Annotated in this window: 51 protein-coding genes, 1 tRNA gene and 1 pseudogene (2 of these 53 only partly in view); 36 read left to right on the top strand and 17 right to left on the bottom strand. The window is 34.1% G+C overall.

Going from position 1 to position 57,671, the window contains the following annotated elements:
* Window positions 1-376, top strand: the 3' portion of a protein-coding gene (locus tag K412_RS0119120) for a single-stranded DNA-binding protein (RefSeq protein WP_024834574.1). The gene continues 314 nt to the left of window position 1, outside the view; only the last 376 of its 690 coding nucleotides appear in the window; its start codon lies beyond the left edge, outside the window; its stop codon occupies window positions 374-376.
* 70 nt (window positions 377-446) lie between these two features.
* Here the strand turns inward: K412_RS0119120 and K412_RS0119115 are convergent, their stop codons facing one another.
* Entirely contained in the window at window positions 447-2,201 is a 1,755-nt protein-coding gene (locus tag K412_RS0119115) for an NAD(P)/FAD-dependent oxidoreductase (protein WP_024834573.1), read from the bottom strand.
* Between the two features lie 133 nt (window positions 2,202-2,334).
* Here K412_RS0119115 and K412_RS0119110 point away from each other — a divergent pair, with 133 nt between their 5' ends.
* From K412_RS0119110 to K412_RS0119030, 17 genes are all read left to right on the top strand, one after another.
* Window positions 2,335-3,387, top strand: a complete 1,053-nt coding sequence (locus K412_RS0119110; protein ID WP_024834572.1) for an FAD:protein FMN transferase — start codon at window positions 2,335-2,337, stop codon at window positions 3,385-3,387.
* Window positions 3,371-3,778: a NusG domain II-containing protein gene (locus K412_RS0119105; RefSeq protein ID WP_024834571.1), complete on the top strand. Its 408-nt coding sequence runs from the start codon at window positions 3,371-3,373 to the stop codon at window positions 3,776-3,778. Before K412_RS0119110 ends, K412_RS0119105 begins: the two co-directional genes overlap by 17 nt.
* Window positions 3,775-4,311 carry a Gx transporter family protein gene (locus K412_RS0119100; RefSeq protein WP_024834570.1) on the top strand — a complete coding sequence of 179 codons (537 nt, stop codon included), beginning with the start codon at window positions 3,775-3,777 and terminating at the stop codon, window positions 4,309-4,311. The genes K412_RS0119105 and K412_RS0119100 overlap by 4 nt, the downstream gene beginning before the upstream one ends.
* A gap of 9 nt (window positions 4,312-4,320) precedes the next feature.
* Entirely contained in the window at window positions 4,321-5,277 is a 957-nt protein-coding gene (locus tag K412_RS0119095) for a polyprenyl synthetase family protein (RefSeq protein WP_024834569.1), read from the top strand.
* A gap of 45 nt (window positions 5,278-5,322) precedes the next feature.
* Window positions 5,323-7,779, top strand: coding sequence for a primosomal protein N' (priA, locus tag K412_RS0119090; RefSeq protein WP_024834568.1), 2,457 nt, complete (start codon window positions 5,323-5,325; stop codon window positions 7,777-7,779).
* A 31-nt stretch (window positions 7,780-7,810) separates the two neighbouring features.
* A complete protein-coding gene (gene def, locus K412_RS0119085) occupies window positions 7,811-8,299 on the top strand; it encodes a peptide deformylase (RefSeq protein WP_024834567.1) in 489 nt (162 codons plus the stop codon).
* A 40-nt stretch (window positions 8,300-8,339) separates the two neighbouring features.
* Window positions 8,340-9,278 (top strand): methionyl-tRNA formyltransferase, encoded by a 939-nt coding sequence (gene fmt / locus K412_RS0119080; protein ID WP_024834566.1) that lies wholly within the window; start codon window positions 8,340-8,342, stop codon window positions 9,276-9,278.
* Window positions 9,268-10,023: a DUF116 domain-containing protein gene (locus tag K412_RS0119075; RefSeq protein WP_024834565.1), complete on the top strand. Its 756-nt coding sequence runs from the start codon at window positions 9,268-9,270 to the stop codon at window positions 10,021-10,023. The genes fmt and K412_RS0119075 overlap by 11 nt, the downstream gene beginning before the upstream one ends.
* Before the next feature lie 29 nt (window positions 10,024-10,052).
* On the top strand, window positions 10,053-10,751 hold the full coding sequence (locus K412_RS0119070) for a zinc metallopeptidase (protein WP_024834564.1): 699 nt from the start codon (window positions 10,053-10,055) through the stop codon (window positions 10,749-10,751).
* A gap of 51 nt (window positions 10,752-10,802) precedes the next feature.
* A complete protein-coding gene (gene rsmB / locus K412_RS0119065; RefSeq protein ID WP_024834563.1) occupies window positions 10,803-12,152 on the top strand; it encodes a 16S rRNA (cytosine(967)-C(5))-methyltransferase RsmB in 1,350 nt (449 codons plus the stop codon).
* Between the two features lie 10 nt (window positions 12,153-12,162).
* Window positions 12,163-13,212 carry a dual-specificity RNA methyltransferase RlmN gene (gene rlmN / locus K412_RS0119060; RefSeq protein WP_024834562.1) on the top strand — a complete coding sequence of 350 codons (1,050 nt, stop codon included), beginning with the start codon at window positions 12,163-12,165 and terminating at the stop codon, window positions 13,210-13,212.
* A 26-nt stretch (window positions 13,213-13,238) separates the two neighbouring features.
* Window positions 13,239-13,964, top strand: a complete 726-nt coding sequence (locus tag K412_RS0119055) for a Stp1/IreP family PP2C-type Ser/Thr phosphatase (RefSeq protein ID WP_024834561.1) — start codon at window positions 13,239-13,241, stop codon at window positions 13,962-13,964.
* A 13-nt stretch (window positions 13,965-13,977) separates the two neighbouring features.
* Complete coding sequence (pknB, locus tag K412_RS0119050; protein ID WP_024834560.1) at window positions 13,978-15,846, top strand: Stk1 family PASTA domain-containing Ser/Thr kinase; 1,869 nt, start codon at window positions 13,978-13,980, stop codon at window positions 15,844-15,846.
* Window positions 15,847-15,861: 15 nt separating this feature from the next.
* Entirely contained in the window at window positions 15,862-16,779 is a 918-nt protein-coding gene (gene rsgA / locus K412_RS0119045; protein ID WP_024834559.1) for a ribosome small subunit-dependent GTPase A, read from the top strand.
* On the top strand, window positions 16,776-17,444 hold the full coding sequence (gene rpe, locus K412_RS0119040; RefSeq protein ID WP_024834558.1) for a ribulose-phosphate 3-epimerase: 669 nt from the start codon (window positions 16,776-16,778) through the stop codon (window positions 17,442-17,444). The genes rsgA and rpe overlap by 4 nt, the downstream gene beginning before the upstream one ends.
* A 23-nt stretch (window positions 17,445-17,467) precedes the next feature.
* Window positions 17,468-18,103 carry a thiamine diphosphokinase gene (locus K412_RS0119035; RefSeq protein ID WP_024834557.1) on the top strand — a complete coding sequence of 212 codons (636 nt, stop codon included), beginning with the start codon at window positions 17,468-17,470 and terminating at the stop codon, window positions 18,101-18,103.
* 198 nt (window positions 18,104-18,301) lie between these two features.
* Window positions 18,302-18,376: transfer RNA gene (locus tag K412_RS0119030), tRNA-Ala, on the top strand.
* Window positions 18,377-18,693: 317 nt separating this feature from the next.
* Here K412_RS0119030 and K412_RS0119020 read toward each other — a convergent pair.
* Window positions 18,694-19,188, bottom strand: coding sequence for an SH3 domain-containing protein (locus tag K412_RS0119020; RefSeq protein ID WP_024834556.1), 495 nt, complete (start codon window positions 19,186-19,188; stop codon window positions 18,694-18,696).
* A 261-nt stretch (window positions 19,189-19,449) separates the two neighbouring features.
* Between K412_RS0119020 and K412_RS22970 the strand changes: the two genes are divergently transcribed.
* From K412_RS22970 to K412_RS0118975, 6 genes are all read left to right on the top strand, one after another.
* A complete protein-coding gene (locus K412_RS22970) occupies window positions 19,450-19,578 on the top strand; it encodes a hypothetical protein (RefSeq protein ID WP_278244558.1) in 129 nt (42 codons plus the stop codon).
* Between the two features lie 236 nt (window positions 19,579-19,814).
* Entirely contained in the window at window positions 19,815-21,413 is a 1,599-nt protein-coding gene (locus tag K412_RS0119005; RefSeq protein ID WP_024834555.1) for a radical SAM protein, read from the top strand.
* A gap of 39 nt (window positions 21,414-21,452) precedes the next feature.
* Window positions 21,453-22,784: a M16 family metallopeptidase gene (locus K412_RS0119000; protein WP_024834554.1), complete on the top strand. Its 1,332-nt coding sequence runs from the start codon at window positions 21,453-21,455 to the stop codon at window positions 22,782-22,784.
* Window positions 22,785-23,457: 673 nt separating this feature from the next.
* A complete protein-coding gene (locus K412_RS0118985) occupies window positions 23,458-25,023 on the top strand; it encodes an arabinan endo-1,5-alpha-L-arabinosidase AbnB (RefSeq protein WP_024834553.1) in 1,566 nt (521 codons plus the stop codon).
* Between the two features lie 91 nt (window positions 25,024-25,114).
* On the top strand, window positions 25,115-25,534 hold the full coding sequence (locus K412_RS0118980; RefSeq protein WP_024834552.1) for a hypothetical protein: 420 nt from the start codon (window positions 25,115-25,117) through the stop codon (window positions 25,532-25,534).
* Window positions 25,535-25,615: 81 nt separating this feature from the next.
* Entirely contained in the window at window positions 25,616-27,061 is a 1,446-nt protein-coding gene (locus tag K412_RS0118975; protein ID WP_024834551.1) for a discoidin domain-containing protein, read from the top strand.
* Between the two features lie 251 nt (window positions 27,062-27,312).
* On the opposite strand, the pseudogene K412_RS21205 reads toward K412_RS0118975, so the two are convergent.
* The 3 genes and pseudogenes from K412_RS21205 to K412_RS0118960 form a co-directional block, all read right to left on the bottom strand.
* Window positions 27,313-28,538: pseudogene (locus K412_RS21205) on the bottom strand (IS256 family transposase).
* Window positions 28,539-28,674: 136 nt separating this feature from the next.
* Complete coding sequence (locus K412_RS0118965) at window positions 28,675-28,896, bottom strand: Ig-like domain-containing protein (protein ID WP_081741833.1); 222 nt, start codon at window positions 28,894-28,896, stop codon at window positions 28,675-28,677.
* Entirely contained in the window at window positions 28,856-29,209 is a 354-nt protein-coding gene (locus K412_RS0118960; protein WP_024834549.1) for an SPRY domain-containing protein, read from the bottom strand. The genes K412_RS0118965 and K412_RS0118960 overlap by 41 nt, the downstream gene beginning before the upstream one ends.
* A gap of 224 nt (window positions 29,210-29,433) precedes the next feature.
* Here K412_RS0118960 and K412_RS0118955 point away from each other — a divergent pair, with 224 nt between their 5' ends.
* Window positions 29,434-30,378: a DNA/RNA non-specific endonuclease gene (locus K412_RS0118955; RefSeq protein WP_024834548.1), complete on the top strand. Its 945-nt coding sequence runs from the start codon at window positions 29,434-29,436 to the stop codon at window positions 30,376-30,378.
* Between the two features lie 15 nt (window positions 30,379-30,393).
* Here K412_RS0118955 and K412_RS0118950 read toward each other — a convergent pair whose 3' ends face one another.
* Both K412_RS0118950 and K412_RS0118945 read right to left on the bottom strand, forming a co-directional pair.
* Entirely contained in the window at window positions 30,394-31,305 is a 912-nt protein-coding gene (locus K412_RS0118950; protein ID WP_024834547.1) for a GNAT family N-acetyltransferase, read from the bottom strand.
* Between the two features lie 262 nt (window positions 31,306-31,567).
* Complete coding sequence (locus K412_RS0118945) at window positions 31,568-32,398, bottom strand: AraC family transcriptional regulator (RefSeq protein WP_024834546.1); 831 nt, start codon at window positions 32,396-32,398, stop codon at window positions 31,568-31,570.
* A 151-nt stretch (window positions 32,399-32,549) separates the two neighbouring features.
* Between K412_RS0118945 and K412_RS0118940 the strand changes: the two genes are divergently transcribed.
* Window positions 32,550-34,484, top strand: a complete 1,935-nt coding sequence (locus K412_RS0118940) for a right-handed parallel beta-helix repeat-containing protein (protein WP_024834545.1) — start codon at window positions 32,550-32,552, stop codon at window positions 34,482-34,484.
* A gap of 147 nt (window positions 34,485-34,631) precedes the next feature.
* Window positions 34,632-36,062 (top strand): glycosyl hydrolase family 18 protein, encoded by a 1,431-nt coding sequence (locus tag K412_RS0118935; protein WP_024834544.1) that lies wholly within the window; start codon window positions 34,632-34,634, stop codon window positions 36,060-36,062.
* An 88-nt stretch (window positions 36,063-36,150) separates the two neighbouring features.
* On the opposite strand, the gene K412_RS0118930 is transcribed toward K412_RS0118935, so the two are convergent.
* Window positions 36,151-37,908 carry a glycosyl hydrolase gene (locus K412_RS0118930; protein WP_024834543.1) on the bottom strand — a complete coding sequence of 586 codons (1,758 nt, stop codon included), beginning with the start codon at window positions 37,906-37,908 and terminating at the stop codon, window positions 36,151-36,153.
* Window positions 37,909-38,163: 255 nt separating this feature from the next.
* Here K412_RS0118930 and K412_RS0118925 point away from each other — a divergent pair, with 255 nt between their 5' ends.
* From K412_RS0118925 to K412_RS0118900, 6 genes are all read left to right on the top strand, one after another.
* Entirely contained in the window at window positions 38,164-38,649 is a 486-nt protein-coding gene (locus tag K412_RS0118925) for a DinB family protein (RefSeq protein ID WP_024834542.1), read from the top strand.
* A gap of 21 nt (window positions 38,650-38,670) precedes the next feature.
* On the top strand, window positions 38,671-39,264 hold the full coding sequence (locus K412_RS21200) for an HAD-IA family hydrolase (RefSeq protein ID WP_024834541.1): 594 nt from the start codon (window positions 38,671-38,673) through the stop codon (window positions 39,262-39,264).
* A 214-nt stretch (window positions 39,265-39,478) separates the two neighbouring features.
* Window positions 39,479-40,144, top strand: coding sequence for an amino acid ABC transporter permease (locus K412_RS0118915; RefSeq protein ID WP_024834540.1), 666 nt, complete (start codon window positions 39,479-39,481; stop codon window positions 40,142-40,144).
* Window positions 40,125-40,802: an amino acid ABC transporter permease gene (locus K412_RS0118910; protein WP_024834539.1), complete on the top strand. Its 678-nt coding sequence runs from the start codon at window positions 40,125-40,127 to the stop codon at window positions 40,800-40,802. The genes K412_RS0118915 and K412_RS0118910 overlap by 20 nt, the downstream gene beginning before the upstream one ends.
* Window positions 40,803-40,812: 10 nt before the next feature.
* Entirely contained in the window at window positions 40,813-41,562 is a 750-nt protein-coding gene (locus K412_RS0118905) for an amino acid ABC transporter ATP-binding protein (protein WP_024834538.1), read from the top strand.
* Window positions 41,563-41,582: 20 nt separating this feature from the next.
* Window positions 41,583-42,431 (top strand): cysteine ABC transporter substrate-binding protein, encoded by an 849-nt coding sequence (locus tag K412_RS0118900; protein WP_024834537.1) that lies wholly within the window; start codon window positions 41,583-41,585, stop codon window positions 42,429-42,431.
* A 459-nt stretch (window positions 42,432-42,890) separates the two neighbouring features.
* Here the strand turns inward: K412_RS0118900 and K412_RS0118895 are convergent, their stop codons facing one another.
* On the bottom strand, window positions 42,891-43,469 hold the full coding sequence (locus tag K412_RS0118895) for a recombinase family protein (protein WP_034848353.1): 579 nt from the start codon (window positions 43,467-43,469) through the stop codon (window positions 42,891-42,893).
* 151 nt (window positions 43,470-43,620) lie between these two features.
* Window positions 43,621-46,059, bottom strand: coding sequence for an ATP-dependent DNA helicase (locus K412_RS0118890; protein WP_081741831.1), 2,439 nt, complete (start codon window positions 46,057-46,059; stop codon window positions 43,621-43,623).
* Window positions 46,060-46,692: 633 nt separating this feature from the next.
* On the opposite strand from K412_RS0118890, the gene K412_RS0118885 reads away from it, so the two are divergent.
* Genes K412_RS0118885 through K412_RS0118875 form a run of 3 tightly spaced genes read left to right on the top strand, consistent with a single transcriptional unit; the run spans window position 46,693 to window position 48,588 of the window.
* Window positions 46,693-47,286, top strand: coding sequence for a hypothetical protein (locus K412_RS0118885; protein WP_024834534.1), 594 nt, complete (start codon window positions 46,693-46,695; stop codon window positions 47,284-47,286).
* Window positions 47,287-47,300: 14 nt separating this feature from the next.
* Window positions 47,301-47,990: a hypothetical protein gene (locus tag K412_RS0118880; protein WP_024834533.1), complete on the top strand. Its 690-nt coding sequence runs from the start codon at window positions 47,301-47,303 to the stop codon at window positions 47,988-47,990.
* Window positions 47,991-48,015: 25 nt separating this feature from the next.
* Complete coding sequence (locus K412_RS0118875) at window positions 48,016-48,588, top strand: hypothetical protein (RefSeq protein WP_157833861.1); 573 nt, start codon at window positions 48,016-48,018, stop codon at window positions 48,586-48,588.
* Between the two features lie 316 nt (window positions 48,589-48,904).
* On the opposite strand, the gene K412_RS22435 is transcribed toward K412_RS0118875, so the two are convergent.
* From K412_RS22435 to K412_RS0118840, 7 genes are all read right to left on the bottom strand, one after another.
* Entirely contained in the window at window positions 48,905-49,075 is a 171-nt protein-coding gene (locus tag K412_RS22435) for a hypothetical protein (protein WP_157833860.1), read from the bottom strand.
* A gap of 70 nt (window positions 49,076-49,145) precedes the next feature.
* On the bottom strand, window positions 49,146-50,762 hold the full coding sequence (tnpC, locus tag K412_RS0118865) for an IS66 family transposase (RefSeq protein WP_024834531.1): 1,617 nt from the start codon (window positions 50,760-50,762) through the stop codon (window positions 49,146-49,148).
* A gap of 116 nt (window positions 50,763-50,878) precedes the next feature.
* Window positions 50,879-51,235 carry an IS66 family insertion sequence element accessory protein TnpB gene (tnpB, locus tag K412_RS0118860; protein ID WP_024832085.1) on the bottom strand — a complete coding sequence of 119 codons (357 nt, stop codon included), beginning with the start codon at window positions 51,233-51,235 and terminating at the stop codon, window positions 50,879-50,881.
* Window positions 51,228-51,593 (bottom strand): IS66 family insertion sequence element accessory protein TnpA, encoded by a 366-nt coding sequence (gene tnpA / locus K412_RS0118855; protein WP_024834530.1) that lies wholly within the window; start codon window positions 51,591-51,593, stop codon window positions 51,228-51,230. Before tnpA ends, tnpB begins: the two co-directional genes overlap by 8 nt.
* A 136-nt stretch (window positions 51,594-51,729) precedes the next feature.
* Window positions 51,730-52,281, bottom strand: a complete 552-nt coding sequence (locus K412_RS0118850; protein ID WP_024834529.1) for a hypothetical protein — start codon at window positions 52,279-52,281, stop codon at window positions 51,730-51,732.
* Window positions 52,274-53,989, bottom strand: coding sequence for a hypothetical protein (locus tag K412_RS0118845; protein WP_024834528.1), 1,716 nt, complete (start codon window positions 53,987-53,989; stop codon window positions 52,274-52,276). The genes K412_RS0118850 and K412_RS0118845 overlap by 8 nt, the downstream gene beginning before the upstream one ends.
* Window positions 53,982-57,671 carry the 3' portion of a hypothetical protein gene (locus K412_RS0118840; protein WP_024834527.1) on the bottom strand. The gene runs 465 nt beyond the window's last position, so only the last 3,690 of its 4,155 coding nucleotides appear in the window; its start codon lies off the right edge, out of view; it ends in the stop codon at window positions 53,982-53,984. Before K412_RS0118840 ends, K412_RS0118845 begins: the two co-directional genes overlap by 8 nt.

The raw sequence follows: 57,671 nt of genomic DNA, 5'->3' as shown, positions 1-57,671 counted from the left end.
AATAAAAAATCCTAATCAGATTTATTTGAACGGTTATATATGTAAGTCACCCATATATAGAATGACCCCTTTTGGAAGGGAAATAACAGATATACTTGTGGCGGTTAACAGACCATATAATAAATCAGACTATATTCCATGCATAGCCTGGGGCAGGAATGCCAGGTATTCTCAAAATCTGTCTGTAGGAGACAATATAAAGATATGGGGAAGAATCCAAAGTAGGGAGTACCAAAAAAAGCTTGAGTCAGGAGAAGTTTTGACAAAAACAGCTTATGAGGTTTCAGTCTCTAAAATGGAAGTATCTGAACCTCCAGTTGCTAAAGAAAATAATGAAAATGAAAGTGATTCTAACGAAAGTTCAACAGAAGATTAAAATTATATATAAAGCCAAAAACCATCACACATTGTTTCAGTTTTTGAAACAGAGTGTGATGGTTTTTGATTTATGAGCTACGCCTTACAAGGTATCTCCAGAGCTTCATCAATGCTGGTATAAGGTAACTGTCAATACCGAATACTCTTCCAGCACCTCCCAACATAGCTATTTCAGCAGGGATAAGCCACCAGCTTGTATCGTATAAGCCTGTTGAAAGAAGAAAATTTATGTTTAAAGCAATTGCGGCCAGACCTGCTATAAATGTAAATGTTCCTGATATAAATGCAAGTCCAAGCCCCACTTCGGTTAGTACTATCATAATTTGAAAGAAAAGAGCATTTGGAATAACTAATCGGTTTGCTACCCATGCGTACCACTCCGGAGTATGGGAGGAAACAATTCGGAATATTTTTTCTCCTGATTCCGTAATTGAGGCACTGGAAGCACCATCAACTGGCAAACCTGCAAGCATTGGTGAAGTCAGCCAGCCTTCCTTTATTTTATTATATCCCTCTATAAACCATGTATAACCCAGGAATAATCTTAAAGGTACAAGCCATATTGTAGCGGATCTACGGGTATAATGGTACTCCAAAAAGGATTTTTTATGTCTTTTTTTCATTAATTCATGATTAAGATATTTAAAAACAAGTTCAAATCCTCCGATACCAAACAGGTAATGAACATTTACCATGTATTTCAATAGTATCGAAATCCATACAGGCAGTTGTTTTCCCATTATTTCACTAACGGCAAAATTGCTTCCGATGGAAACCATGACACCATGCAGTTTTGGCTTTAGTTTAACTTTTTCAGTGCCTCTGATATCAGCGAGTATATTAATAGCTGCATTTTCACCTGTTTGCAGTGCAGACTCTACAAGAGGAGGAAGAACTTTATCTTCATAGGTAAAAGCAGATACATCTCCTATTGCATATACATTTTTAAAAGGTGTTTTAGTGTATTCATCAACAACAATTCTTGAAGTTCTATTTTTTTCTGTATCTATTTCATCAGTCAAAGAGGATGCTTTTATTCCAGCAGTCCAAATAAGGGTACGTGTGTTTATTGAGCGCCCGTCTTTGAGTTCCACCTTCTCAGAATCAAGTTTTGTAATTGCACTTTCAAGAAGCACATTAACTCCCAAAGTAGAAGTAAGATAATCCATAGACTTTTTAACATTATTCTCATTTAGTATTGTAAGTATTTTAGGCAATGCTTCTATTAGATAAAGGCTTACTTGATTACGGGGAATACCGTAGTCAATACAAAGCTTTTTAACCCATCTTCCCAATTCTCCCATCATCTCGACGCCTGTAAAACCTCCACCACCGACTACAAAGGTCAAAAGGGATTTTTTCTTAGTTTCATCATTTTCCTGAGAAGCAAGTTCAAAGCAATCCAGAATATGCTCTTTAATTCTGATTGAATCCTTAAATGACCAGAGAGGGTAACTGTATTCTTTCATTCCGGGTATACCGTAATAATTCGGCTCACTTCCAAAGGCTAATACGAGATAGTCATACTCATATTTATTTTTCGCTGATAAAATGGTATTATTTTCCATATCAAACTTAATAATTTCATCTTTCACTATTTTAACATCTGTGTACTGAAATATATCTCTAAGGGGTACAATAACTCCATCTGAATCTATCCTGTTTCCGGCAGTTTCATGGAGCTCTGTCAACAGTGTATGATACGAATTTTTATCTATAATCGTAATCGACAAATCATCTTTCTTTTTCTTTTTTCGTTGAAGGTATAAAGCAGCTTCTATTCCTGCATAACCTGCACCTACGATTATTATTTTTCTTGACATAATTATATCTCCTGTTTTTGTTATAAAAATAGAAATTTAAGGGAAACATTTATAAATAAATCTGTACGTTTATATAATGTATAATTTGCCCGATTTGTATTCATTATCAATAACTATTATGGGGGTGAGTTGTTTGAAAAATAATCGTATTTTAATATTTTTATTCTTTTTGATAGCTTCTTTTTATCTAAACGGATGTTCAAAAAGTAATGAAAGTAATAATTACGTTGAAAAAGAGAGTTTTCAAATGGGCACCATAATTTCCCAAAAAATTTATGGCAGTAATGCTGAAAGTTCTGCCAATAAAATTATCAAAAGACTAAACAGCATTGAAGAAAATATGTCTCTCAATATTAATACAAGTACTTTAAGCTGGATTAATACTAATTCAGGGGAATCACAGGTATTTCATGTTAATGATGATATATATAATGTTTTAAGTGCTGCTAAACATTTTTCTGAATTAAGCCAGGGTGCCTTTGACATAACAGTAGGACCTTTAGTAAAAGAATGGGGGGTTTTTACTGATGATCCGCATGTTCCTACACAGAGCAGAATTAATGAACTTTTAAAACTTGTGAATTATAAATCTATTGAATTTGACCCAGAAAAAAAGACTTTTAGGCTTCCTATAAAAGGACAGATGATAGATTTTGGTGCTATTGCTAAAGGTTATGCTGCAGATGAGGCAGTTAAAATTTGTCGCAAAGACGGAATAAAATCAGCTTACATAAACCTTGGAGGAAATGTTTATGTAGTGGGGAATAAACCGGATAATACACCATGGAAAATAGGAATTCAAAATCCTAGAGCTGCAGACGGTAAATATATTGGTATTTTAAGGATTTCTGATAAAACAGTAGTGACTTCCGGCGACTATGAAAGATTTTTTGTGAAAAACGGCGTTAGATATCACCACATTATTGACCCCAGAACAGGGTGGCCTAGTAATTCGGATTTGATTAGTTCAACCATTGTTACGGATAGTTCCATTAGTGCTGATGCTTTGTCAACAGCTACTTTTGTCATGGGGTTAAACAAGTCAAAAGAATTATTGAAAAAACTCCATGGTGTTGACGCTATATTCATTACGAAAGATAAAAAAGTTTATATAACTGAAAACCTAAGAAGGTACTTTGATTTTCAGGATGAAAGCGGGGAGTTTACGTATGTTGAAAAAGGGTGACATAATTCTTTTGCTGGTAATAGTTCTTGGCATTTTGTCAGCTGTATTTTTTGGCAGGGAAGATGCAGTCAGTTTAAGCAATACCAGTGGAATCCCAGTTGATAACATAGGTATTACAGCAATAATAAAAAAGAATGACAAAGTAATTAGAAGAATTAATCTAACCAGTCTGAATAAACGAGAAGTGATTAATATATCAGGAGTGCATAAGGCAACTATTGTAGCAGAAAAAAACAGAATTTGCTTTCTTGAATCAGATTGTCCAGATAAGATTTGTGTGAAAACCGGCTGGCTCAGCCAACCGGGAGAAATAGCGGTTTGTCTTCCTAATAAAATAATTATTAAGCTTGAGCAAGATAAGAATCAAAATGTGGATGGAGTGGTAAAGTGAGATTATATATAAAAAATAATGTTGACATAAAGAAAATGGTACTACTGGCTGTTCTTACTTCTCAAGCGTTGGTATTGTCAATTATTGAGTCATGGTTTCCAGTTCCTGTTGGTATTCCAGGGATAAAGCTTGGATTGTCAAATATAATAACTATTGTTTCCTTAATTTTTTTTAGTCTATCAAATAGTATTTCAATAGTTTTGGTGAAATGTGTTTTATCATCCCTGTTTATGGGAGGGCCGGTAATTTTTGCTTTTAGCATATGTGGAGGATTTTTGAGTACACTGATTATGTGGATAATGTTAAAATATTTGGAGAGGTGGTTAAGCTTGATTGGAATCAGCATAGCCGGTTCAATAGCACATAATATCGGGCAGATATTGGTAGCATGCTTTATAATGAGTGATTTGTCTGTTATAGGCTATTTACCTGTATTGCTTTTGTCCGGAATTATTATGGGGACTTTTGTAGGGATATGCAGCACCTTTTTTGTTAGAGCTTTGAAAAAGTTAAATATTATATCAAATTTATAAGGGGTAATTATGTTTTTTGAAAACCAAAGGTTAAACAATGATATCAAAAAAGTCGAAGAAAATCTACGCACTAACGTTACTTCAAAAAACCAGCTTTTGGTTCAGGCCATTACCGATACGGTGGGGGCAGGAGGTAAGAGACTTAGACCAGCAATGGTTATAGTTTCATCATATTTCGGTAAGATACAACAGGACAAGCTTATTAAGCTTGCAAGTGCTATAGAGCTTCTTCATACTGCTACACTGATACACGATGATGTTTTGGATTACTCACCATATAGGAGAAACAGAGAAACAGTATACAAAAAATACGGAAGAGATATGGCTATTTACTGCGGTGATTTTTTGTATACTAAGGCACTTTTGATGCTTGCGGGAATTGCTCCTGCAAACAAGTTGACAATAGCAGCTAAAGCTGTTAAGACAATATGTGAGGGCGAAGTAGACCAATACAGAGATAAGTATGTAATGAACTTGTCAGTTCCTTCATACCTGAAAAGAATTTCAAGAAAAACCGCAGTACTTTTTGCGGCTTCTTGCGCATTAGGTGCATCATGTGCAAAATGTAATCCACGTATTACAAACAGTCTTTCGAAACTGGGCTTTTACTACGGAGTTATGTTTCAGATGATTGACGATTACCGGGATTATAAAAATGATGATCAAGAATGGGGAAAGCCTGTCTTTAATGACCTTTCCAAGGGGATACTAACTCTTCCAGGAATATATGCTTGCAAAAATAATAAAGAAATATATGAAAAGGTAGAGAACTACTGGAGAAGTGATAATAAGACAAATGAAGAACTTCATAATATAATTTCTCTGATATGTTCTTCAGGGGGGATGGAATATACCGAAAACTACATACAAAGGTATAGGCAGAAGGCTTTCCGAGAAATAGAAAACCTTCCAAAAGGAGAGGCTAGAGACATTCTTGCTGATTTGATTAATAAATTGCATATCTGATATAATAGAGTGGTTCTTTAGAAAATGTAATATGGAGTCGACATAATGAAAGTAACAACTGTATCAGTGGTACTAAACAATACAACCAGAACTTTTGATAAAAAATATACGTATAGTGTACCTGAAAACATGTCTCGACAGATTTTTAAAGGTTTACGAGTTCTTGTTCCATTCGGTAGCGGAGAGCAGGTAAGAGAAGGGTTTGTCCTGGAAACAAACCCTTTGATTTACGAAGATAAGCCTATTGTGTATAAGGAAATAAAGGAAATATTAGAGCCTTATCCCCTTTTGACAAATGACAGTATACAGCTTCTGGAATGGATGAAAAGAAGATATATATGTACATACTCAGACATTATTAAATGTATGTTGCCTCCGGGGATAAGTGTAAAAACAGTTAAGAATATAAAAATTAATAATGATTTTCATAAAGATTTTAAAAAGTCAGGTCTAAAAAAGGTTTTAGAGCTTCTTTCAGATTGCGGAGGAGAATGTGAGTATGAAGAACTTAGAGGTCTTTGTAACATAAAAGGATTTAAGGCGGCTATAGAGGAGCTTTGCCAATCCGGAGCAGTTTTGATTGAAGAAAGTTATGAGCAGAAGGTTAATAAAAAGACTGTTAAAGCTGTAAGTCTTGCAAGACCAACCTCTGAGATAATAGATGAACTTGAAAACAACCAGATTAAGAGAATACAACATGTAAGAGTTCTTGAGATACTTCTTGATAATGAAATAGTATCGGTTAGTGATATGCAAAGGTTTGCCGGTGTCACAACTTCAGTGCTTGATACTCTTAGCAAACACGGATACATAAGCTACAAGACTCTTGAAATTAAAAGAAATCCTCTTAAGGATAAGCATTATGAAAAGACGGAACCGCTATCACCTACAGAGGATCAGGCACGTGCTTTGACGTTTTTAAAGAAACAGCTTGACTGCGGAAATTTTCAGGAAACATTGCTTCATGGTATTACAGGAAGTGGAAAGACAGAGGTATACCTTCAGCTTATTTCCCACTGCTTTTCATTAGGGAAAAAGGCTATTATACTTGTGCCGGAAATTTCACTGACACCTCAGATGGTAGAAAGATTTGTCTCAAGATTTGGAAAGAGAGTTGCTGTAATTCACTCAAAACTGTCTCTGGGTGAAAGATTTGATCAGTGGAAGCTCATAAGAGACGGTAAAGTAGATGTGGTAGTAGGAGCACGGTCGGCGGTATTTGCTCCTTTGGAAAATCTGGGATTGATTGTTATAGATGAAGAACATGAGGGTTCCTACAAGTCTGAATCTATTCCTAGATATAATGCAAAGGACGTTGCCCGAAAGAGATGTGAAATTAACAACTGCCTGCTTGTATACGGTTCGGCAACACCTTCTGTTGAAACATATTACAGTGCTGAAACAGGGAAAATTAACCTTCTGGAAATGCAAAATAGACCGAAAACTGCAGTACTGCCAAAAGTTGAGCTTGTTGATATGAGAATCGAACTTGAAAACGGAAATAAGACGCCTTTTAGTTACAGATTGTTAGAAGAGCTTATAAAGAACAAGGAAAACAATCAGCAGAGTATTTTGTTTCTTAACAGAAGAGGATTTTCAACTTTTGTAATTTGTAGAAATTGTGGTTATACTATGAAATGTCCAGAGTGCAGTATTGCGCTGACTTATCATTCAAAAACTAAAAGATTGATTTGTCACTATTGCGGCTTTACTGTACAGAATCCTTCACTATGCCCATCCTGTAATAGTGAAAATATCAGGTATTTTGGTATAGGAACGCAGAAGATTGAAGAAGAAGTTATAAAGCGCATTCCAGAGGCTTCGGTAATACGAATGGATATGGACACCATAGGTTACAAAAATGCACATGAGGAAATATTGAACCGATTTAAAAATGAAAATATAAATATCATGGTAGGCACACAGATGATAGCCAAAGGACATGATTTTCCAAATGTTACCCTTGTAGGAGTACTTGCGGCGGACGGTATGCTTAATGCCGGGGACTACAGAGCCTCTGAAAGGACTTTCCAGCTTCTTACCCAGGTTTCCGGCAGGGCTGGAAGAGGAGATATCGGAGGCCGTGTAATCATACAAACATATAATACTGATGAGTACAGTATTCTTGCAGCATGTAACCATGATTTTAAGGCATTTTATAAACAGGAAATCATGATTCGTAAAAGACTTGATTATCCTCCGTTTACAAATATTGCAGTGGTTACCTTTTCAGGCAGAAGAGACAGAGGTGTTTTTGAGGCTGCCAAAAGTGTTAAACCTCTTCTATGTGAAGAGTGTTCGAAAAGCACTCTTGTACTTGGACCTTCCCGATGTCCGATACCTAAGATTGCTAACAAGTACCGCTGGAGGCTTGTTGTAAAGGAAAGAGACATAGAGCTGCTTATTGAACGACTATCAGACATGGGTGATAGGTTTTGGAAAAATAACAAGGATAAAGATGTTACCATGGGAATAGATATAAATCCTTATAATATGCTATAATAGTAAAGATATATATAATTGGAGGTTTTTTATGGCTTACAGGCAAATAAGGGAAGATGGGGACGAAGTATTAAGAAAGATAAGCAGACCAGTTGAAACTATTGATAAAAAAATATTATCTCTTTTAGAAGATATGGCAGATACTATGTACAGAGCTGACGGAGTAGGTTTGGCAGCTCCTCAGGTTGGTGTTCTCAAGAGAATAGTTGTTATAGATGTGGGTGATGGATTATATGAGATGATTAATCCGGTTATTCTAGAGCAAAGCGGAGAACAGGATGGTATTGAAGGCTGCCTGAGTATCCCAGGGTTATCAGGAAAGGTTAAGCGCCCCATGAACGTTACTTTGAGATATACTGACAGAAACGGCGAAAGTATAACCATCAAAGCCAATGAATTTTTTGCAAGAGCCATATGTCATGAATTAGACCATTTGGACGGAATTTTATATAAAGATAAGGCATATAAGATGTACACTGAAAAAGAATTTGAAGAAATGAGAAAAAATAAAAAAGATTAGGTTAAGATATACCAAGGTTATTTAGGAGAGTGAAGTATTAGTGAAGATAATTTTTATGGGTACACCTGAATTTGCAGTGCCCAGTCTTGAAATGCTAATAAATGAAGGTTATAAAGTTATTGCAGTTGTTACTCAACCTGACAAACCAAAGGGCAGAGGTAAGAAACTGGCGGCTCCGCCTGTTAAGGAATTTGCACTGGAGCATAGTATACCAGTTCTACAACCTGAAAAAATAAAGACACCTGAATTTGTTGAAGAAATCAGGAAATTAGCTCCAGATTTGTTAATTACTGCTGCATATGGGAAGATTATATCAAAGGAAATGCTTGATATACCACCATTAGGATGTATAAACGTACATGGTTCTCTTTTGCCTGCTTACAGGGGAGCTGCCCCTATTCAGTGGTCAATTATAAACGGTGAAAAAGTAACTGGTATTACTACTATGTTTACTGATGTGGGACTAGACACCGGAGATATGCTTTTAAAAAGGGAAATTGAAATAGGCTGCGATATGACAGCCGGTGAATTGCATGATGCAATGGCTGTTTTAGGAGCCCAAGTTTTAAAAGAAACTCTTATAGAGCTTAAAAATGGTACACTTGTAAGAAAGCCACAGGATGATTCCTTGTCATCATATGCTCCTATAATTACAAAGGAAGTAGGGCACATCGATTGGAATAAAACAGCTCAACAGATACATGACCTTGTAAGAGGAACAAATCCATGGCCGGGGGCGTACACATATTTAAATGAAAGCAAAATGAGGGTTTGGAAAACCTCTATTTCAAACTTGGAAAATAACAAAAGTCATTGTCCTGGAGAAATTGTCAAGGTTGATGATAACGGACTACAGGTAAAATGCTCTGATGGCTACATATTGATAAATGAGCTGCAATTTGATTCGTCTAAAAGGATGAAAGTCAGCGATTATTTGAGAGGACACAAAATTAGCATAGGTGAGAAGCTTGGACACTAATGTTAACGCATTTTTACGTATTTTGATTATAATATTGACGGTTTTCATATCACTGTTGATATTATTTGGAGTTGCTTACGTAAATGCATCTATAGATGTTTATAGTGCCATATTGGTTATATTGATTATGGCTGTAGTTTTTTGTATTAGTGCCTTGGCTGTTATGAGTGGGGCCATTATTCATACAGTCAAAAGGAAAAAAGCATCAGGATTAACTTTGGCACTGACTAAACTAGGGTTACGGGTTTTAATGCCTGTAGCAGTTTTGTTTGCAAAATCAAACAGCATAGAAAAAAAGAGTATAAGATATTTTTATATAGAATTGAATAATATTGTAGTGGAATCATATAATAAAAAGTATAATCCTAAAGATATTATGATACTTCTTCCACACTGCCTTCAAAATAGCCAATGTGGACTTAAGGTGACTTCAGACCCTGAGCTTTGCAGGCAATGTGGTAAATGTAAAATTGGAGAACTTCTGAAATTTGCAAAAGAAAATGGAATAAGCTTGTTTGTGGCAACAGGTGGTACAGTAGCCAGGAATATTGTAAAAAAAGCAAAACCGGGAATTATAATATCTGTAGCATGTGAAAGAGATTTGATGAGTGGTATCTCAGATATTAAGGGTATACCAGTAATTGGAATTATTAATAAACAGCCAAATGGGCCCTGTATAAATACAGATGTTGATGTAGAAGGACTTATTGAAAAAATAAGACAGATTACTGTTAATGTGACATAGATGTGATTATAAACAGGAGGACAAGTATAATGGGCTTTTATTATATGGACAGATATTATTTGATACTGGTTGTTCCGGCACTGATTATATCAATAATTGCACAGATACAGGTAAAAAGTACCTTTAATAAATATAGTAAAATCGGTAATTCAAAGCATATAACGGGAGCGGAAGTTGCTCGTTATTTGCTTCAGGTAAACGGTATTCAGGATGTTGAAGTTACTCGGGTAGGTGGTAAACTGACAGACCATTATGACCCCAGAAAGAAAGTGCTTAGGCTGTCTGAATCTACCTACGGAAGTACTTCAGTAGCCGCAATAGGTGTTGCAGCACATGAAACCGGGCATGCAATACAACACAAGGTAAAATATGGACCTCTTGTACTACGAAGTACCTTGGTTCCCGTAGCAGGATTTGGTTCTTCAGTTGGTCCGTACATGGCAATATTAGGATTGTTTCTAGGCTGGCCGATTATAATTAATTTCGGACTGCTTTTGTTTTTTGCAGCGATATTGTTTTATCTAATAACTCTTCCGGTAGAGTTTAATGCAAGTAGACGGGCGATTTCTGTGTTGAGCAGCACAGGAATCCTTTTGAATGAAGAACTGATTTCTGCGAAAAAAGTGTTAAATGCAGCAGCGATGACTTATGTAGCATCGGTATTGGTTGCAATTGCCAGTTTTTTGCGTTTACTTCTGCTTGCAAACCAACGAAGAAACAGAGATTAGTATGTAAGGAACAAAACAATAAAGACGCTATTTTGGCTCATGGAGGTTAATGTGGCATTAGATTTAGCAAGAGAAACAGCATTAAAGATTTTATATGATATTACTGAAAACCAAGCATATTCAAATATTTCAGTTAATAAGCATCTTGAAAATGAAAAGCTTAGAGAGATTGACCGGTCATTTGCAACAGAATTGGTTTATGGTACGGTAAAATGGCTTTTGCAGATTGATTACATTATAGGGAAATATTCCAGCATTAAGCTTAAAAAGCTGTCACCATGGATTAAAAATATTTTAAGACTTGGCGTATACCAGCTTCTTCATACAGACAGAATACCTGTTTCGGCAGCCTGCAACACAGCAGTTGATCTTGCAAAAAGATATGGGCATCAGGCTTCCAGTAGATTTGTTAATGCAGTACTTAGAAATATTTCAAAAAACAAAGATAATATTCCTTATCCGGATAAAAGTGATTTTGCAAATTATCTAAGCATTTTATACTCACATCCCGTTTGGATGGTGCAAAAATGGATAGACTTATATGGGAAAGAGTTTACAGAGGATTTATTAAAAAGTAATAATCAGGTGCCTGATTTTATTATCAGGACCAATACATTGAAAACAGACAGGGAAACTCTGTTGGATATGCTACATAAAGAAGGAATAAATGCTGAACCGGGCAGGTACGTTGAGGAAGCAGTTGTATTGAAAAATCCATCATCAATCTCCAACCTTGAAACCTTTAAAAAAGGTTATTTTCAGGTTCAGGATGAGAGTTCAATGCTGGCAGCGAAAATCCTTGACCCCAGAGAAGGTGAAACTGTAATTGATGTTTGTAGTGCTCCTGGGGGCAAGGCAACACATATAGCACAGCTTATGAATAATAAGGGTACTGTTATTGCAAGAGATGTTTATCAGCATAAGCTCAATCTTATAGAGCAGTCATGTAGCAGATTGGGTATAGATATTATAAAAACCGAGATTCATGATGCGTGTGAACTTGATGAAAACCTCATAGGAAAAGCTGATAGAGTTTTGATAGACGCACCTTGTTCAGGATTAGGTATAATTAGAAAAAAACCTGATATTAAGTATTCAAGGACAGAGAATGAGTTAAATGAGATAACTGGTCTCCAGGAGAAGATACTGAAAATTGCTTCCCAGTATTTAAAGGTGGGGGGAGTCATGATTTACAGTACATGTACAATACAGCCACAAGAAAATCTGGACATTGTACAGGATTTCCTTGATAAAAATCCTAATTTAAAGCTGGCAGGTTTTCGTGAACTTATGCCTCCAGCTTTGGATATTTCCAGTTCAGAAAAAGGATATATTCAATTATATCCGAATATATATCAGACAGATGGATTTTTTATAAGTAAAATAAAAAGGGAGAAATAAAATACTCACAATGATTAATTTAATGGATATGACTTTGGAGGAACTTGAACAGATGCTGTTGGAAATGGGACAGCAGAAATTCAGGGCAAAGCAGATTTTTAAATGGACAAACAGTGGAATCAGATCATTTGCTGATATGACTAATATTTCAAAGCAGTTGAGGGATGAGTTAGAGAAGGTTTCAAAAATCAGCAGATTAAAAATAGTTGATAAACTTCAATCAAAACTTGATTCAACTGTCAAGTATTTATTTGAGTTGGAGGATGGAAATATTATTGAAAGTGTTCTTATGGAGTACAAGCATGGCTTTACAGCCTGCATTTCTTCTCAGGCAGGGTGCAGGATGGGCTGTAAGTTTTGTGCATCAACAGGAGCAGGCTTTTCACGTAATCTGACTCCCGGCGAAATGCTTGATCAGGTAATGACTATGCAGGAAGATTCGCGGAACAGGATTGGACATATAGTGTTAATGGGTATCGGGGAACCCTTGGATAATTACGATAATGTAATTAAATTTTTGAAAATAGTAAATCATCCGGATGGATTGATGATAGGAATGCGTAATATATCTCTTTCAACATGTGGTGTAGTTCCTAGAATATTGCAGCTTGCGCAGGAAAATATTCCTATTACTCTTTCAGTCTCTCTACACAGTCCCAAGGATGACAAAAGGTCAGCCATGATGCCGGTTAATAAGGCTTATTGTATTGACAAATTAATTTCAGCATGTAAGATATATACAGAGAGTACAAAAAGAAGGATAACATTTGAATATGCAATGATTTCAGGTGAAAATGATTCTGAGCAGGATGCCAGAGAGTTAGCGGGACTATTAAAGGGAATGCTTTGTCATGTAAATTTGATTCCGGTAAATACCGTTACAGGTAATGGTTATAAAAAAAGCTCAAGAATTCACATAGATAAATTTAAGAACATTTTGGAGTCTAAAGGTATTGAGACTACAGTAAGAAGGGAGCTTGGCAGCGATATAAATGCTGCGTGTGGACAGCTTAGGAAGAACAAAATTAACAGTAGTGCCAATTTACTTTTTGAATCTTAAAAGTGTTTATTTCAGGAGTGATTTGTTTGAAGTATGGTATTAAAACTGATAGGGGATTGAAAAGACAGTTAAACGAGGACAATTGTAATGTTCTAGTAGGTTATCCAGGAATTCCTGTTTGTTTCGTCATAGCTGACGGAATGGGCGGTCACCAGTGCGGTGAGGTTGCAAGTAAACAGGCAGTTGACTCGGTCTGCAATCACCTTCTAAAATCTGATTGGTCGACAGAAGATATTCCTGAGTTATTAAAAAACATAATAACGACAGTGAATAATGAAATATATAATTTTTCACTGCTCGACATTTCTACCCAGGGTATGGGGACCACACTTATTATAACTGTACTCAAAAACAGGAAACTCTATATCGGCCATGTTGGAGATAGCAGGGTTTACCTGATAAGAAACAAGACTATCGAGAAAATAACCTGGGATCACTCATTTATAGAAGAAATGCTTAAAAATGGCTCTATAACAAAGGATGAAGCGCTAAACCATCCCAAAAAAAATCTCATTACCCGTGCCGTAGGATGTGAACCAGAATTACAAGTTGATACATATGAAATAGACGTTGAAGAAGATGATGTTATACTTTTATGCACTGACGGACTAAGCAATATGATAGCAGAAGACGAAATTTTGGACATAATTATTAATACGAAAGATCCTCAAGAAGCTTGTGATACTTTAGTCCAAAATGCAAATAATAAAGGCGGGGAAGACAACGTAACCGTAATCATAGGGAAAATATAAAATGAGGTGGAGTATGGAAGGTCAAATTTTAGGAAACAGGTATCTTTTACTGGAAAAAATAGGCGGCGGTGGAATGGCTGTCGTATATAAAGCAAAATGCACACTTTTAAACAGATTTGTGGCTGTAAAGGTATTACGGACAGAATTTACAAACGATGATGAGTTTGTTAAAAGGTTTAAAGTAGAAGCTCAAGCTGTTGCGAGCCTTTCACACCCAAATGTTGTATCAATTTATGACGTAGGACATCAGGACGATATCCATTACATTGTTATGGAATATGTCGATGGCATGACTTTAAAGGACTATTTGAACAAACATGGTGCGTTAAACTGGAAAGATGCAGTAAAAATAACCATCCAGATTTGTTCTGCAATTGAACATGCTCATAAAAATAACATTGTACATAGAGATATAAAGCCTCACAATATCCTGCTGACCAAAGAAGGTATTGCGAAAGTTACGGATTTTGGAATAGCACGAGCAGTAACCTCTTCTACAATCACTATGGTTGGAAGTACGATTGGTTCGGTGCATTATTTTTCTCCGGAACAGGCAAGAGGCGGATTTATAGATGAAAAATCCGATCTTTACTCATTGGGAATAGCACTCTATGAAATGGTTACTGGAAAGGTACCTTTTGACGGTGATTCACCGGTAGCAGTGGCGTTGAAGCATATACAAGAAATGCCCTTAGATCCTCACAAGCTTGTTCCAAGTTTGCCTTATGGTGTAAATGAAATAATAATGAAGGCTATTCAAAAAGAGCAAAATATGCGTTATCAGTCAGCAACTGAAATGCTTAATGATTTAAACACTGTTCTTGTACAGCCTCAGGGTGGCTTTGTAGAGCATAATTCTGTTTCAAATAAATCAACAATAAGAATGAGATCAGTAAATTCAGACGATATTGACAGAACTATGAGAGTAAGTACAAGGACCACCAATGTAAATAATAAAAAATATGAATCTGAAAAGCAAAAAAAGAAAAACAATACGACTTATTGGTTGGCGGGGATTGCCAGTGTACTTGTTATAGGAGTATTACTATTTATAACTATCGGATTGCTAACAAAAGGAAATGATGCTGTAAATACTATGCCTGATTATCGCAATAAAAAATTCGAAGATATCAAGGAAGATTTGATAAAAAGAGGAATTAATTATACCGAGAACTGGCAGGATAATGATGCAGTAGATAAAGGTGTAATATTTGCTCAGAGTGTCGAACCGGGAACGGAGTATAGGGACGGTAGTTTTACAAATCTTGAGCTATCCATTAGTAATGGTCCTAAGAGTAAAAAAGTACCAGATGTTACAAATAGGGATTATAGAGATGCTCAAAGTCAACTTGAAAGTCAGGATATAAAATATAGAATTGAAGAAGAGTTTAGTGATAATGTTAAGGAAGATTATGTAATCCGTACAGAGCCAAAAGCTAATGAAGAAATTACCGAGGAAACAGTAGTAACGATTTTTGTTAGCAAAGGTGCGGAAGTTAAGTTAATAAAAGTGCCAAATCTGGTTGGAAAAACAGAGAGTGCGGCTATGCAACTTCTTAAAGATGCAAAACTATCTCTTGGAAGCGTATTACCATCAGGTGTTACAAAAGGAATAGTCAATAAACAGGCACCGGAAGCATATTCAGAAGTAGCCCCGGGTGAAGCTGTAACAATATGGCTTACACCTCAGGAACAGCAGGCACCTTCAAGTCCAAGCCAGAGTCAGCCATCTGATACTCAAACAAACGGTAATGCAGGTGGAGATAATTCAAAAGGTGAAGGTAAAGGAAATACATCCGGAGATCAGGAAAATGCAGGTACACAGCAGCCTGATAACGGCTCCGCAGAAGGAGATAATAAAACAAACCCTGATGGAAAGTAAAATAGGAGGTTCAATTTGCCGCTTGGTATAATACTAAAGGGAATTGGTGGTTTTTACTACGTTAAACAAGAAGGAACAGAAGATATTTATGAGTGTAAACCTAGAGGGGTGTTCAGAAAAAATTCTGTTACGCCCCTTCCGGGAGATAAGGTGGGCTTTAGCATTATTGACGAAGCTAAAAAGCTTGGAAATATTGATGAAATACTTCCGCGTAAGTCAGAGCTTATACGCCCGGCTGTTGCCAACGTTGATCAAATAGCCATTGTTGTAGCTGCAAAAGCACCAAACCCGGATTATATGTTACTGGACAAGCTTTTAATTACCGCAGAAATGAAAAACATCAGAGTTATTATATGTATTAACAAAATTGACCTTGATGACGGTAATGCTAAAATTGTAAGAAACGCATATTCTCTGGCAGGTTATGAAATAGTAGAAATAAGTTCTGTCCGAAATGTAGGCTACAAGTTGTTAAAGGAAGAGCTAAAAGGGCATATTACTGTTTTTGCGGGCCAGTCAGGAGTAGGTAAATCAACCATTTTAAATCATATTATGGACTCATGGGTTATGGAAACCGGAAGTGTGAGTAACAAAATAGAACGAGGGAAGCATACTACTCGGCATGCAGAACTTCTTGAACTTAAATATGGCGGTTATGTTGCAGATACTCCCGGATTTAGTTCTTTTGAGATTACAGATATCCCGTATAATGAACTGGAAAGTTATTATCCCGAGTTCCGGCCATATATTAATACCTGCAGGTTTAATTCCTGCAGTCATATAACAGAACCTGGATGCAAGATCATAGAAGCACTAGAACGAAGCGAAATTGACAAAAACAGATATCAAAGATATATTCAATTATACAAAACGTTAAAAGATATTCCACAATATAAAGGGAAAAAGAACGAATCTAGGAGAGTGATAAAATGATTAAAATTGCACCTTCAATTTTATCAGCCGACTTTTCATGTCTTGGCAGTGAAATTGAAAAAATTGATAAAAATGGTGCTGATATTATTCATATCGATGTTATGGATGGACATTTCGTGCCAAATATAACTATCGGACCGGGTGTTGTTAAATGTTTACGTAAATATACAAAAAAACCTTTTGATGTTCATCTGATGGTATCAAATCCCGATGAATATATAGAGAAATTTGCACAAGCAGGTGCTGATATCATAACCGTACATGCTGAAGCTGTAAAACATCTAAATAGAACAATTCAAATGATAAAGAATTGTGGAAAGAAAGCAGGTATTGCTTTGAATCCGGCAACTCCTCTGACTGTATTGGATTATGTATTGCAGGACGTGGATATGGTACTAATAATGACGGTTAATCCTGGCTTCGGAGGCCAATCTTATCTGCCTCACTCTACAAAAAAGATTTCAGACTTAAAAAACATGATGTTAAGAAATGCACTTGAAGTAGATATTGAAGTAGATGGAGGAATTGATGCCAACAATGTAAACATCGTAACAAAAGCAGGTGCCAATGTAATTGTTGCAGGTTCCGCCGTTTTTAAACAAGATGATGTTGGAGCAGCGATAAGGATTTTAAAACTGAATTCTTTTAATAGAAGTGCATTGTAATTCTTATACTGGCCGGAGGTAAAATGAAAGTTGTTTGTGTTTGTAATGGCTCAATCAGTAATTATGACAAAATAAAAAAATACATACTGGCATCAGATTATATAATTTCTGTAGATGGAGGGGCCGGCCACCTAAGGGAAATGGGGGTTAACCCTGATATTCTTATTGGTGACTTTGATTCTGCAAATTCTCAGGATTTGAATTATTATGTAAATAGAGGCATAAATGTATCAAAATTCCCTGTGGAGAAAGACATGACTGATTCCGAGCTTGCTATTGAAAAGGCATTGGAATTGGGAGCCCACGAGGTGGTATTAATAGGGGCTTTGGGTACACGAATTGATCATTCCTTTGCAAATATTATGCTTCTGAAAAAAATGCTAGATATTGGTCTCAGAGGCTCTATTGTAGACGAAAATAACGAAATATATATGTTTAATTCAAGTTTCTGCCTTAGTAAAAAAGAGGGCCGAAAACTCTCCTTGATTCCTATAACAGAAAAGGTTACGGAGGTAAGTACAAGTGGGTTGAAATATCCACTTGTTAACGCAACAATGACTTTAGGCACTTCATGGGGAATTAGTAATGAATTTGAGGAAGAAACCGCTAAAATTACCATCGGAAGCGGAATTTTGCTTGCATGTCTGTCAAGTGATTAATATGCCAATTGTATAGTAAAAATGTGGTTGCCAATAGTAAAAAAACATGTTAATATTTGATTGAGCACGTAATTAGCGTGGGGCATTAGCCCAGATGGGAGCGCAAGCAATCCGGTGTGCATCCCCAAAAGAAAAAGATAATCACAAAATTTTTATAGAATTGGAAAGTCGTATAAATACTAGGCTTTCCATATAGATGGGGGTATAACTCAGTGGGAGAGTGCAACACTGGCAGTGTTGAAGTCGAGGGTTCAAGTCCCTCTATCTCCACCAAAAACTACAAGGCCAAAGTCTTGTGGTTTTTTATTTTAATAAATCGGATACTTGATTATATGCATTACTGAAAAAAGATTATTCTGTTTGGCAAGCAATATTTACAAAACTCATTTACAGATTAAAAATCATGGGCTATGGAGTTAAACCAGTAAATACAAGCGGAATGGAGGAAAATTGGGATACTGAAAATATGTGTAACCAAAGAAGGAAAAGAATTGTGTGATCAATTGTTAGAAGAAGCAACTGAGTATGCTTCAATAATAGCAAAATCAAATAAGCGTCTGGAGGGAGCAGACACTTGTTTGATTAAGTACCTATTTTTTTAAATAACTACTATTTACCCATCCACAAATCCATTCTAAATTTCCACTAGAATTAAAGACATAAGTCCAATCTTTATATGTATACCAAATCTCTACTGTAGAACCTTTTGGTATAGTATACATCCTAGAGTAATTTGTCCCAGGACCTTCTCTTAAATTTAGGTTATCAGTAGTTTTCCGACTGCCTGAGACACGTTTAACCCCAACAGCAGTATATTTTAAGTTAATCCAGCCATCACAAATCCGGCCATCATATATATAGCCCCAATCTCCACTAGTTTTAGAAATTGATACAACTTCTCCAGGTGGTAGCTTACCGACCACTTTTGATGATGTATTCGGTTTCTCTCTAACATTTAAATTGTATCCAGGATCCGTTAAGACAACTCTATAAGTAACGTTAGCAGCAGTTGCTACTTGGGGAATTGCTAAAAAGCAAATACATATTACAGATAAAAATACCTTAAATTTTGATAAATTCTTCATAATTTATCCTCCTAAATATGACAATTTCCCTCTGCAAAATATTAGCATCTGTGATGAAAAATGTCAAATGATTGAATTTGCAAATGCAAAATACAATAAAGGCAATTTAATTCAAAATAGATTAAACGACATGGCAATTCCTCTTGCTATAAATGTAGTAAAAATATTAAAGCACATTAATCAAATTGAGGCTTATTAATTCCCTAATAATTTTGGTTACCGGTAGCATTTACATAAATTAAATGAGAAAGGAGGATGAGCATGAAATTAATAAATCCAGTTGAAAGAGATGTTTCTACATTTAAAACACAGGCTAATTTGCCCTGTAGTTGTACTTGTGTTGGGAGTGTATTAGTTCAAGATGCAAGTAATGGTGCAGGTATGTTTTAGATTATTTAAATGAGATCAAAGACTCGCATTGGAACAAAGCCTTTCATGCGAGTCTTTGCTAATAGTTTTATTTATTTGAATAATTTGAATATATGTTTGAAACCAATAGCCACAGTGTAGTGAGCTGTAAAACATTGGAGACAAAAGTAAGTACTTCGTTGACAAAAAGATATGTAATGCTGTATATTAGCATTAAAGTAATAAATTTACATATACGAGGATGGAGGGAAATATCAGTGAATGTAAAGGAACATATTTCACAAGAAGTTTATAAATACATACAGTACTTTAACAGCTTGAATAAAGGGGAAAAACCATTAGCAAAGTTGTTTAGGACTAGCTCTAATGATTATATTTATGATTCGGGAACTGGTAAGGTTCTGGAATGTAATAAGGTAGAGTATAAAGTCTTGGAAGCTATATTAAAAAATAACATTGAACAAGAATTGTGTAAGCTTCAAGAACAGTTGGGTGAAAAAGAGTTAATTGATGCATGTGAAAATGTGAAATATGCAATAGAAAATGAAAAAATCCTCCAGTTAACTCGTTACAATGAATTTTATTCGCCATTACATTTTGATGATATTGAAAGTAAAATAAACGGTAATTTAAGGCAAATTATATTGGAATTAACTGAACGATGTAATTTACGATGTGGTTATTGCATATATAACCCTGATTATGAGCAAAAAAGAGACTTTGGTCAAAGAGATATGTCTGAAGAAACTATAAGGGCAGCTATTGATTACATTGCAGAGCATGGAAAAAATGAAAAGACTGTAGCGGTTACATTCTATGGCGGAGAGCCTCTTTTAAGATTTGATTTATTGAAGTATAGCATCGATTATTCGAGAGAAGTAATTAAGGATAGGGAAATAACATACTCGTTAACAACCAACTTAACACTTGTAACTAAGGATATAGCAGAATATTTAGCTTCTATTGAAGGATTATCAGTAGTTTGCAGCCTTGATGGCCCTGAAAACATACATGATAGCTATAGAAAAGATATAAATGGAAATGGTAGCTTTAGCAGAGCAATAAGAGGATTAAAAAACATAGTAGAAGCATTTGGTGATTCAGCAGAACACAGACTAAGTCTTAGCATGGTTTTTACCCCTCCATATAGTACAGGAAAATTGACGGAGATTGAAAAGTTTATTGAAGGGCTTGATTGGTTCCCTAAAAAAATGGCAAAGTCAGTTAGCTATCCATCAGAGGGGTCTGTGGCTGATGAGAGACGTTATCATTTTATGGATACAGAGTATGTAGAGTATCAAAATGACTTGTTGGAAATCAAAGCAGACTATACTATGTCCAGATGGTCCAGAGAAAAGTATCTAAATCAAATTTTAAATAATCAAGAAGCAGATTTCTTTACAAAAAAAGGGATAGAAGAAATGCTGCTTAGAATACAGAGAAGAACGTTAGTAGATAAACCAAGTGACAAAATAGGATTTAATGGTAATTGCTTGCCTGGACAAAGAAGATTGTATGTGAATATTGATGGAGATTTTCTGGTATGTGAGAAGGTAGGAGGTGCAATAACCATAGGTAATGTATTTACAGGTATTGATATTGACAGGATTAGATCTGTATATATAGAGCAATATGCAGAGGAGTCATTAAAGTACTGTTCTAAATGTTGGGCAGCCAGAATGTGCGGCATATGCTATTCAAGCTGTTATACAAATGATCAATTGGATATGAAAAAGAAGATTATGACTTGTGAAATTACTCGAAAAAACATATTAGAGGGACTAATCTTATACCACGAGTGCGTTGAAAAAAATCCGGAAAAATTAAAATACCTAAATGATCTGCAGGTATTATAGCACCTTATTACAGACTTTGTATGATGAGAGAATATTGATATGCAAAAATATCTAATGGATAAAAATTTGATTAAAAGGACTCTAGAAAATGGCCTGACGTATTATATTTATCCTAATAACAATCCGATAGGATATGTAACTTTTAGTCTGGCAATTAAGGTGGGTTCGGCAGTAGAAACAGAAGAGCAGTGTGGGATTGCACATTTTATTGAACATATATGTTTGTTCAATTACACTGAATGCTATTCCTCGGGTGACGAGACTCACAATGGCATTATTCCAAATGGATATACGAATTTTGATGAAACTGTATTTAAACTGAAATGCTCTTCAACAGCAAAAAACATTGAAAAATGTATTTTTATTCTTAACGGAATTTTGCAGGGAAATGCAATTAATAAAGAGCATATTGAAAGCGTCCGAAAAGGAATTATAAATGAGTGGTACAATACTGAAGAGACGATTGAGTTCATAAAAAAGCAAAACATTTTACCACATATATTAAATGAGTCTGATTATTGTAGACGAATGCCTATTGGACAAATTGAGAATGTAAGGAATTTTACATATGAGGATTTGGTGAATTTTCACAGAAATTGGTATAAACCCGAGTTAATGGCAATTATAGTTTGTGGAGATATAGACCCTTTGAAAATGGAAGCAATAGTTAATAAAACTTTTAGTACATTACCCAATAATGAAAAACATAATAGATTATACCAGAAAATTTCGGATTATCAGAGTAAGAGATATACTTTAAACACATATGAAAAATTAGATTGTGCAGAAGTTCAAATATACTATATGCAAGAAAGGTATTGTGAAAACACCATCTCAGGATTTAAGCAAAAAATAGTTGAGAATACGGCTAATTATTTGATTGAAAGACGGATAATCAATACCATAAAAGAAGCTGGACTGAAATTAATAAATTTAATATGTATAAAGAATAGATTTTTAAGAAAGTACGCTTTTAGTGTACTTGATATAAAAATAAAGGATAATATACAGGATATATTAGTTGTGGTGCTTCGAGAATTACAGAGATTATACTCTGAAGGATTTACTTTTGATGAGTTCATATACTGCAAGGATTTATTTATACAGAGTATAAATAACAATTATACAAATAGATATATTCTCAGAACTGAAAATTTGATGAAGGAATACATTAATGAATTTCTGTATGATGAACCGGTTTTATCATTGGAGGATGAATATAATATAAGCCTTGGATTTATAAATGAAATGACAATTCTAAATGTGGATTCTTATATAAAAAGATTATTATCTAGTTGTAATACAGCTATTGCTGTAAATGTAGCAAAAAATTATTCAAACACATTAAACATATCAAAGTATACTATCTGAAAATCAAAGTTATGGTGGAAGCATGTATGCAGCATGTGCTTGTCAATGCAGTTACGGCTCCACGAATTATAATTCTAATGATAATCTTGCAAAAGCAGCACGGAGTTAGGGGCTAGATTATTTATTAGCATATGCAACCCAAAGACTCGCAGGGAAGGAAGTCTTTCATGCGAGTCTTTGTTTAACCCTATAGCATTAAAGACAACGCAGCAAATGGAGATAAAGTATTACTCAAATTGAAGTTCAAAGCTATTGATAAAGGTGAAGCAATGATTGATATCACTAACGTACGTATTGCAGATTGACGATGATGATTTAACGGAAGTAGTTGCTCAAATACTGGCTAATGCCAACTATACTGCTAATAAATAATTAAATATTTTTAAGTAAAAGAACTTACCAATGGGTAGGTTCTTTTGCTATATAAGGAGGTTATGGGTGTTATAGCATAATAAACAAAGTAGTATGTGGAATATTTTGTAATAATAGCCATTATATACTTGATTTTTCGCCTTTTTATTATAGAATAAATTTGGAGGGTACTCATAAGTAGTAGGTATTTTAAAGGGGGAGAGCTTTGTGAAAATTAAATTGATATCAAAGAAAATAAGTTTTGCAATGGTGCTTTTTGTTTTATTAGCTAGTATTTTTACATCAACAAATGCATCGTCACTTGAAAAATAATTCGGTAAAATATGGTGATGTAGACGGGGATGGTCAGATCAATGCGATAGATTTTGCACAAATAAAGAAATATTTGCTGGGGAATGTTACCCTAACAGCAGACGCTTTTAAGGCAGCGGATGTAAATGGAGATAGTTTAGTTGATGCAATTGACTTTGCTATATATAAACAGTTTTTATTAGGGATAATATCTGTGTTTCCTGTTGAGAATTTGCCTCAAACTCCAATTATACCTACGTTTAAAGATGTAACAGTGCATGATCCTTCAATTATCAAGACAAATGGAACTTATTATGTTATTGGTTCACATCTAGCTTCTGCAAAAACTAATGACTTAATGCAATGGTATCAAATTTCTTCAAGTGTGAGTAACACAAATCCTTTAATACCGAATGTATTTACAGAATTAAAAGAATCATTTGACTGGGCGCAAACCGATACAATGTGGGCAGGCGATATAATCCAGCTTCAGGATGGGAAATTTTACATGTATTATTGCTTATGTAAAGGTGATTCCCCAAGGTCTACTCTCGGTTTGGCAGTATCTGATAATGTAACAGGTCCTTATAAAAATGCAGGCATTCTATTGAAATCTGGAATGAATGGAATAGGTGAAGCTGGAACAGTTTATAATGCTACGAGAGATCCTAATACTGTTGATCCTCATACATTTTTTGATAAAGACGGAAATCTGTGGATGGTTTATGGATCGTATTCAGGAGGTATCTTCATTATGAAGATGGATCCTAAAACAGGAAAGCCTTATCCAGGTCAAGGCTATGGAAAGAAATTGTTAGGAGGAAATCACAGTAGAATTGAAGCTCCTTATATGCTATATAGTCCTCAATCGGATTATTATTACTTGTTTTTAAGTTTTGGCGGTCTTGATTCTACTGGTGGTTATAATATTAGGGTTGCGCGCTCTAAAAACCCTGATGGCCCTTTTGTAGATGGTAAAGGAAAAAATATGATTGACTGTCAAGGTGCTGCTGGTACAATCTTTGATGATAGGTCTATCGAACCTTATGGTGTTAAAGTTATGGGAAATTTCAAGTTTACTGAAAATGGAGTAGGCTATGTTTCTCCAGGCCATAATTCAGCATATTACGATGCAGAGACAAAAAAGTATTATCTTATTTTCCATACCAGATTTCCTGGTCAGGGAGAATTTCATCAGGTGCGAGTACATCAAATGTTTATAAATGAGGATGGATGGCCTGTTGTTGCACCACATCGCTATGGTGGTGAAACTATTTCAAAATATATTGCAGACGAAGTTTACGGAGACTATGCATTTATTAATCATGGTAATGAAATTAGTTCTGCCATTAAAAACTCTGTAAAAATAACACTAAATAAAGAAGGTACAATTTCTGGTAGTGTAAATGGAAAATGGAAGCTAAGTGACGAGAACATTGAATTAACTGTAAATGGAGTTGATTATTCAGGTGTTGTGCTAAGACAATGGGAGAATAGTCTCAAAAAATTTGTTATGACGTTCAGTGCAATAGCTAAAAATGGCAATGTTGCAATTTGGGGAAGTAAAATTAATTAATCAACTACGTATATATAACTGCGCATGGGATATGAAAATAACTAGATTATGCAGCAATAATGGCGAGTTCTGGAGGAGGAATAGTATTATTATGAAAGATAATTTTTTAACGTTAATTATATTTATTCCAATGATTTTATCAATTTCTATAGGCAGATATCTAAAAAAAAGAATAGAGCCAAACTTACATAACTTACTGAAAAAAATTAGTTTGGTTATAACAGTGATTACAATTCTTTATGCTTTGTTTATTCTGTATTATAAACCAGTCCCACATAGTGAATACGGTTGGAATACTGAAAATAATACACTCCACAAATATTCTACTGGTAAATTCCAGAATATAGCGGTTATAGATAGAGATATCTCAGCTAGTAATTCATCAATCTTATCACCGCAAGTACTCAAAGAAGATGGAACTCTAAAATATAAAAAGGAAACTATAAAGGCTACAGATATTAACTTTAGTAATGGAGTTGGTTCTTTATATAAAAGAGACATTGACATGTAATTATCTATACAATATACTTAAATTATAACGTGGAAAAAAATGTAACTGAAGTACAGTTATTTGTATTTTAGGAGGAATTTTATGCAAAGACTACATATACCTAATTATGCAAATGACAGCTATTATTATAAAACTATAAACTGCGTGGATGCTCCCATGGCTATAGCATCAGGATATTTCGAATATGAGAATTATTTTTATTTTTGTGCGTATTATTCATTACGTCTAATATGGGAAACTAATGTCGAGCGATTTGAATCAATGAACATAAAGCTAAATAAATTAGTTTTAGAATTAGTGACAGTAAATATTACAAATAGAGAGTCACTTCTTAGCACTCTAAAATCTGTTCTAGATGAAAAATATCCTATAGTTTTATATTTTGATTATTTCAGTATGTTCTATTGTGATTTCAATTATAGAAAAGCACATGGACCTCATGGAATTATTATTAATGGCTATAATGAAGAAACATCTACTATTACCATTATGGATTGCTCACATGTTGGTTTTGATAATCCTTTTTATTGCTTAACACTCAAAGAAGAGATTTTCTTAGACATATGGGAAGAAGGAAACAAATACTTCATTGAAAATATCTCTAATTATGCTAATAGATTCTACTATATTAGACCCCGAAATGCTAAAAAAGTTAATTATAGTGATTTTATTTTTTTGAAAGATGTAGTAGATAATAACTATATTGTTGAAAATGATAACTTGATAAGAAACGTAATTCAAAATAAGAACTTTGATATAACCGCTGCCGAACTATATAAAAGGGACCTTGTTGATTCTACACAGAGTATTTTTAAAATATTGGACAGATTATATGATCAATTAGGTGAGGATAGTACAAGCAAAAAAAATTATGAAGATTTTAAAGTGAAATATTCGAATGAAAGGTTAATAGTATTTAATAGTTTTCTTAGAAAAGCTATTAAGAAAAACGTTGATGAAAACTCCATAACTAAATATACCAAAGAAATACAATCCTCTAATAATGATTTTCGTATATTGATTAATGAGTTATACTCACAATATTGTACAACCATGTCTGATGATATTTTAATGCAGTGTGGGGAAGAAAAAGAACTTATAAACTATGCTACTGATGCTTTAGTAACTGCAAGCAGTGAGTTGGACGCATATGGTATATGCTTTAAAGCGGAAAGAGTGATAAACGGTAAATACAATGGGTTTGACACTGATATGTGGATATCAAATGATATAGCAGATCCTCAGTGGTTAATGCTAGACTTAAAGAAAGAGCAATCTATTTCTAAGTTTGTAGTTATACATGACTTTCGTTCAACTGATTTGTACTTGATTGATTATTGCATTCAAGGCAGTAATAATATGACTGATTGGGTAAACCTAGCAAAAATAGAAGGAAATACTAAAGAGCAGACCACAAATTACATAGATGGACAAAAATATAGGTACTATCGTGTTTATATTACTAAACCATCCAAAATAGATAATATGGCTAGAATTTTTGGTATAGAATGTTGGGGATATAAGTAATAACTGGGACTGCAGATAGTTTTGTGTATTAAAATTTAATATTATATTGAAAAATATTGCCAGATTATTCTATTTAATTAGATAAAATCTGGCGAGTGTGTGAAATAATCTCTGTAAATAGCTTTCTATGATAATTTTATTAGAGTTGTGAAGGCCAGATGCTGGCTTTCATAACTTGTCTACAATATAATAGTAAATTAATGGCATGTCAATAGCACCCTTCCAAAAGGGTGTTTTTGATTGTCCTGATTTTATTGCTGAAGCCTGCCCTCATACATGATGGACAACTCACCGTAGACTTTACCCCAGTTACGGAGAGTCATAGTCCACTTCTTGGTTGCCTCAAAGGTTGCTAGATATAGGGCCTTTAAGAGGGCTGTGTCACTTGGAAATACGCTTCTTTGACGATTCAGACGACGATATGTGCTGTTCAGGCTTTCTATAGCATTGGTTGTGTAGATTACCTTGCGAACATCCGTAGAAAACTTGAAAATCGGGCTTAGGATATCCCAGTTCGTAGACCAACTCTTCATGGCGTTAGGATAACGGTCCTGCCACTTGTCCGTAATTTGCATCATACGCTCATATCCGGTCTCCTCTGTAGGGGCATGGTAGATTGTCTTCAGGTCATTAGCAAACTCCTTCTTATCTTTGTCTGCAACATATTTTAGTGTGTTTCTTACCTGATGGACTATGCAGCGTTGATACTCTGTTTCCGGAAAAGCTACAGCAATGGATTCCTTGATGCCACTCAGGCCATCTGCACAAAGTATAAGAATATCCTTGACTCCACGGTTCTTCAGTTCATTTAGGACACTAAGCCAATATTTACTGCTTTCATTTTGGCCTATCTGAATGCTTAACACTTCCTTTTGGCCTTCTTCATTGATTCCAAGAATGATGTATGCAGCCAGCTTCTTGATGACATTGTTGTCCCTAACAGAAAAGTGCACAGCATCTATGAATACAATTGGGTAAACGCTGGATAGTGGACGTTGTTGCCATTCCTCAATTTCTGGAAGCAGTTTGTTTGTGATATCGGATACCATGCCTTCACTAACTTCAAATCCGTAGATTTCTTCGATCTGGTCAGAGATCTGGCGAGTTGTCAAACCTCTTGCATACATAGCAATGATCTTTTGGTCAATGCTTGAGATATCCTTTTGACGCTTCTTCACGATTTGAGGCTCAAAGGAACATTCTCGATCTTGTGGAACGTCAATTTCCATCTTACCATATGTACTTTGTATTGATTTGGATTTTTTCCGTTCCTGTAATTGGTGTTATTGGAACGTTCGTATGGTTCATAGCCTAAATGCTGATCCATCTCGGCTTCCAACATGCTCTGAATGGTACCCCCTAACAAGTCTTTAAGTGCTTCCTGGATGTCTTCTGCAGTCTTGATGTCATACTCTTGAAGTAGGGATGCAATAATGTTCTTTTTTCCTTCGCTCATCGAATTCTTTCTTCTTGCCATAAAAAATAGCCTCCTATGATAATTTGATTTTATCATAGAAAGCTGATTTTACAGACTTTTCTTCACAGGCTCAATCTGGCAATATTTTTAATTTAATAATTTAATAATGATTTTTCTAATCCAAACACCAAAACTCTTAATTTCTTACTCTTATATATATTCTTCCAAGTTCATTACCTTGCTCATCTGTAGCTGTTATATATGTTAAACCTTCATCTACAGCAGTTACTTTACCTTTATTAGATACTGTTGCTATTTCAGAATCATAAGAAGTCCAAGTTGTTTTTGTCGTATTTTTTAAATCTCCGACAGTAAGTCTACATGTATCCCCAACTGCTAAATCCACTGCATTCACCATTGTGTACCCAGCTGGGAGCGATACTTTTATTAGCTATGCCTATTTCACTATAGCCCCTATTATCGACAGTACATTCCCAATACCACTTTCCACTGCTTTTTCCAAGACTTGCTCTAACTCCTGATGATAAACCAGAAATAGTAGCTGTTAAATTGCCATTAGATAGAGTAACACCCCATTCTTTATCCGTTGGATTCCAAGTTACAGGATTTGTAGCTGCATATGTAGTTACTTCAAATGTATTAACTGAAAGTGAAAATATTAGAATAAACAAAGTCACAAAAGATATTACTTTCTTAAACTTAATTTTCATAATAATCTCCTTATTAATTAAATTCAAAGCGCTTTGTTACAAATATTATAGTGATTACCTATTTACATATAATATAAATTTAAGGAATTTTTGACATAAAACGAGTCCACCATAGCCATAAAAATGAATATTTTATTGTTAAAAAAGATATTTTAATATAGTGAAATCTTAATTATATATACCGAAACCTATAAAATAATAATGCAATTAAAGGAGAAACTACTTTGAGAAAACACATAATTGCTTATTTTCTTATAATAGCGTTATTAACAGGTTGTACTGTACAGAATGCTCCTGAGCAGATTAATTCAACTTCGACTTTAACAGAAAATAGTACTGCTATAAAATCCGCAATACCCAGTGAAAATCAAAGAAAATTACCAAGCAAGACTACTGCTCAAGCGCCAAGTAAACCAACTCAATCGTCTCCATCTAAAGGAAAGTACAAGGAAATTAAAGTTGATGGAGGTGATACCACCGGAACCAGAAAACCCATGGTGGTAGTCGATGTTGGATATGGCAGCAGAGAATACTGGGCCTATACCAATGAATACGGACAATTAATCAGGGTTACGGCTAAAAAAATTGTTCTTCAGAATCCAAAAACGGAGCCAGTGTTGAATAATGGTCGCTACTATAATGATGAAGCAAAGGTTCCTGGTACTGAGAGGAAAGATTTGGATGAGGGGCATGTTATTGCAGACTCCTTGGGTGGTGTCTCCAACGCCTACAATATAACACCCCAGGACAGTACCTTAAACCGCTACGGCGATCAGGCATATATGGAAAAGAATATCAGAGACGCAGGTGGTTGCACCAATTTTGAAGCTATAATTACTTATCCCAATACAAAAACTCAAATTCCCAGCCATTATCATTACACCTATACATTAAAGGGAAATGTTATAACTGAAGATTTTGATAATGTGAATCCTGATAAAGTAAATAAGTCTTTAATTGAAAAAACTTCAGAAAAACCAAAGACTACTACACCTAAAACGTCTACTTCTGACAAGAACCATAACCTTGATGCTATAGATAAAAATCATAACGGTAAGGTATCCATCGCTGAAGCAAAAGCAGCTGGTATTAAGCTGCCAATCACAAAGGAGCACTGGTTGTATAAATATATGGATGACCGTGATGGAGATGGTATGGTGGGGGAATAGAAGGATTTATATTTATTATCTTTGTAATTCAAAAAAGAACCTTGCGTATTCTGCCACATGACCTAATTTACCGTATAGATGAATAGTCTTGTCATATGAGCCACCAATAAAAGCTGTATTTATATTGTGTTCATATAGTTTTCTCATGCAGGCTTTAAGAACCATTTGTGCATACCCTTTATTATAAAAGTCTGAATGTGTGCAAACCCTTTCTATTTCGGCTGTGTTGTTTTCATAATCAATAAAGGCTTCACAGCCGGATATATGTCTTCCTTCATTATTTACTAATACAAAGTCAAAATTAGGATTATAAATAGGACTTCGCCTTGTATATTCTCTAATTTGCAAATCTATTTCACGGCTGTAAGGCTTTGGCCAAGCATTAGTCCTTAGATTAGCCTGCTCTTCATAATCACCATTTTGAAACATGCTTTGAAATGAAACCGATGAATCTTCAATAGTAAAATCCTTGTAAGACCTTGTATTAAAGACTCTTGTCATCTCAATACAATTATTTCTTTTATATCCTGCATCTTCAAGAAATTTAATATATTCTGTTTGGTTTTCTATTACTTGAGTAACTAATTTATCGTATTTATTTCCCCATTCTGTTTTAACCCAATTAAGTAATTCCGGATATAAATGTAAATATTCCTTTCTCAATAAAATGGAAAATTCAGTATTAAATTCTTCCGAAATTACAAATCCAATAAGGTTATGAAAATAATCAAACCATAGATGGGCAGCTTTATTGAAATTATCTGGAAAGTGCCTTTTAAAATTTGAAAGGTTATATTTCCAATCAACAATTCGCCCAATATGCCAGTCAAAAAATTCCTTCCTAATTGAATTTTCTTGAATAATAAATTTGCATAAATTTTCAAAATCATTACTTTCATATATAAAATTTCGATGATATGTTTTCATGGTGTACCTCCACATAAATATATACTTACTTCTATAGAATAATTATAAACATTGGGAAAACAGAAAATATATAAAAAACGGGTAGTATTTGTATTTACATAAAAAGCTTGTCATATTACATTTTAGCTCCATGCAATTAATCGCCATTGCTTATATTGCAGTCTTTTAATTTAGGCATACTTAACCTCCATTCCATTGAAGACTAATTTATCTCATGATAACAATTTATGGGAATAGAGTCAATAAGAGTATCTATGACCAACTAAAGAGTTTTAGAAATATTTGCTGCCTCCTGGGATTTCCTGAATTCTCTAGGACTAACAAGATAAACTTTACTAAAGGCCCTATTGAATGTTCGGATACTTTGGAAACCACAATCATAGGCAATTTGTGTAATATTTTTATTAGTATTTAAAAGCATGTTCCTTGCCCAACTTACACGAATACCATTTATGTAATCGCTGAAGCTTACGTTTATTTTATCTGAAAACACTCTGGATAAATGATATTTTCCAACGCCTAAAGCTCTAGACATGTCATTGAGTGAAATAGGCTGCATATAATTCTCGTTAATATAATTAATAATATCAAAAATTATATCAAAGTAGTTCACGTCGGTGTTGGCAATGAGTTCTACTTGCTGAAGCAGCCTTGAAATAATTATCTGTATATACGCTTTACAAATAGGAGTACAAACAGGATTACTTCGAGCATGGTTATATTCCTCAAAGAGTGTATTTATAGCATATGGAACATCCTTATGCAGATTTACACTAGAAATAAAAGGTTCTTTTGGGTGAAATTTCAAAAGAGTATTTATAAAATCACCTGCAAGGGCCAGATTAAGTATTACTACGATACAATTCATGTTTTCTTGATTGGTTGGAGTACGGTAGCTATGTACGCTATTAGGAAAAGAGATGGAGAGGTCTCCTTTTTTCAATAGCCCAGTGCAACCATTGACTGTTATTTCAATTTCTCCATCCTCCACGTACAGCAGTTCAAACTGAGCATGAAGATGGGGTAGAAAATCAAGCCCGTTTTCTCTAAAGACAAGTAAATCCTCAACTCTGTTTTCATAAAAAGGAATCAATGTTTTACCCTCACACACTGCAATATTTGGCCAAAAATTTATTCTATATGTCAAGTATTATAAATTGTTCTATGCTAAAATTCAATTGTAAAAATGAAATTAACTATTCTAACCAAATTCTAAAAACCGGCATTACAAGGAGGAAGGTAAAATGAAAAAAGAATTTCATGTTGCGGTAACCGGATGTGATTTAGCAGAGGGTACCAAAGAACATCCTTTCAGAACTATTTCAAAAGCTGCAAATGTGGCTGAAGCAGGAGACAAAATAATTGTTCACGAAGGCGTGTACCGTGAATGGGTAAAGCCAGAGCATAGCGGATACAGCAATCTAAGCAGAATTGTATACGAAGCTGCCGAGGGTGAAAAGGTTATTATTAAAGGTTCAGAGAGAATCCAGAGCTGGGAAAAGGTTGAGGGTACAGTATGGAAAGCTGTTCTTCCAAATTCTTTTTTTGGTGATTACAATCCATACAAAGAAATTCTCAGCGGTGACTGGTTAATATATAAGCCGGGAGTTTATCGGCATCCAGGAGATGTCTATTTAAACGGAGTTTCATTTTACGAGGCTGATTCCTTGGATGAAGTTAAAAACCCTGTTGAGAGAACCGGGGTTGTAGATATTCCTTGGACTCAAAAATTTGAAAAAATTCTGCATCCTGAACAAACAATTTATCGTTGGTTCAGTGAAGTAGACGAAGAGAAAACAACTATTTATGCTAACTTTCATGGTGCAGATCCAAATAAAGAGCTTGTTGAAATCAATGTAAGAAAATGCTGCTTCTATCCAGTTAAATCAGGTATGAATTATATTACTGTAAGAGGGTTTGAGATGGCTCAGGCTGCATGTCCATGGACACCGCCTACAGCAGATCAACCCGGTCTGTTAGGTGCAAATTGGAGCAAGGGCTGGATTATAGAAAACAATATAATTCACGATGCTAAGTGCAGTGCCATCAGTATAGGAAAAGAAGCTTCAACGGGACACAATCTATGTTCCAGAAGACATCAGAAGCCGGGTTATCAGTACCAGATGGAAGCTGTTTTCCGTGCACTGAAGATAGGTTGGAGCAAGGAAAAGATAGGCTCCCATATAATTCGAAACAATGTAATTTATGATTGCGGTCAAAACGGAATTGTAGGACATATGGGTGGAGTTTTTAGTGAAATATACAACAACCATATTTATAATATTGCAGTTAAGCATGAGTTTTTCGGCTACGAGATTGCAGGTATTAAGCTTCATGCGGCAATTGACGTTAAAATTCATCATAACCGCATTCATAACTGTACTCTTGGTACTTGGCTTGACTGGCAGGCGCAAGGTGTTCGAGTGAGTAATAATCTGTATTACAACAATGACCGTGATTTGATGGTAGAGGTTAGTCATGGCCCATACTTAGTGGATAACAATATTTTTGCTTCCGATTATTCCTTTGATAATTTCTCACAGGGGGGAGCATATGTAAATAATCTTTGCTGTGGTAAACTTCATTTAACAAAAGTCCTTGACAGATCTACTCCGTACCACTTCCCGCATACTACTGAGGTAGCCGGTACAGCTGTGGTTTACGGTGGAGATGACCGTTTTTACAATAATATCTTTGTTGGCGGAGAAGGCATTGAAAACAGTGGAACAGCAGGATATAATCCTAATACTGCTTCATATGAAGAATATGTTTCTAGTATCATTAGCCACGGAGTAGGCGACCTTGAAGTATTTATGTTAACTGAGCAACCTGTATACATTTCATCAAATGCCTATTTAAACGGAGCTGAAGGTTTTAATCGTGAAAAGAACAGTTATACTAACAAGGACTTTAATCCAAATGTAAAAATTGTTGAAGAAGGTAATGAAGTTTATCTGGAAATGAATATAGAAAATGATATGCTTGAAATACCAACTCAAATTGTTTCTACAGAAACCCTTGGTACCGTGCGTATTGTTGATGCCATTTTTGATGATCCAAATGGAAATCCTATAGTAATTGACACCGACTATACAGGAACTTCCAGAAACGCTAAGCCTGTTGTAGGGCCTATTGAAGGATTGAAATCCGGATTCAATCGCATTAAAGTTTGGGGTTAGTTTATAAAGTTAACTTATAAAGTCTGGGAATTAAATATAATCCCAGGCTTATTTATGTGCAAAAAAAGTCAAATAAATTCTAATAAAATACAAAATTTGGATATTATGATATAATTTAATTAAAAGCCTAAGAAAGGGGAAATGTAAATGAAGCTGAAATTAACGGCATTTTCGTTAATTGCATCACTAATGCTTAGTTGTATAGGCATTATTTCAAATGTTGCCGCAAATGAACAATCATACAGAAATGTGGCATATTTTACTTCATGGAGCGGCTATCAGAGAGCCGTAGAGGTGGGAGATATTAATCCTTCCTTGTTGACACATATTAACTTTGCTTTTGCCAATTTATCTGCTGATGGAACTATTACGGTTGGAGATCCGTGGATTGATACCCAAAAGCCATATGGAGATGACACATGGGAAACAGAACTAAGGGGGCATTTTGGACAACTGATAAAATTGAAACAGCAACATCCTCATATTAAGACAATTATATCAGTAGGAGGATGGACGTGGTCAAAGAATTTCTCTGATGTAGCGGCTTCAGATTCTCTGAGAAAGGCATGTGCACAGTCCGCAGTAGATTTTGTTGTAAAATACGATTTTGACGGTGTAGATCTTGACTGGGAATATCCCGTTCAAGGTGGTGATAATATACCTCACCGTGCAGACGACGGCGATAACTATATTCTACTGCTTAAAGAGATTAGAACTGCACTGGATGCACAGGGAGAAAAAGACGGAAAAAAATATCTGCTAAGTATTGCAGGAGCGGCAGATGCTAAATTCATAGCTAATTGTAAAGTTGCAGAAATGATGAAGTATCTGGATTACATAAATGTCATGACTTATGATTATCATGGTACATGGGATAAAATAACCAATCACAATACTCCGCTGTATGCAGAGCCAGGTAATCTCTGTGTATCAACAACCATTGAGAATTATATTGCCGCAGGAGTAAAACCCACTGATTTAAATCTGGGTCTTGCTTTCTCCGGAAAAGGTTGGGTTAACGTAAATGATCCTAATGGCTCAGGCCTTTTTAAAAGTGGAGAAGCCCCATCCTCTGCAGGTTACGGAAGTGGTACATATGAAGCTGCTGTATTTGATTATTGGGATATTGTAGAAAATTATATAGATAAAAATAGTTATGTTCGCTATTGGGATGATGTTGCAAAAGTACCTTATTTATATAACGGAAGTACATTTATTACATACGAGGATGAAGAATCCATTAGTTATAAGATAGATTACATAAAGAAAATGGCTCTCGGTGGTGCAATGTTCTGGGAATTCTCCTATGATAAAAATTTAGTACTTCAGAATGTCATTGCTCGTAATCTCAATATAAATAAGGCCCCAGAAGTAATCCTATACTATGGAGACGTTAACGAGGATGGTGTACTAGATGCTATTGACTTTGCAATGCTCAAGTCATTTCTTTTAGGTAAAGGTACTTTACAGAATATAGCTATTGCTGATGTTAATAATGATGGTAATGTTGATGCAATTGACCTTACAAACCTGAAAATGATTTTATTGGAAAAGATTACTCCAAAGCCATTTTTATAGTAAGATTGTATGATAAAAAGAATGCTGTCTCATGCGGGATATATACCACCTCATGGGACAGCATTTTTTATATAAAAAATATAAAATGTTATTCAACCGGGAATTTATCAATTATCCCAAGAAGCTTTTGCCTCATATATGCAAAGTCCAATGCATTTATTTGTCCATTTCCATCTACGTCTGCGTTTGTTAAGTCAAGTGAGTCATTATGGAGTTGGAGTATGAATGCTTTTAATAAGGCGAAATCTATGGCATCAAAAACACCGTCTGAATTCAAATCTCCTGCTACTCCGGCTGAAGGTGCAGAACCGTAAATATCTTTAGGCAGTTCATCCAGAGTTATTACGTACTCACTGTTGTAAATAGTCTTTAAGAGCACCGGATCATTATATCTTGAACTGGTTAAGAAATCGCCATACCATGGGCAGAAATAAAGCCACCATGCTCCTTCGTTAACTATGTTCTTAATGTCAGGTATAACGTCATTTTCACTCATTGCCACCATTTTTGTGTCGTTTGTAGCATTTACAAGTGAGAGAAATGCTGTTGTTGCAGCACTTGTTTCCCAAGTGTAAGGTGAGCCTTCATACTTGTCATAGGCAACGATATCCACATATTGGTCACCAGGATACCATTGGAGTGAATTCGCATATGTATAAAGGTTTACTTCCCATATTAAATTATGAATACCGTATTTTTCTGTTAGTGTAGTATAAAGCAGTTTCCAGAGTTCCTTGTAAACCTCAGCACCTGATGAACCCCACCAGAACCAAGCTCCTGAGCCATCGGTATTGTTATACCCCTCAGCTTCATGAAAAGGACGGAAAAGCACTGGAACTTTTGCATCCTGAAGGATAAGGAGCTGTTTAGCCAGTTCATCAATTGCCATCATCAAGTAACCGTACTCTTTTGTTGTTTTATCTAGACAGTTGGCTGTTTTGAAGCTGGCAGTGGGTTTATAAGTACACTTTGTCCAATCCACTTTTTCACCCAACTGGTAGCTTGTGAAATCTGCCGGTATATTGATATGCCAACAAGCTGTTGCAATACCGCCTTTTTCTTTTACCCACTCTATCATACGGTCTGTTGTACCATCTTCCCATCCGTACAGAGGGTTGTAGTTCATCATATCAAAGCCTCTGATTGCAGGATACTTGCCGGTTTTATCATGTATATAGTTGAATTCAAGTTCGTAATCTCCGTTATTACCACTACCATAAATTTCCTGCTGACCTGAAATAACATGGTTCCCATAAACCTTTGTCAGATATTTCATAAGAGATTTTGTTTCATGGGTTGCCTTCGAATCACATGGAGTTGGCTCTATATTCAAATCAGGCATATCTGCATAGTCAAAGGATATTTTATCATATAGTATAAATCCCCAGCTTCCTGATGTTCCAATCTCAATCTTAGCTGTTCCAGCTTCAAGATAGAAGAATCCAAAACTATAATCCATCCAGTCGCCTTTGTTGGGAATATAGAAGCTACCTTTAGATACACCGTTGATACTTACAGTCTGAAGTCTGGTTTCACCAAGATTGCCCAGATACATCCAGCAACGAGTTTTAAGTTCATACATTGCACTTTTAGGAACTGTTACCTCTAAAGTTATTGTTCCTGCATTGGATACCCATACAAATCCATCCCCTGAATACCCCGGATATTCAGTTCCATAAACATTTGTAGTAACAGTAGCACCGTTGCTGAGAGCACAATCTTCTGCTTCAACATCTACAGGTACGGAATAAGCAGCCTGTACCGGAGAGGGAACGGTTGTAAGGACTGTACATGACAATGCAACCGCTGTTAGAAGAGACATAACTCTCCCTAAAATTCTTTTCATAAAAACACTCCTTTTAAATTTTTTTACCTATTGCGAATATAAAAAGAAATAATGCTGTCAGGATGTAATGACGAAATGAATGTAATGAAGTACATATTTAGTTAAAATATAACATAATTTTAGTTTAATTTCAATTTGAATTTTACTTTAATTGAAAAATATGATAAGTGTTGACTATGTAATATTACAAACAGCAACATTATATGGTAAGATTTTATTAATAATATTAATATTTCGTATAAATAAGGAGAATTTATGGATAATATTACTATCCCAAAAGAGTTGGAGCAACTAATTAATGTATTTAGGAATGACTTTTCTGAAATTGATGAAAAAACATCATCGTATAGAATTTCAAAGGATAAGTGGACTTTAAAAGAAATAATAGGCCATTTAATTGATTCAGCCTCAAACAATCATCAACGTTTTGTAAGATTACAATTGTCTGAAGTTCTTGAATTTCCCGATTACAAAAATGATGAGTGGCTAGAAACTCAAAATTATCAGAATATGAGCTTATCAGAACTTCTTTCATTGTTTTATTACTATAATAAATTAATAATAAATATAATTTTGAATTTAGATAGCAAATGTTTAAAACACAGGTGGAATGTAGATTGGGATGAGAATTCTCCATTTATTACTTTTGAAAACCTATTAAGTCACTATGTTAGCCATATGAGAACCCATTTGACTCACTTTAGAGAAAGATTAGGTGAGGCGGAGATGACGAAGAAATAGTTTATAATGGAGGGTTTTGGCATGAGAGCATTAATTTTGGATATGTATGGGGTGGTTATTAAAGACCCGGAGGGAGGTCTTTTGCCATTCATTAATCGTACATTTCCTAATTTGAGCCGGGAGGATGTATATTTTCATTGGAAAAAAGCTAATGTTGGTGAACTATCTTCTTTAGAACTTTTCAGAAATCTAGGATTTCAAGGTGATTTAGATAAGATTGAAAAAGAATATTTAGATACAATAGAAATTGATGATTCTTTTTATGAATTTGCTCCCATCTTAAAGAAACATTATCATTTAGCATTAATATCAAACGATTTAAAGGAATGGAGCAGGTATTTACGTGATAAATTTAAAATTAATGATTATTTTGATGCTATAACAGTAAGTGGGGAATTTAAAATAAAAAAACCAGATATGCAAATATTCATGCATACACTTGATAAACTTGGACTTAAGGCATCTGATTGCATTTATGTAGATGACAGAATATATAATTTAGATGCTGCTGAATCCCTTGGAATGGATGCCATTTTATTTAATAGCAGAAATGTTCAGTACCATGGAAAAACGGTTTTCAGTTTTAAAGAACTTGCCGATTTGCTGATTGATTAATTAATACCATCATCAATAAATAAATATATTGACAAAAATTCTCTTGTGTTATAACATAGTAAACAGATAGGAATAGTGTACATTGTAATAATAGTAAAAAAAGCTAAAGCAAATCTACAGAGAGAAAAAAGAATTAACTTTTGCCTCTGAATAGGGGGTAGGAGTTTTTTATTTAAGAATATTTTTTCAATGTATTTATTGGGGTGAAAAACTGATGGGTATTAATTGGCAATTCATAGCAGATAGCCTGCCTCTTTACTTAGAGGCTGCATGGACGACACTGAAACTAGGATTTTGGGGTATATTGTTTTCTTTAATAATTGGATTAATTTGTAGTATAGTTCTGTACTTCAAGGTCAAAGTGCTAAAATCAATAGTTCAAGCTTATATTGAGTTATCCCGCAATACTCCGCTGCTTATACAGTTGTTCTTCTTATACTTTGGACTTACAAAACTGGGAATCACACTAAACGAGAATGCATGTGCCATTATTGGTTTGTCTTTTTTAGGAGGAAGCTATATGGCAGAAGCATATAGAAGTGGTTTGGAAGCTATAAGCAAGATACAGATTGAATCAGGCCTTAGTATAGGACTAAACAAAGCCCAGTTTGTGAGATATGTGATTTTTCCTCAAGCATTTTCAGTTAGTATACCTTTGTTAGGTGCAAATTGCATTTTTTTGCTGAAAGAAACCTCTATAGTAGGAGCTATTGCAGTGGTTGACCTTATGAATGTAACAAAGGATTTAATAGGTATGTATTATCAAACCTTTGAAGCTCTCTCTATGCTGGTGGCAGTATATTTGCTCATTATTTTGCCGTTATCATTACTATTGACATGGTTGGAAAGGAAGGTGCGTTATGCAGAGTTTGGGAATTAGTGTGCTTTTTAAGGGAATGAATATGCAGCGCCTTTTTGACGGCTTGCTGGTAACAGCAAGGATAGCTTTTATTTCAATTGTTATAGGCTCGCTTCTAGGAATAGTTTTAGGAGTTATCTGGACTTCAAAGTCAAAATGGATACGTTCCTTTTGTCGAATATATCTAGAGGTATTTAGAATAATACCGATTCTTGTTTGGTTGTTTATTATGTATTTTGGAGTTACTACCGCCCTAAATTTACATATAAGTGGAGAGATTACTTCTATTATTGTATTTACTCTTTGGGGGGCAGCTGAAATGGGGGATATCGTAAGAGGTGCACTGGAATCGCTGCCAAAACATCAGATTGAGTCTGGAAAGGCAATAGGCCTTAGTTTTTTAGGACTTTACAGGTACATTCTAATACCCCAAGCAATAAGAAGAATGTTACCGGGTGCCATAAATTTAGCAACAAGGATGGTTAAGACTACTTCTCTGGTAGTTTTGATAGGAGTTATAGATGTTATAAAGGTAGGCCAGCAAATTATAGAACTTTCACGTTTAGAAGTGCCTACAGCATCCTTTTGGGTTTATGGTTTCATATTTATACTTTATTTTATAATTTGTTATCCACTTTCAATGTTATCTAAGAGATTAGAAAATAAATGGAATGGTTAGGGAGGTTATCATGGATAAGGGGAGCAACGAAGTATTACTTGAGATAAAAGGTTTACATAAGAAATATGACGAAGTATCGGTACTAGAAAATATAAATCTCAGTGTTAAAAAAGGAGAAGTTGTTGTTGTTTTAGGGCCATCGGGGTGTGGAAAGAGTACTCTTTTACGATGCCTCAATGGACTCGAAAGTATTCAAGGCGGAGATATAATATTCAGGAATAAAAGTCTCATAAATAAAGATGTAAATTGGCAGGAAATCCGCCAGCACATAGGGATGGTATTTCAGAGCTATGACTTATTTCCGCATATGACAGTCATAGAAAATATCCTTTTAGGCCCTACTAAAGTACAAAAGAGAAATAAATCTGAGGTTATGGAGCAAGCAAAGCAGCTTTTAGACAGAGTAGGATTACTTGACCGGTTAAACTCATATCCTCGTCAGCTTTCAGGTGGTCAAAAGCAGAGAATAGCTATTGTAAGGGCTTTGTGCATGAATCCTGACATTATGTTATTTGATGAGGTTACCGCGTCACTTGATCCAGAAATGGTAAGAGAAGTTTTAGAAGTTATATTGGGACTTGCAAAGCAGGGAATGACAATGGTTATTGTAACTCATGAAATGTCATTTGCTCATGCTGTCGCCGATAAGATAGTGTTTATTGATAAAGGCAATATATGTGAAATATCAGAGCCGGATGTATTTTTTACAAACCCTAAGACAGAACGTGCTAAGCACTTCTTAAATATATTTCAATACTAAAAAAGAAAGGAATGATTGCAATGAATAAAATTAAAAGAATTATCCCATTAGTAGTAAGCATAGTATTAGCTTTGGGGGTATTGGCAGGTTGCGGTTCAAATACTTCAAATAACAAGAGTTCAATTGATGAAATAAAAGAGCGAGGAAAAATTAAGATTGGTGTATTCAGCGACAAAAATCCTTTTGGTTACGTGGATGCAGATGGCAAGAATCAAGGGTTTGATGTATATATAGCCAAAAGATTTGCAAAAGATTTACTAGGAGATGAGTCTAAGGTTGAATTTGTGTTGGTAGACGCAGCAAGCAGAGTTGCATACTTAGAATCAAACAAGGTTGACATAATAATGGCAAACTTTACGGTTACAGAAGACAGAAAGCAAAAGGTGGATTTTGCAAATCCATATATGAAGGTTTCTCTTGGAATAGTATCTCCAGACAGTGCTCCAATTACTTCAATTGACCAACTAAAGGGCAAGAAAGCTATTGTCGCTAAAGGAACAACTGCTGAAACATATTTAACAAAGAATTATCCGGACATAGAGCAACTAAAGTTTGAGCAATATACAGAAATATTTGAAGCATTAAAAGATGGGCGTGGTGCTGCAATAGTTAACGACAATACTGAAGTAATAGCATGGGCAAAACAGAATCCTGGCTTCACTGTTGGTGTGCCATCATTGGGTGGTCAGGATACAATAGCACCTGCTGTAAAGAAAGGAAATAAAGATCTCCTGGATTGGATTAATAATGAACTCACTGCTTTAGGAAAAGAGAATTTTATACATAAAGCATATGATGCTACATTAGCAGATGTATATGGAGAAGATTACAAAGAAAGCCTTGTTATAGAAGGTGGGAAATTAGAATAACTGGCTGTACTGATAGAAAATTAAATAAATAGTAAAAAGGTCGCAATTACTTTGCGACTTTTTTAGTATAAAAAAGTTAACTTCTTCATAATTCCTCCTATATAACTTGTTCAATCTGCGTTTGATAATTAAAAACTTGAAAAAAAGTATTCAAAAAAACCAGAGAAGCATTAAAATTGCGGGATTATTAGCGCTTGCGCATTCATTTCATGAAATAGCTAGTATTACGGCATATGTTGTATTTGGTCACCCCAATTACGCGAAATTTTAATTTCGCGTAATTGGGGTGACCAAACAAACCTTTTTTATCATAATCAAAATTGTTGTAGAAAATTAACAAACGTAGCGTTTAAGCATTATATCCTATTTTCTATAACTTTAAGAAAACAGAAAGTTATAGAAAATGCATAAATATACTCAATATTAATTATTTTTAATATAATATACATTTCTTTTAGGTCATATTTGCATCTTTTTACTTGCATTCAATAATGTACTTTTACATATGCCCGTAATATTAGCTATTTCTTGAAATGAATAACGATCTCGCAATTTTAATGCTTCGCTTAATTGTTTTTTAGAGTATTTTGGAGGTCTTCCACAAGGAATTGCACTATTTGATTGATGATTTTTCCTGGAAATCAAGTGGCCCCTACAAATTTTTTCATATCTTATATCTTCTTCAAATTCTTTTAATGCATTTATCCATTTTTCATTCGAAATATGACCATTTCTTGATATTTCGCCTAATCCTAAGACCTTTAAAATTGCTCTTTTGTTAGAGAAAATGCCACATATATCAGATAATTCGCTTAGGCTAACCGCGAGTCTGGACAGTTTGACAATCACTACAATATCATTTTCTTCTAACATATCAAGTAAATGATTAAATTGCTCATTACCTGTAGTTTTTCTTGTTACTAAATCCTGAAAAATAATTTCAATCCCTTGATTTGTCATAGTTTCTAACTGCTTTTGCATATTAATGTCTCTCTCAGGAGAACAATTCTCAATGGCTCGTAAATATCCATAAATCATTTAATATGTTTTATCCCTTCTCATTTATCTATTGTTATTCTATATCGAAAAATTATATGATGTCAATTTAATTATTACACCAAGTTATTACACCGAGTGTTGGTTTAATAACTTGGTGTAATAATTATTAAATTAAAAAGTTTATTTAATATCATATATATGAACGGTTCTGCTTAGCCAACCTCCTATTCAGTTCATCAAGTTCTTCTGGTTTAAGTTTATATGTTCTCGAACCGACACCTTTATATATAACAAACTCCTTACGTTGTTCATCATTATTATAGGGAAAATGGTCCGTTACCACCCTTGTATCCTCGTTATCCTTATAAAACAAGTCAAACAAATACTCGAATAATCTTTTTGATGTTAGAATGTTTTTGATATCCTTTTTAGTTTTTTTCTTTGATGCTAGTATGTTCTCAGCAAATTGATATTGTTCGTCAGTAATATTTGATTCTATAAATTCTTTGACTTTTTGCGTGCGATGGTTTAAATACTTTTTTTCAAGTTTTTTATTCATCCCAACATTGTATCCCAAAATATCATAATTTGTAGTTTTCCTTGCCAGCATTTTCTTTGAGAGAGCTTTATGCATGGTAAGCTTATCACGACTATATTTTGCATAGCTTATATCCTTAACATTCTCTTTTCCTCTTTTTATGAATGTTGAAACTTCGTCATGATTACGAGTTATAATATATCCCAATTTCTCAAATGAATCATATATTATTGAGCCATATTCCTTATTAGTATAAAGGCGTTCATCCAATATAGAAACAATTCCATAATCACTTATATCACGAATTAACCTTCCAACAGCCTGGTTGAGTTTTACCATCATATGCGGAAAGGATACACTCATAAACTTTGAACCTTCAAGTCCCTCCCCTAGCAAATCTATATATGGATCTTCTGGAACAGGAAATGGCAGACGAGTTATAATAACACAAAGAAGTGATTCCCCTTTTACTGATATTCCAGAAAAAAAGCTCCCAGAACCTATAAGTACACTGGTTTCATCTTTCTTAAATTTATCTGACAAAACCTCAACACTACTGGAATCTTGAACAAAAGAATTAATCCCCTGTTTTTCTAAGTAAGGTGTAATACCAGAAAAGACATTGTTCATGTGTGTCTTGGATGTTGCTAAAATCAAGCTTCTTCCTCCACACATTTCTATAATAGAGATAATTTTTTCAACTTGATTTTCAGTATACTCTGGTGTAGCGCTCTCTTTAGGTGATACCAAACCATCAGGCACATATATTTTAGCTTGATCCCTATATGAAAACGAAGTTGGTAGAGCAAGTTTTCGGACATCCTTTTGCGTTAAATGCCATAAATCTAACATAGGTGTGAAATCCCCATTTGTAGTTAGAGTTCCAGACATTATTACAACTTTGTTGTATTTAGCCAATTCAAGTAAGAAATTTCTAAAGGAACTTGTAAACCCTTTGTTTACTGCATGAACAGTATTGTCTTCATAGCAGACCCAAGAAACATAAGATGCTGATGTGATCTTTCTAATAGCTGCCGAAATTTCTTCTAGTTCTTGTATCTTACTGTCTTCATTTTTGTAGAGTAATAGATTTTTACCTATATTTTTTGATTCCTCTTTTAACATAGCCTCATCAATACAGCTTTTCATAGATATTAGCATGCTCCGAGCTTTTTCTGAAAGCTTATATCTTCCCTGAGCTGATTCAACAGATGATTTCTCTTCCGTGTACAGGCTCCAAAATTTTTCCATGAGTCTAGAATATTTGTTTTTCAGTAATTTCGGAATTAGATGCTTAACTTTACTCAAAGTATTAAGCTTAAGACATACTTCTGTTTGTCCTAAAAAATTCTCTAAAAAATCATGTGCTTCATCTATAATTATAATGCCGGGATTTGTTGGCAGGATAGGTTTACTCGCAGACTCCATGTCTTGAAAATTAAGGAATGAGCGTATTAGCTGATCATGATTAGTGATAATGAGATCATTGGACGAAGACAAAAAACGGGAACGGTGCTTCTGCGTTGGACAATTTAGGCTATATGTACAATTACGACATTCGTAGCTACTTGCTTCAAGGTTAAAGTTTTCCCACAGTTTATTTTCTAAAGGCCTATAAATATTTTCATACTCATCTCTGTGACCCGTTTCTGCCTGTTCAAAAAAGGAAATTAGACTTTCTTTCAAATTTTTGTACCGATGTAATGATTCCATAGCACGTTCATGGCAATAATAATTCCCTTTTCCTTTAGCTAAAATATACTTATTTACTAAACCATATTTTTTTAAAAGAGGGACTTCTTCACGAGTCAACTGACCTTGAAGATTTATAGTCGCTGTAGCATATATAACTTGAGATGAGAGAATTCTATGCTTTTTTTCAAGCATTGCAGGAATCAACGCTCCCAAAGATTTACCAGTACCTACGGGAGCTTCTAAAATAAAAATATTGGGCCGGCTTTCATTAAGTAGAAAATCAGCTATATCTAGCGACATCTGTACCTGTGTTAACCTAATAACATCTGAACTGTAGTATTCTGGTAACTTATTTTCCCAAAAGTCAAGAATTTCTTCAATGCGAGTATCCATCATACCTCCTATATTTAGTGGTTATTACGTTCTTTACTAAAATATTATACTATATTTATGTAATTGTGTTAATATAATTAGAGAATATTTGTTCGGAATTTTGATTTTAATTTGATAATTCCAATCTGTTTTTAGACTTTCCTAACCTATTGTAACAGATAAACCAAGAAAGTTATCTGGCACCTCAACAAGTGGTCCTATAACTGCTGTAAAGACTTCTTTAGATTCTGATAACAACAACCGCTGCTACAGCAAGTGCGCCAAATATGGTTAATACAAACCTTTCCAGTGGAGTAGTTGTATCTATACTTTCTTTCAAGAAACAAGGTCTACTGACTTTTCCTATAACTGTTGAACAATTGTAAGAAGGTTCTTAATACTTCTTGCTAAGCTAGAGATACTTTCGATATATACAGTATCACTTTATTTATGAATTCAATCATTTTTCTGAGTTGTGGTCTATCCAATGATTCTCAGGATACTATAATTAAAAATTTTAAATTATAGTAAATTGACATATTATAACAAAATTATTAATTTTTACATGATATAATTTAGTTGTTCAGTATAACAGGATGAAAATCATATTTTAGGGAGGTTAGATGATAATAAATACAAGTTAAACAGGAGGAATTTATGAAGAAGTTAATTTACATTTTTATAACCACATTTACCTTGTTAGTCTTTGTAGGATGTTCACAGCAACCCAAAAAAGACATTCAAAGTTATATTCAAAATACCTTTGGGTATAAAGATATAAAATCAGTAAATAAAACAGTACCACCGATTTTAGGTGGAAAATTTAATTATTATGTATTGTTTACTGATAAATCTGACAATGAATGTTTTTTAATTGTTGACTTAAATTTTGATAAATATTTATTAATTTATAATAATCTTGTAATTAAACAAAATTCAAAGGAACTACAAGATAAATATAAAGATCTTATTCAATCTAAGCTTAACCCTGTAGATACAAGTTCCGATTATTCCATTAAATGTGACTTAACTGATTTGAATATAAAAAAGTGTATAAGTAATTTGGATTCATATAAAAATGGTGAAATTGGAGAAATGCACATCTTGACGAACTATATCTATAAGGATAAAAAGGATAAAGAAATAGGAGAAGCAGCAGGTCAGTCACAATATGAAACAATTGTTTTGTTTGATACCGAAACGGAGCAGTATTGCTCATTTGATAGCATGAACAGTAAACCCCAAAAATGAAATGAGGTCAAAAGATGACAAAAAGAATATTAAGTATGTTTATAATTTTAACTATGTTATTAACAACATTATGTGGTCAAGCAGTATTTGCTGAAAACAGTAATGATCAGATTGAAATATCAAGCTTTGATATAATACAAGTTGATGCTGAAAAAGTAGCGGCTTTATTTTTACTGAGTGATGTTGTAAACAATCAGGATTCTCAATGGGATAGCTCTTGTAAGATTTCAATAACAACTCCGTTATATGATCTTGATAATAATGTCACAGCGTACGAATGCAAAGTTGTTAAAGATGTTCAAGAGAAAGGCTATATAATAATTTCAGCAAGCAGTAGTTTAAATCCTATAGTAGAGTTCTCATATGAATCAACAACTCCTGCTAACTATATGGATTCTATTATTGCAAGTGATTCTCAAAGTTCTGCCGAGAAAAAGTATTATTTAGGAAACCAACAATATTTTGTCGGAATTAAGGACAAAAATAATAAATTAGAATTTAAATCTATTCTAAAAAACAGAGTAGATAAAAAAGACATGAAGAAATATTTTAAGACAACAAGGACATTAGAAACCATAAACAAGGGAAAATGGTCATCATTTAAAAAAATTGATAGAAAGTCTATTAATGAGTTGTTTGTAGCTGGGTCAAATGAAAATACATATGCCAATGTAATAGATAATCCTCACTTATTTAGAAAATAGATTTGGTCAAAGCAATACATATACTTTGAACACGTCAAGAAATTTATCTAATGTTGGTAATTGGTTGCAGAAAGAATATGAAACTACCGATGGAGTCGGCGCTACTACTGGAAACAGTGTTAACAATTGTAGCCTAAGTGCTTTGGCAAATATTTTAATATATTATGCTGCAAATGGCTATTCAAAGATTCCTCTAGATAGAATAAAGATATACAACAGTTTCAGGCAAAGAGCAATTCTATTAGGATATAATAATACAGACGGGATTAGCGTTACAAGCATTGACAATCTAGTTGAAGAAGCATGGAAAAGTTTTGGTTATACAGACGGTAGCGGATCTAATAACTATGCGTGGTCATTTGCTGTTTTTGAAGCTCAAATTAACAACAGTCGGCCAGCACTCTTTTCATTAGCATCCAGGCCATATTACAATCACACTGTGGCAGTTAAGGGGTATAATATATACAAAAATGGTACATCAACTTATCATTTTTTGATAGTTAAAGATAACTGGAATAAAGGGGATAGATTTATATCTGACCAAGAATTTTACCTTGGGTGCCATACAACTATTACCCCTCCATCATTTAAGTCATAAAGTATTCCGAATTTGTGTGAATCAATTATGAATTTGAACAAACTATATATTAACTGCAAGAAAATAAAAATTTTCATAATATAGGATAAATTGAAATGGCTAATCTGTAAAATACACACACTTATAGCCGTTTTCTGTTCCATTACTACCTAAAATCCAAAACTAATAAAAAGTTGCAACTAATTTAAAAAGGGTTGCAGCTTTTTAGTTTAGTTAAAAATGTCAAGTTATATACAAATTCTCCCTTTGGCGTGGTTTTATTGGGATGTTAGCGGTATCCCTATAGGTACATGAAAAATTATTAGTATTCTGAATATTAATCTTTAATTCCAAGGATTTTTGCCAAATCAACGATATTATTATTTATCTCTTTTAAATAGGTGTTTTCCTTTTGACCTACAATTTCTTCTATTAATTCTTGATTATTATCAAAAATATGCAAAAGTTCCTTTTGAATATATGTATCCCCTTCTTTTTTTAAAACCATTACATCATTTGTAAGCGGTAAACCATGAGTACCTATACAAAAATACCGCCTTTCGGCGGATATAATTTTGCTAATTTTGAGTTGCTTTTCTGCATTCTTCAGGCAAATCTTCTGACCAAGGAAGCAGCTTGTCTATAAAGGATGTATCCTTATCATCCATATGTTGGGGAAGCTGCTGCAGTAAATATTTAAAGTAATGGTATGGTTTTAAGTTATTAGCCTTAGCTGTTTCTGCAATACTGTAAATTATTGCGCTTGCCTGGGCTCCTTGAACTGTGTCTATCAAATGCCAGTTGTTTTTTCCTATGCAGAAGCCCCTTATAGCTCCCTCTGTAACATTATTATCCAGAGGTACGTAACCATTTTCAAGAAATGTTCTTAGATATTTTTCTTGATTTAGGCAATAGGTAAAGCCTTTGCCTGTTTCTGATTGTGATGGAACGTCACTTCTATGCTCTTTAACCCATGCAAAGAAAGCTTCTACTTCAGGCCTTACAAGAAGCTTACGTCTGACAACTCTCTCTTGTGGAGATAGCCCCAAAAGATCATTATCTGTTTTATATATCAAAGCTATTTGTTTTAATGCTGCATATGCTAATGTATCTTTAGCGGTTTCTTTGTCCATTGTCTTGACAACATCCGCAAACCTACGACGGGCATGACTCCAACATCCTGCTATCTTTATGTCTGGTTCTTCTTTCTCAAGCTTGTGGTAAACTTCATATCCATCGGTTACAATAATCCCTTTATACCCCTTGAGAAATTCTCTTGGATGATCAGCTTTACGCGTTTTCTGGTAATCATACAGGATAATGGGCGGAGCCTCGTACATTTTGCCCGTACGATATACCCACATGTAGCTTTTAGAACCGGCAGATCTACCATCCTTTGAAACAAGCACTGGTGTCTCATCAGCCTGTGATACGCTGCACTGATAGAGTTCCTGATGCATTCTATCATACAATAGTGACAGGTACCTCTCGGCACATTGTATTGTCCAGTTTGCCATTACCTGTCTGGATATATGTATGTCATTTCTGGCAAACTCCTGTTCCAACCTGTATAGAGGAAGAGCATTTATATATTTTCCATTTAGTATACCAGCTGCCAGAGTTGGCGTTACAATACTGTTGCGCAATAGATCAACAGGGCGGTTTGCCTTTACAATGGTTTGATTGTCCTTTCCTGCATATACTGCAACATGATGCTCTTCCACCTCAAATGTAGCAGGGTGAAATTGAAGGCGCTTGTACACTTCATCAGGCAGTCGTTTCCATGTGTCTCCGAAAATAGATCTTAACTCATCGTCATTAAGAGTATGTTCAATGATACTGACAGGCAAATCCTTTAAGTCCTCATTACGTTTTCCTTTTGCTTTTTTTCGCTTATATGGCTTAGGACATACTTCATCAAATTCAGGTTCTTCAATAAGCTTTCCGGCAGCAGTTACTTCTGCTTCGTTAAAGCACAGTTCCATCTGCTCATCATATACCATCTTTTCAGATGAACGTCCAAATCTTTTCTGCTTTCCAATTTTATTTGCTTCAATCAGAAGAGTGATGTTTTTATTCATTTCTTCTAATTGAGTGCTTTGTTTTTCAAGTATGGCCTGCTGCTTCAGAAAAAGCTGAACAATATCTTTTTTACTATATTTAGTTAATTCCAGTTCTGTAAATGTTTTATCCATGAATCTACAATATCATGAAAAAAGACACAATGGAATAGAAAAGTCTCAAGTTTTAAAAGTCGTGGATAATTACGGAAAATATGTGAGGTTTTGCACAATTTCAAAAGAGTTATCCACTAGATAATACGGCTGGGAGACACTTTCTTAACAGCTTTTGCTTGCTCAATGGCAAGACCTTCTGTTAGCCATCGGAATTGTTTAGGTGTGATTTCTTTCATTTCTGCTTCACTGCGAGGCCATTGAAATCTTCCGCCTTCTAAACGCTTGTATAGTAATACAAAACCATCACCTTCCCAAAGAAGACCTTTTATCCTTGTTGTTTTTCTTCCGCAGAAAAGAAACAGGATGTTTTGAAAAGGATTTAAATGAAATTGATTTTGAACCATCCCAGCAAGGCCATCAATTCCTTGGCGCAAATCGGTATAACCACATGCAATGTAAATCTGGTCAAAACCAGTAGCATTATTAAACATTTTGGAGTACCTTCAGTACTGTCTCTATCAGCTTAGGGCTAGTATCATTATTAATTTGTAATTGGCATCCTCCAACGTTAACAATCATCTCTGTGCTAAAAGATACTTCTTGCAAGGACTTATTACGGGAATTCGTGAGTTGAACGGGTGCGAAAGTGATTGACGAATCCTTTGCTGAATTATCTACCGATGAACAGAGTTGCTTACGTATTTTACGCTGCCAATAAAAAAATTGAGCCATATTCACATTGTTTTCCAAGCACCAATCCTTCACAGACATTCCGGTAGCACGGCATTCCTGAATAGTAGCAGCCCATTTTGAAAGAAGGTACTGTTGTTGTACTTTTTTAGTCTCCATTGATAAAACCTCCTTGAAAAACTTTATTAAAGTTTTTCAAGCTAACTTTAAAAAGTTGTACAATTTTTTAAAGTAGCTTGTGAAAACATGGAAGAATTATCTCATATTAAAGAGAGTCTATCGAGGTACTCATGGTTTACCGCTTACCATCATTTAATGAATTTTCCGATAATCGACTGTTATAAAACATCATAAATAATGCTTGTTTATATTGACTCGCCAATTTTTTATACGTATTTACTTTTTGCTGCAATTCATTGAACTTTTTATCATTACGTGCATTTTCATTACGTTCTTTTTGGAAAATCTTAATTAGAATCTGTTTCATTTTCTGAGGATTGTTTGAGTTAGTATCAATTACTGCTTTTATATCATCTGTACCTACTTCAAATGATTCTCCGGCAATTATAGGATTATTATGGCGTTTATATAAATCTATATGCTCCTTACCGTGATTTGGTACTCCTCTATAATCAGCAGCCCAGAAAGAGTAGCCATATAGTTTAAAAAGTTCGTTCTTTGAATTTCGTTTTTTTGTATTAACAAGATATTGGTTGAATTTAAATACTGAATTGTAGGTGACCTTACTTATATTATAGTCAACACTCTTTAGTTTCATTTCAATGATTTCATTTATCTCTTCGATATCATACTGTGTCTTGGGTCTTCCAGTACCATTTTTATTCATCTTTTTTTCCCTCCCCATTAAAATTTAGTATTAATGCTTCTTTGAGCATTTCTAAACGGTTTGCATTGCCGGTAATGGATTTTATTAGCTGACGATATTCACAATAGTATTCTTCTTTTAGAATCAAGCTCCCATTGATAAGTTCGATACTAGCCTTATTTAATAACGCATGCAGCATTTTTTTGTTTGTACTAAGTTCATTTTTGAGTTGTACCATACTACGACGACTTATATATTGTCCTGCCTTTACTAAGTTTTCATTTTTGGGACGACACCACCATTTACTGCAAAAAAAACATAAATCATCTTCACATGAGAATGACCTGTCTGTACAGTAACCTATTCCGTATTCATCCGGAATAGAATCCTCAAAATTTGATGGCGCTTGAAAAGGCATATTCATAATTATATCTTTAAGTTTCTTACTATAATTATAAGTGTTCAAATCAATATTGTTATAATAGCGATATATTTCAGAATCTATATATAGATCCACATGATTAACATAGGAACCAAGAGATTCCAATGAAGTATGTCCACCTATCATGGCTATATCAATTGGATTTAAATTTTGAAGCAATAGCGATGAGAAAGCCAGATGTCTTGTATCCCCAGCACGTAGACGGTCGTATTCTTTAGGTGCATTTATCTGCCTATTTATATAAAAATCATAAAAAAGATCTATGAGCTGATTAAGGTCTGTACTTTCAAAGTGGGTGTATTCTTCATAAAAACGCAGGAAAGTATTTGCTTTATCCCGGAACATATCTTCTTTTTCTCTTACATTAAGAAAACAATTTCTTAGAAAGTCTATTGAAAATAGAGTTACCGATTTTGTATCATAAGCAACAACATCCTGATAGCTCTTAATCAAATCATACAAATCCTCAGAAATGCATATTTTTCTGGCAATTGGTATCTGCATTCGTTTAATTAAGCTACCTTTAATTCGATTTAAGCGAATATAACAGGCGTTGTTTAACCTAAATATACAGTCTTTATTAAGATTATATGTAATTTCTGACGGGCGAATCGGTATCACAATAGATATTCTCCACCATATTATTACCGGCAAAAATAAATTTTTTAGATCCTTGTCTTGTTCTGTTGTTTCAAACTTGTGTAGATAATACTGAAACATTGCAATATCCTTGTTACTTGGAAGTTCACGGCTTTCATTAGCTTTATTATTTACGTTATGTATTAAATTTAACTTATTTTTTGCCTTTACTAAAGTTTTATAGTTAGTACTATAGAAAGAATTTTCTATAATAAATTCTATAAAGTTGATGGGTATATATAAATATATCTTATCGTTTTGGCTACAGTAATACTTTATTTCATCATCGCTCAATTCATTAACAGTCGTCAATCCATGAGAGGATATGTAAAACTGTTTAAGGATAGAATAATAAGCATAAACGGTAGCCTCAGAATACCCGTCCATCAGCATGTTAGCCAAAAAGCATTTTATAAGTACTTTATCGTTTCGGTTATAAATTACCTTGCTAAATAAGCTAAAATCTATCCTTTCACGGTCATTATTATGATAAGCCTTTTTCAATAGCCATACTTCTGATTCAAATGTAAATGATCGTACATCATCGCTGCGACAATATCTACTGTTAAACCAGAGAGCCATATGATTCTTATAATCTATTATTTGTTCCTGGGTTGAATGTTCTTGCTGTGGTAAATTATTAGGCATCTATCTTATCTCCTGCTATTTGATTCATTTTCTTTTGTGTAGTTAAGAAATTCTCAAGAATTAGTAAGAACTGGTCATAGTCAGTTCCGTTAATTGCCAGGATTTCTCCTAAAATTTCATCTCCATATTTTTGTTTGGCCCAGATAATATCTCTGGATTTCTTGAACAGTTTGGATATTATTTTTTTGCGAGTTATATCACTTACTGCACTTCTATAGCTATTAATATCTTCCTTAATACTTTGACATATGACAGACAATGAATAAATTGATGGTATGTGAAATATACAACACATACATTCATCCTTATTACCATGACTGTAATTGCAAATATTTTTTATACATGGTAGATATTTATCTGTTTTCGAACCCAAATGGTTCAGATATAGCTTTGTAAGTTTAGTCTGTAATTCTTCCAAAGACAAAGAGTTTACGTACTCATTTAAGCTAGCCTGTTCCTGATGAGTGTAATTTAAAAATCCATATAAAATATCAATGTCCTTCATATTAGGAATCATATATCGTATTCTCCTGATTTTATCGGTCATGTCTTCTAAACTCAGTTTGTTATCCGTATCTAAAACACTTCTTATCATCATTTCATAGGCATAGCCAAACTCACCCCGAGCACAAATCATGTTAGTCAATCTGTCAAAAACCTCCTTTGACTTCTTAATATAGTACGCGGTTGAAGAAGGTTTTACATGGCTTCTAAGTAGCATTGCCTGCCTGCGCTCAGTATCAATGTCGTTATCTATATAGTAATTTTCAAGAAAATCAATCAGTGAAAGAAGCGTTTTATTCAACTTCTTTGACTTAAATCGAAAGTTAATTATCCCAAACTTTAAAAAGAAGTAATCTAGCTGTGCTTTACTGACTCCGTTGTACTTGTTTTCAAAATGGCTTACAAAACCTATATTGTAGCTTATATGTTTTGCCGTATATAAGGATAATAATGAATATACAGTTGCATATGTAATAAGGAGCTCATCAGAACACGTAAACCTGGTGTATTTTTTTGTTTTGGATATAACCTTAGGGTTGTTCTGTATTCGCAGTACTATTATAGTTGCATCACTTTTAGATATTCGGTTATTAAGGTACCAATTTATATCATCAGATGTATTTCTATAGACTATATCCATGATATCAATGTACGGGAACATTGAAAAATCACTGCTTCTCCATGCGTTGTTTAAATGTGACATTACATAGAACCATGTTGATGCATAAATACATGTGCCCTTTTCAAGAATCTCTCTTACGGCTATTTCTACATGTATATAGTAATCATTACAATAATTAAACAACTTACTATACTCTCTAAAACTATAGGTCTCGGGTAGTATATCATCAGGATTTTCTTTTTTAGTTACTGGTATTTTCAATTCAGCAATACGGTATTTTGGTTTAATTCCTATTTCAGCATACATAATGGCTGCATACTTAAAAAATCCCATTAGAATACTGCAATATGTTACTGAAGCGATATAATTAAAACTACGGTTTATTACACCTGTCTGAAAGTCACTTATTTCTGCAATTTCATTGTCCTGAAACATATTGACTAGTATATTCAATGCTTTTATGCATTGATTTATCATGGAATTTACACCTTCTTCAGAACGTTGCTGAGTTGATAATTGTAGCCTTATGTATCCATCCCATATATCGGCTGATATAGGAGATATATGCTCTAAAGTTTTTTCTAATCCTAATGGCTTCTGGCGCATTAAATAAGTCTGATAAGGTTCTTTTCCGGAAATGTTATTATCCACCTTGATATCATATTGAGTGTTACGAGAAACATGGAAGAAATCTCGAAGTCCAATAACATCTTCTTTGAGGTAAGCTCTATTATTTGTAAGATTTTTGTTACTAGTCATATTGATAATATAATCAGGTGTCTTATAAACACTGATGGTTTTTAAGATTTCCCTGTCCTTTTCGGATAAACTTTCAATGTTAATGTTTAAAAATTGGGGTATATAATCCTCCAAAACATAGTTTGTTTGATGAGCTTTTTGTAATTCAACTAATTTGATAACAGAATCTCGTCTACAAAAAACATTAGATCCATCAGCAAACAAAGAGTACGTCCGTTCCAGCTTGTCAAGGCTATTTCCAACCTGCAACAGATGAACAGCTAATCTACTTGGTATTTTTGAAGGTAGTAAGTATAGATTATTCTGCACTTCAGCTGCAGTAAGCAAAGTATCACAATTGACCCTCTCATTATAAACTTCATCCAAAAGATTTTGTGAAATTTTTTTAATTAGATAGAAGCCTCTATGATTTTCTGGCATCAAGAAATAAAACATTGCTGGTGGCGCAACTATTTCATTAGTTACATTTACGATTGGGCGACTATTGTGAAGTAAATAATATAAATTTTTAACTGGAATATATTCATCCAATAAATCATTAATGTAATTTCTCAATGCAATAATTTCTTTAGCTATCATGTATATATTTTCGCGATAATAAAATAAGGATAATTCAAGATTATGAAGAATCGCCCACGTTAGTGTAATCGAATATTTGTCTAAATTAAGATACATTATAACTTTTAATATTGGCCAGTATTCTATTGATTTATCAAGGTATTCGCATACAGTAATATTACTTTTTCTTTTTTGTTGTAAAAAAGTAACTATCATTTGCGCTGCACACAAATTTTTCACGTTCATCGCAGTAAGATAATCATCGTTGATAAGATATTGTAAGTTTTGGTTAAAGTTATATAAACAAGTATAATCAAGATTTACATGTTCTTTTGCACAACCAATATTACTATGTAAATTAAATAACTCTGCAGTATAAAAAATTTTTAAGCATTGAAGTTTGTGTGCTGTAAATGAGACATATTGATGCTCATCATTTTTAATGGTATCTTCTATTATGTTATATCTATAATCTTTAACTTTATGCCAATATTTGGAAATACTATTTGACACGTATTTCCTTAACCCTCTACTAATGTACCATATCCAGTTCGGAGAAGATAGTTTAGCTCTTATAAAATAAAAACTAAGTGAGTCTCTATTTTTAGCTGAATAAAAATATTGATCACTTTCAGAAGTTTTTATATTTAAATTCTTAAGAGCAATATAATAAATTGCTTTTTCATATTGTTTTGCAAAATCATATATACGATAGAGATGCAATGATTCAATTTTTTTTAATTTGCCTTGGCGCTTAAGTGCTTTTTCAAATGCAGAATTGTACTCAAATCCTTCCAAATCCCACATCTTACACAATAGATTTAAAGTCTCATATTCGTTGTTATTTTCATAAAAATTAAAATTACCTGTCGAAAGGCCAATATACTTATGAGTCATTTTACTTGATTTTCTGCTAAACCAGCCCAAGTACCTTTCATGAACATCATATTTATCAAAAAAAGATTTACTTTCTTTATACTGATGTTTAAATCTTGTATCACTAGAAACAACATCATATTTTGCAATACTATCACCATAGCTAAGTGAAATGTTATTTACACATATATAGCGAATACTATTATGACAGTATAATTCACAAGTCTCATTAAACGATATATATTTACCATGTACTTCTATAGCTTTTTCTAGTACATTACAAATGTCGTCAATTAGATATTTTTTTTTACCTTCAGTACAGTTATATCTTATATTAAGCTTCATTAAATAAAAGTGGTATAA

The sequence above is a fragment of the Ruminiclostridium josui JCM 17888 genome (genome assembly GCF_000526495.1).
GTDB classification, from domain to species: Bacteria; Bacillota; Clostridia; order Acetivibrionales; family DSM-1351; genus Ruminiclostridium; species Ruminiclostridium josui.
Note: the sequence above shows the minus strand (reverse complement) of the source record. Positions and strands in the feature narration are given on the sequence as shown.

Bases quoted from the DNA above. Each gene is read 5' to 3' on its own strand.
- K412_RS0119115 (WP_024834573.1), bottom strand. From the start codon at position 2,201: ATGTCAAGAAAAATAATAATCGTAGGTGCAGGTTATGCAGGAATAGAA.
- K412_RS0119105 (WP_024834571.1), top strand. From the start codon at position 3,371: ATGTTGAAAAAGGGTGACATAATTCTTTTGCTGGTAATAGTTCTTGGC.
- K412_RS0119095 (WP_024834569.1), top strand. From the start codon at position 4,321: ATGTTTTTTGAAAACCAAAGGTTAAACAATGATATCAAAAAAGTCGAA.
- priA (WP_024834568.1), top strand. From the start codon at position 5,323: ATGAAAGTAACAACTGTATCAGTGGTACTAAACAATACAACCAGAACT.
- def (WP_024834567.1), top strand. From the start codon at position 7,811: ATGGCTTACAGGCAAATAAGGGAAGATGGGGACGAAGTATTAAGAAAG.
- K412_RS0119070 (WP_024834564.1), top strand. From the start codon at position 10,053: ATGGGCTTTTATTATATGGACAGATATTATTTGATACTGGTTGTTCCG.
- rlmN (WP_024834562.1), top strand. From the start codon at position 12,163: ATGATTAATTTAATGGATATGACTTTGGAGGAACTTGAACAGATGCTG.
- pknB (WP_024834560.1), top strand. From the start codon at position 13,978: ATGGAAGGTCAAATTTTAGGAAACAGGTATCTTTTACTGGAAAAAATA.
- rpe (WP_024834558.1), top strand. From the start codon at position 16,776: ATGATTAAAATTGCACCTTCAATTTTATCAGCCGACTTTTCATGTCTT.
- K412_RS0119035 (WP_024834557.1), top strand. From the start codon at position 17,468: ATGAAAGTTGTTTGTGTTTGTAATGGCTCAATCAGTAATTATGACAAA.
- K412_RS0119020 (WP_024834556.1), bottom strand. From the start codon at position 19,188: ATGAAGAATTTATCAAAATTTAAGGTATTTTTATCTGTAATATGTATT.
- K412_RS22970 (WP_278244558.1), top strand. From the start codon at position 19,450: ATGAAATTAATAAATCCAGTTGAAAGAGATGTTTCTACATTTAAAACA.
- K412_RS0119000 (WP_024834554.1), top strand. From the start codon at position 21,453: ATGCAAAAATATCTAATGGATAAAAATTTGATTAAAAGGACTCTAGAA.
- K412_RS0118980 (WP_024834552.1), top strand. From the start codon at position 25,115: ATGAAAGATAATTTTTTAACGTTAATTATATTTATTCCAATGATTTTA.
- K412_RS0118975 (WP_024834551.1), top strand. From the start codon at position 25,616: ATGCAAAGACTACATATACCTAATTATGCAAATGACAGCTATTATTAT.
- K412_RS0118965 (WP_081741833.1), bottom strand. From the start codon at position 28,896: ATGGTGAATGCAGTGGATTTAGCAGTTGGGGATACATGTAGACTTACT.
- K412_RS0118960 (WP_024834549.1), bottom strand. From the start codon at position 29,209: ATGAAAATTAAGTTTAAGAAAGTAATATCTTTTGTGACTTTGTTTATT.
- K412_RS0118950 (WP_024834547.1), bottom strand. From the start codon at position 31,305: ATGAAAACATATCATCGAAATTTTATATATGAAAGTAATGATTTTGAA.
- K412_RS0118940 (WP_024834545.1), top strand. From the start codon at position 32,550: ATGAAAAAAGAATTTCATGTTGCGGTAACCGGATGTGATTTAGCAGAG.
- K412_RS0118935 (WP_024834544.1), top strand. From the start codon at position 34,632: ATGAAGCTGAAATTAACGGCATTTTCGTTAATTGCATCACTAATGCTT.
- K412_RS0118930 (WP_024834543.1), bottom strand. From the start codon at position 37,908: ATGAAAAGAATTTTAGGGAGAGTTATGTCTCTTCTAACAGCGGTTGCA.
- K412_RS0118925 (WP_024834542.1), top strand. From the start codon at position 38,164: ATGGATAATATTACTATCCCAAAAGAGTTGGAGCAACTAATTAATGTA.
- K412_RS21200 (WP_024834541.1), top strand. From the start codon at position 38,671: ATGAGAGCATTAATTTTGGATATGTATGGGGTGGTTATTAAAGACCCG.
- K412_RS0118915 (WP_024834540.1), top strand. From the start codon at position 39,479: ATGGGTATTAATTGGCAATTCATAGCAGATAGCCTGCCTCTTTACTTA.
- K412_RS0118910 (WP_024834539.1), top strand. From the start codon at position 40,125: ATGCAGAGTTTGGGAATTAGTGTGCTTTTTAAGGGAATGAATATGCAG.
- K412_RS0118905 (WP_024834538.1), top strand. From the start codon at position 40,813: ATGGATAAGGGGAGCAACGAAGTATTACTTGAGATAAAAGGTTTACAT.
- K412_RS0118900 (WP_024834537.1), top strand. From the start codon at position 41,583: ATGAATAAAATTAAAAGAATTATCCCATTAGTAGTAAGCATAGTATTA.
- K412_RS0118895 (WP_034848353.1), bottom strand. From the start codon at position 43,469: ATGATTTATGGATATTTACGAGCCATTGAGAATTGTTCTCCTGAGAGA.
- K412_RS0118890 (WP_081741831.1), bottom strand. From the start codon at position 46,059: ATGATGGATACTCGCATTGAAGAAATTCTTGACTTTTGGGAAAATAAG.
- K412_RS0118885 (WP_024834534.1), top strand. From the start codon at position 46,693: ATGAAGAAGTTAATTTACATTTTTATAACCACATTTACCTTGTTAGTC.
- K412_RS0118880 (WP_024834533.1), top strand. From the start codon at position 47,301: ATGACAAAAAGAATATTAAGTATGTTTATAATTTTAACTATGTTATTA.
- K412_RS22435 (WP_157833860.1), bottom strand. From the start codon at position 49,075: ATGGTTTTAAAAAAAGAAGGGGATACATATATTCAAAAGGAACTTTTG.
- tnpC (WP_024834531.1), bottom strand. From the start codon at position 50,762: ATGGATAAAACATTTACAGAACTGGAATTAACTAAATATAGTAAAAAA.
- tnpB (WP_024832085.1), bottom strand. From the start codon at position 51,235: ATGTTTAATAATGCTACTGGTTTTGACCAGATTTACATTGCATGTGGT.
- tnpA (WP_024834530.1), bottom strand. From the start codon at position 51,593: ATGGAGACTAAAAAAGTACAACAACAGTACCTTCTTTCAAAATGGGCT.
- K412_RS0118850 (WP_024834529.1), bottom strand. From the start codon at position 52,281: ATGAATAAAAATGGTACTGGAAGACCCAAGACACAGTATGATATCGAA.
- K412_RS0118845 (WP_024834528.1), bottom strand. From the start codon at position 53,989: ATGCCTAATAATTTACCACAGCAAGAACATTCAACCCAGGAACAAATA.